The organism is Actinoplanes sp. NPDC023801, assembly GCF_040639655.1.
GTDB lineage: Bacteria > Actinomycetota > Actinomycetes > Mycobacteriales > Micromonosporaceae > Actinoplanes.
This window is the reverse complement of the sequence record NZ_JBFAAI010000013.1, coordinates 115344-171668: the sequence shown is the minus strand read 5'-3', so window position 1 is coordinate 171668 and position 56325 is coordinate 115344. Positions and strand designations below refer to the sequence as shown.

At 70.0% G+C, this 56325-nt stretch carries 57 protein-coding genes and 1 pseudogene (1 of these 58 cut by a window edge); 23 read left to right on the top strand and 35 right to left on the bottom strand.

All coding sequences use genetic code 11. The features are described from left to right. Positions 1-434, top strand: a pseudogene (locus AB0G04_RS23625) (PH domain-containing protein) (its annotated part extends 913 nt beyond the left edge of the window); the annotation flags it as partial. Positions 435-728: 294 nt separating this feature from the next. Then, positions 729-1121, top strand: coding sequence for a hotdog domain-containing protein (locus tag AB0G04_RS23620; protein ID WP_360986448.1), 393 nt, complete (start codon positions 729-731; stop codon positions 1119-1121). A 119-nt stretch (positions 1122-1240) separates the two neighbouring features. Here the strand turns inward: AB0G04_RS23620 and AB0G04_RS23615 are convergent, their stop codons facing one another. After that, positions 1241-2170, bottom strand: a complete 930-nt coding sequence (locus AB0G04_RS23615) for a carbohydrate kinase (protein ID WP_360986445.1) — start codon at positions 2168-2170, stop codon at positions 1241-1243. A gap of 109 nt (positions 2171-2279) precedes the next feature. On the opposite strand from AB0G04_RS23615, the gene AB0G04_RS23610 reads away from it, so the two are divergent. Then, positions 2280-2855, top strand: a complete 576-nt coding sequence (locus AB0G04_RS23610; protein ID WP_360986442.1) for a superoxide dismutase family protein — start codon at positions 2280-2282, stop codon at positions 2853-2855. A 90-nt stretch (positions 2856-2945) separates the two neighbouring features. Next, a complete protein-coding gene (locus AB0G04_RS23605) occupies positions 2946-4418 on the top strand; it encodes an aminopeptidase P family protein (RefSeq protein ID WP_360986439.1) in 1473 nt (490 codons plus the stop codon). A 215-nt stretch (positions 4419-4633) separates the two neighbouring features. Here the strand turns inward: AB0G04_RS23605 and AB0G04_RS23600 are convergent, their stop codons facing one another. Both AB0G04_RS23600 and pulA read right to left on the bottom strand, forming a co-directional pair. Continuing rightward, the gene (locus AB0G04_RS23600; RefSeq protein WP_360986436.1) at positions 4634-5176 is read right to left on the bottom strand and encodes a hypothetical protein; all 543 of its coding nucleotides are present in this window, start codon (positions 5174-5176) and stop codon (positions 4634-4636) included. Positions 5177-5219: 43 nt separating this feature from the next. Continuing rightward, the gene (gene pulA, locus AB0G04_RS23595; RefSeq protein ID WP_360986433.1) at positions 5220-8405 is read right to left on the bottom strand and encodes a pullulanase-type alpha-1,6-glucosidase; all 3186 of its coding nucleotides are present in this window, start codon (positions 8403-8405) and stop codon (positions 5220-5222) included. A 198-nt stretch (positions 8406-8603) separates the two neighbouring features. Here pulA and acnA point away from each other — a divergent pair, with 198 nt between their 5' ends. Continuing rightward, positions 8604-11390: an aconitate hydratase AcnA gene (gene acnA / locus AB0G04_RS23590; RefSeq protein WP_360986430.1), complete on the top strand. Its 2787-nt coding sequence runs from the start codon at positions 8604-8606 to the stop codon at positions 11388-11390. A 53-nt stretch (positions 11391-11443) separates the two neighbouring features. Here acnA and AB0G04_RS23585 read toward each other — a convergent pair whose 3' ends face one another. After that, positions 11444-11749 (bottom strand): GNAT family N-acetyltransferase, encoded by a 306-nt coding sequence (locus AB0G04_RS23585; protein ID WP_360986663.1) that lies wholly within the window; start codon positions 11747-11749, stop codon positions 11444-11446. 21 nt (positions 11750-11770) lie between these two features. After that, the gene (locus AB0G04_RS23580) at positions 11771-12361 is read right to left on the bottom strand and encodes a sugar O-acetyltransferase (protein ID WP_360986427.1); all 591 of its coding nucleotides are present in this window, start codon (positions 12359-12361) and stop codon (positions 11771-11773) included. Between the two features lie 31 nt (positions 12362-12392). Between AB0G04_RS23580 and AB0G04_RS23575 the strand changes: the two genes are divergently transcribed. Continuing rightward, positions 12393-13106: a hypothetical protein gene (locus AB0G04_RS23575; RefSeq protein WP_360986424.1), complete on the top strand. Its 714-nt coding sequence runs from the start codon at positions 12393-12395 to the stop codon at positions 13104-13106. Between the two features lie 13 nt (positions 13107-13119). After that, positions 13120-13365, top strand: a complete 246-nt coding sequence (locus tag AB0G04_RS23570) for a DUF2630 family protein (RefSeq protein ID WP_360986421.1) — start codon at positions 13120-13122, stop codon at positions 13363-13365. A 58-nt stretch (positions 13366-13423) separates the two neighbouring features. Here the strand turns inward: AB0G04_RS23570 and AB0G04_RS23565 are convergent, their stop codons facing one another. Both AB0G04_RS23565 and AB0G04_RS23560 read right to left on the bottom strand, forming a co-directional pair. Then, positions 13424-14308 carry an RIO1 family regulatory kinase/ATPase gene (locus tag AB0G04_RS23565; RefSeq protein WP_360986660.1) on the bottom strand — a complete coding sequence of 295 codons (885 nt, stop codon included), beginning with the start codon at positions 14306-14308 and terminating at the stop codon, positions 13424-13426. Between the two features lie 279 nt (positions 14309-14587). Next, complete coding sequence (locus AB0G04_RS23560) at positions 14588-15235, bottom strand: HAD family hydrolase (protein ID WP_360986418.1); 648 nt, start codon at positions 15233-15235, stop codon at positions 14588-14590. A 164-nt stretch (positions 15236-15399) separates the two neighbouring features. Here AB0G04_RS23560 and AB0G04_RS23555 point away from each other — a divergent pair, with 164 nt between their 5' ends. Beyond that, the gene (locus AB0G04_RS23555) at positions 15400-15978 is read left to right on the top strand and encodes a helix-turn-helix domain-containing protein (RefSeq protein ID WP_360986415.1); all 579 of its coding nucleotides are present in this window, start codon (positions 15400-15402) and stop codon (positions 15976-15978) included. A 75-nt stretch (positions 15979-16053) separates the two neighbouring features. Here AB0G04_RS23555 and AB0G04_RS23550 read toward each other — a convergent pair whose 3' ends face one another. After that, a complete protein-coding gene (locus tag AB0G04_RS23550; protein WP_360986412.1) occupies positions 16054-16419 on the bottom strand; it encodes a nuclear transport factor 2 family protein in 366 nt (121 codons plus the stop codon). 116 nt (positions 16420-16535) lie between these two features. Here AB0G04_RS23550 and AB0G04_RS23545 point away from each other — a divergent pair, with 116 nt between their 5' ends. The 3 genes from AB0G04_RS23545 (at position 16536) to mug (ending at position 18935) form a co-directional block, all read left to right on the top strand. Continuing rightward, positions 16536-17315 (top strand): helix-turn-helix transcriptional regulator, encoded by a 780-nt coding sequence (locus tag AB0G04_RS23545; protein WP_360986409.1) that lies wholly within the window; start codon positions 16536-16538, stop codon positions 17313-17315. Continuing rightward, positions 17296-18057: an SDR family oxidoreductase gene (locus AB0G04_RS23540; protein WP_360986406.1), complete on the top strand. Its 762-nt coding sequence runs from the start codon at positions 17296-17298 to the stop codon at positions 18055-18057. The genes AB0G04_RS23545 and AB0G04_RS23540 overlap by 20 nt, the downstream gene beginning before the upstream one ends. 209 nt (positions 18058-18266) lie before the next feature. Continuing rightward, positions 18267-18935 carry a G/U mismatch-specific DNA glycosylase gene (mug, locus tag AB0G04_RS23535; RefSeq protein WP_360986657.1) on the top strand — a complete coding sequence of 223 codons (669 nt, stop codon included), beginning with the start codon at positions 18267-18269 and terminating at the stop codon, positions 18933-18935. An 85-nt stretch (positions 18936-19020) separates the two neighbouring features. Here the strand turns inward: mug and AB0G04_RS23530 are convergent, their stop codons facing one another. The 5 genes from AB0G04_RS23530 to AB0G04_RS23510 form a co-directional block, all read right to left on the bottom strand. Then, positions 19021-19407 (bottom strand): RidA family protein, encoded by a 387-nt coding sequence (locus AB0G04_RS23530; RefSeq protein WP_360986403.1) that lies wholly within the window; start codon positions 19405-19407, stop codon positions 19021-19023. A gap of 240 nt (positions 19408-19647) precedes the next feature. Then, positions 19648-21513 carry an ABC transporter ATP-binding protein gene (locus tag AB0G04_RS23525; protein ID WP_360986400.1) on the bottom strand — a complete coding sequence of 622 codons (1866 nt, stop codon included), beginning with the start codon at positions 21511-21513 and terminating at the stop codon, positions 19648-19650. A 73-nt stretch (positions 21514-21586) separates the two neighbouring features. After that, the gene (locus AB0G04_RS23520; RefSeq protein ID WP_360986397.1) at positions 21587-22378 is read right to left on the bottom strand and encodes an enoyl-CoA hydratase/isomerase family protein; all 792 of its coding nucleotides are present in this window, start codon (positions 22376-22378) and stop codon (positions 21587-21589) included. Further along, the gene (locus AB0G04_RS23515) at positions 22375-22602 is read right to left on the bottom strand and encodes a helix-turn-helix domain-containing protein (protein WP_020510159.1); all 228 of its coding nucleotides are present in this window, start codon (positions 22600-22602) and stop codon (positions 22375-22377) included. Before AB0G04_RS23515 ends, AB0G04_RS23520 begins: the two co-directional genes overlap by 4 nt. Positions 22603-23007: 405 nt before the next feature. After that, on the bottom strand, positions 23008-24612 hold the full coding sequence (locus tag AB0G04_RS23510) for an ABC-F family ATP-binding cassette domain-containing protein (protein ID WP_360986394.1): 1605 nt from the start codon (positions 24610-24612) through the stop codon (positions 23008-23010). Positions 24613-24841: 229 nt separating this feature from the next. On the opposite strand from AB0G04_RS23510, the gene AB0G04_RS23505 reads away from it, so the two are divergent. Continuing rightward, the gene (locus AB0G04_RS23505; RefSeq protein ID WP_360986391.1) at positions 24842-25756 is read left to right on the top strand and encodes a neutral zinc metallopeptidase; all 915 of its coding nucleotides are present in this window, start codon (positions 24842-24844) and stop codon (positions 25754-25756) included. A gap of 55 nt (positions 25757-25811) precedes the next feature. On the opposite strand, the gene AB0G04_RS23500 is transcribed toward AB0G04_RS23505, so the two are convergent. Next, the gene (locus tag AB0G04_RS23500; protein WP_360986388.1) at positions 25812-26438 is read right to left on the bottom strand and encodes an acVLRF1 family peptidyl-tRNA hydrolase; all 627 of its coding nucleotides are present in this window, start codon (positions 26436-26438) and stop codon (positions 25812-25814) included. 64 nt (positions 26439-26502) lie between these two features. Here AB0G04_RS23500 and AB0G04_RS23495 point away from each other — a divergent pair, with 64 nt between their 5' ends. Then, positions 26503-27183, top strand: coding sequence for a DNA alkylation repair protein (locus AB0G04_RS23495; RefSeq protein WP_360986385.1), 681 nt, complete (start codon positions 26503-26505; stop codon positions 27181-27183). Between the two features lie 95 nt (positions 27184-27278). Here AB0G04_RS23495 and AB0G04_RS23490 read toward each other — a convergent pair whose 3' ends face one another. Then, positions 27279-27881 (bottom strand): LysE family transporter, encoded by a 603-nt coding sequence (locus AB0G04_RS23490; RefSeq protein WP_360986382.1) that lies wholly within the window; start codon positions 27879-27881, stop codon positions 27279-27281. A 252-nt stretch (positions 27882-28133) separates the two neighbouring features. Here AB0G04_RS23490 and AB0G04_RS23485 point away from each other — a divergent pair, with 252 nt between their 5' ends. The 3 genes from AB0G04_RS23485 to AB0G04_RS23475 all read left to right on the top strand — a co-directional run bounded on the left by AB0G04_RS23485 (position 28134) and on the right by AB0G04_RS23475 (position 31201). After that, positions 28134-28823, top strand: a complete 690-nt coding sequence (locus AB0G04_RS23485; RefSeq protein ID WP_360986379.1) for a histidine phosphatase family protein — start codon at positions 28134-28136, stop codon at positions 28821-28823. Between the two features lie 61 nt (positions 28824-28884). Next, positions 28885-30180: an MFS transporter gene (locus AB0G04_RS23480; RefSeq protein ID WP_360986376.1), complete on the top strand. Its 1296-nt coding sequence runs from the start codon at positions 28885-28887 to the stop codon at positions 30178-30180. Between the two features lie 271 nt (positions 30181-30451). After that, positions 30452-31201 carry an alpha/beta hydrolase gene (locus AB0G04_RS23475; RefSeq protein WP_360986373.1) on the top strand — a complete coding sequence of 250 codons (750 nt, stop codon included), beginning with the start codon at positions 30452-30454 and terminating at the stop codon, positions 31199-31201. A 455-nt stretch (positions 31202-31656) separates the two neighbouring features. Here AB0G04_RS23475 and AB0G04_RS23470 read toward each other — a convergent pair whose 3' ends face one another. From AB0G04_RS23470 to AB0G04_RS23430, 9 genes are all read right to left on the bottom strand, one after another. Next, positions 31657-32412: a maleylpyruvate isomerase family mycothiol-dependent enzyme gene (locus AB0G04_RS23470; protein WP_360986370.1), complete on the bottom strand. Its 756-nt coding sequence runs from the start codon at positions 32410-32412 to the stop codon at positions 31657-31659. A 153-nt stretch (positions 32413-32565) separates the two neighbouring features. Further along, entirely contained in the window at positions 32566-32946 is a 381-nt protein-coding gene (locus AB0G04_RS23465; protein ID WP_360986654.1) for a metal-sulfur cluster assembly factor, read from the bottom strand. Positions 32947-33200: 254 nt separating this feature from the next. Continuing rightward, the gene (gene sufU, locus AB0G04_RS23460; protein WP_360986367.1) at positions 33201-33656 is read right to left on the bottom strand and encodes a Fe-S cluster assembly sulfur transfer protein SufU; all 456 of its coding nucleotides are present in this window, start codon (positions 33654-33656) and stop codon (positions 33201-33203) included. Further along, positions 33656-34885: a cysteine desulfurase gene (locus AB0G04_RS23455; protein ID WP_360986364.1), complete on the bottom strand. Its 1230-nt coding sequence runs from the start codon at positions 34883-34885 to the stop codon at positions 33656-33658. The genes sufU and AB0G04_RS23455 overlap by 1 nt, the downstream gene beginning before the upstream one ends. Before the next feature lie 10 nt (positions 34886-34895). Continuing rightward, positions 34896-35654 carry a Fe-S cluster assembly ATPase SufC gene (gene sufC, locus AB0G04_RS23450; RefSeq protein ID WP_360986361.1) on the bottom strand — a complete coding sequence of 253 codons (759 nt, stop codon included), beginning with the start codon at positions 35652-35654 and terminating at the stop codon, positions 34896-34898. Continuing rightward, positions 35651-35983, bottom strand: a complete 333-nt coding sequence (locus AB0G04_RS23445) for a non-heme iron oxygenase ferredoxin subunit (RefSeq protein WP_360986358.1) — start codon at positions 35981-35983, stop codon at positions 35651-35653. The genes sufC and AB0G04_RS23445 overlap by 4 nt, the downstream gene beginning before the upstream one ends. Further along, positions 35983-37110, bottom strand: coding sequence for a Fe-S cluster assembly protein SufD (gene sufD, locus AB0G04_RS23440; RefSeq protein WP_360986355.1), 1128 nt, complete (start codon positions 37108-37110; stop codon positions 35983-35985). The genes AB0G04_RS23445 and sufD overlap by 1 nt, the downstream gene beginning before the upstream one ends. Positions 37111-37157: 47 nt before the next feature. Beyond that, positions 37158-38579, bottom strand: a complete 1422-nt coding sequence (gene sufB / locus AB0G04_RS23435) for a Fe-S cluster assembly protein SufB (protein ID WP_360986353.1) — start codon at positions 38577-38579, stop codon at positions 37158-37160. After that, on the bottom strand, positions 38576-39301 hold the full coding sequence (locus AB0G04_RS23430) for a transcriptional regulator (RefSeq protein ID WP_360986350.1): 726 nt from the start codon (positions 39299-39301) through the stop codon (positions 38576-38578). Before AB0G04_RS23430 ends, sufB begins: the two co-directional genes overlap by 4 nt. Positions 39302-39451: 150 nt before the next feature. Between AB0G04_RS23430 and AB0G04_RS23425 the strand changes: the two genes are divergently transcribed. Beyond that, positions 39452-40399 carry a COX15/CtaA family protein gene (locus AB0G04_RS23425; RefSeq protein ID WP_360986651.1) on the top strand — a complete coding sequence of 316 codons (948 nt, stop codon included), beginning with the start codon at positions 39452-39454 and terminating at the stop codon, positions 40397-40399. Between the two features lie 131 nt (positions 40400-40530). Here the strand turns inward: AB0G04_RS23425 and AB0G04_RS23420 are convergent, their stop codons facing one another. The 3 genes from AB0G04_RS23420 to AB0G04_RS23410 form a co-directional block, all read right to left on the bottom strand. After that, positions 40531-41409 carry a hypothetical protein gene (locus AB0G04_RS23420; protein WP_360986347.1) on the bottom strand — a complete coding sequence of 293 codons (879 nt, stop codon included), beginning with the start codon at positions 41407-41409 and terminating at the stop codon, positions 40531-40533. After that, positions 41409-41702, bottom strand: coding sequence for a hypothetical protein (locus tag AB0G04_RS23415; RefSeq protein WP_106317072.1), 294 nt, complete (start codon positions 41700-41702; stop codon positions 41409-41411). Before AB0G04_RS23415 ends, AB0G04_RS23420 begins: the two co-directional genes overlap by 1 nt. Before the next feature lie 199 nt (positions 41703-41901). Then, complete coding sequence (locus AB0G04_RS23410; RefSeq protein WP_360986647.1) at positions 41902-42861, bottom strand: heme o synthase; 960 nt, start codon at positions 42859-42861, stop codon at positions 41902-41904. 335 nt (positions 42862-43196) lie between these two features. Between AB0G04_RS23410 and tkt the strand changes: the two genes are divergently transcribed. The 5 genes from tkt to pgl all read left to right on the top strand — a co-directional run bounded on the left by tkt (position 43197) and on the right by pgl (position 49851). Beyond that, positions 43197-45236, top strand: a complete 2040-nt coding sequence (gene tkt / locus AB0G04_RS23405; RefSeq protein ID WP_360986644.1) for a transketolase — start codon at positions 43197-43199, stop codon at positions 45234-45236. 38 nt (positions 45237-45274) lie between these two features. Next, positions 45275-46411, top strand: a complete 1137-nt coding sequence (tal, locus tag AB0G04_RS23400; RefSeq protein ID WP_360986344.1) for a transaldolase — start codon at positions 45275-45277, stop codon at positions 46409-46411. Positions 46412-46488: 77 nt separating this feature from the next. Further along, positions 46489-48006, top strand: a complete 1518-nt coding sequence (zwf, locus tag AB0G04_RS23395) for a glucose-6-phosphate dehydrogenase (protein ID WP_360986341.1) — start codon at positions 46489-46491, stop codon at positions 48004-48006. Then, positions 48003-48986 carry a glucose-6-phosphate dehydrogenase assembly protein OpcA gene (locus AB0G04_RS23390; RefSeq protein WP_360986338.1) on the top strand — a complete coding sequence of 328 codons (984 nt, stop codon included), beginning with the start codon at positions 48003-48005 and terminating at the stop codon, positions 48984-48986. The genes zwf and AB0G04_RS23390 overlap by 4 nt, the downstream gene beginning before the upstream one ends. A 118-nt stretch (positions 48987-49104) precedes the next feature. Further along, a complete protein-coding gene (gene pgl / locus AB0G04_RS23385; RefSeq protein WP_360986335.1) occupies positions 49105-49851 on the top strand; it encodes a 6-phosphogluconolactonase in 747 nt (248 codons plus the stop codon). Positions 49852-49908: 57 nt separating this feature from the next. Here pgl and AB0G04_RS23380 read toward each other — a convergent pair whose 3' ends face one another. From AB0G04_RS23380 to AB0G04_RS23370, 3 genes are read right to left on the bottom strand one after another with little or no spacing between them, the layout of a single operon-like run. Further along, complete coding sequence (locus AB0G04_RS23380) at positions 49909-50349, bottom strand: hypothetical protein (RefSeq protein ID WP_360986332.1); 441 nt, start codon at positions 50347-50349, stop codon at positions 49909-49911. Next, positions 50346-50921: a sigma-70 family RNA polymerase sigma factor gene (locus AB0G04_RS23375; RefSeq protein WP_360986329.1), complete on the bottom strand. Its 576-nt coding sequence runs from the start codon at positions 50919-50921 to the stop codon at positions 50346-50348. The genes AB0G04_RS23380 and AB0G04_RS23375 overlap by 4 nt, the downstream gene beginning before the upstream one ends. A gap of 49 nt (positions 50922-50970) precedes the next feature. Further along, positions 50971-51429: a hypothetical protein gene (locus AB0G04_RS23370; protein WP_360986326.1), complete on the bottom strand. Its 459-nt coding sequence runs from the start codon at positions 51427-51429 to the stop codon at positions 50971-50973. A gap of 115 nt (positions 51430-51544) precedes the next feature. Between AB0G04_RS23370 and AB0G04_RS23365 the strand changes: the two genes are divergently transcribed. Beyond that, entirely contained in the window at positions 51545-52150 is a 606-nt protein-coding gene (locus AB0G04_RS23365; RefSeq protein ID WP_360986323.1) for a GNAT family N-acetyltransferase, read from the top strand. Positions 52151-52202: 52 nt separating this feature from the next. Here AB0G04_RS23365 and AB0G04_RS23360 read toward each other — a convergent pair whose 3' ends face one another. From AB0G04_RS23360 to gap, 5 genes are all read right to left on the bottom strand, one after another. After that, entirely contained in the window at positions 52203-52544 is a 342-nt protein-coding gene (locus tag AB0G04_RS23360) for an RNA polymerase-binding protein RbpA (protein ID WP_106317190.1), read from the bottom strand. Positions 52545-52696: 152 nt separating this feature from the next. Further along, a complete protein-coding gene (gene secG / locus AB0G04_RS23355; protein ID WP_360986320.1) occupies positions 52697-52948 on the bottom strand; it encodes a preprotein translocase subunit SecG in 252 nt (83 codons plus the stop codon). Positions 52949-53039: 91 nt separating this feature from the next. After that, positions 53040-53831, bottom strand: a complete 792-nt coding sequence (gene tpiA / locus AB0G04_RS23350; RefSeq protein WP_360986317.1) for a triose-phosphate isomerase — start codon at positions 53829-53831, stop codon at positions 53040-53042. Continuing rightward, a complete protein-coding gene (locus AB0G04_RS23345) occupies positions 53831-55033 on the bottom strand; it encodes a phosphoglycerate kinase (RefSeq protein WP_360986641.1) in 1203 nt (400 codons plus the stop codon). The genes tpiA and AB0G04_RS23345 overlap by 1 nt, the downstream gene beginning before the upstream one ends. Then, complete coding sequence (gene gap / locus AB0G04_RS23340) at positions 55030-56031, bottom strand: type I glyceraldehyde-3-phosphate dehydrogenase (protein WP_360986314.1); 1002 nt, start codon at positions 56029-56031, stop codon at positions 55030-55032. Before gap ends, AB0G04_RS23345 begins: the two co-directional genes overlap by 4 nt. Positions 56032-56325 lie beyond the last annotated feature (294 nt).

Below are 56325 nucleotides of genomic sequence, written 5' to 3'. Positions count from 1 at the left end.
GCATGTCCGGCCCCGAGCCCGGCGACGACCAGGGCTCCGACCGTCTCATGCCGGTCGGCGACCCGGCCCAGGCCCGCACCCTGGTCGCGGCCGCCCTGCCCGGCGTCGACCTGGCCGGGCTCGCCACCTCACCGCCCCCGCTGCGGGCCCGCTGGCTGCACCCGTTCGGGCTCCGGTTCTACGGTGCGGGGCTCGCCGACACGGTCTTCGTGAGCCGGTCCGGGCGACTGACCAGGGAGATGACGCTCGTGCCGTACGCCAGGATGCAGAGCGTGCGAGTCGTGCAGGGCCCGCTGCAGCGGCGGTTCGGGCTGGCCACCGTCTACGCCGACACCGCCGGCGGGCGCGCCGGCGTGGCCCGCGACCGGGACCTCACCGAGGCGTACGCGATCGCCGATCAGCTGGCCGCCCGCGCCCGCCAGGCCCGCGCCGCCGCTCACGACGGCATTCCGCCCATTGCGATCCCGACCGGCCCAGCCCCGACCGGCCCTATCTCGCCCAGCCAGGTGCCGTCCGCTGCCGTCCCGCCCGGCGCCGTCCCGCCCGCTGCTGTCTCGCCCGGCCCTGTCCCGACCGGCCCGGGATCGTCGGCTGCCGTCTCGTCCGGTGACGTTTCGCCCGGCTTCATCCCGCCCGGGGCGCTACCGCTCGGCGCCGTTCCGCCGCCGCCCGGCGATCCGGCCGACGAGACGTACTGGCAGCGGCCCCAACAGTCTTAAGCTCTACCAGTGGAGCTTCCGGAGTTCGCACCCGGTCTCAGCGCCCGGGTCGAGTTGACGGTCACCGACGCCGACACCGCCCAGTCCCTCGGCTCCGGCGATGTGCCGGTCCTGGCCACGCCGCGGGTTCTCGCCCTGGCCGAGGCGGCGACGGTCGCCGCGACCGCGCGCCTGATCCCCGGCGGGATCACCACGGTCGGCAGCCGGGCCGAGATCGAGCACCGGGCGCCGACGCCGCTCGGCCGCCGGGTCGCCGCGCATGCCACGCTGACCAAGGTGGACGGGCCGAAACTGTTCTTCGAGGTGACCGTCCACGACGGCGACACGCTGGTCGCCGAGGTCCGCATCGAACGCGTCCTCCTCGATCGGCAGCGTTTCATCGCCCGAGCCCTCGGCGACTGACCCTCCCCGCGTGGTGACCCGCGGCCCGGAACACACCGCAACTCACCCCACTGCCGGCACGCAGCCGCAGCGTGGTGACCCCCGCCCCTATTCGCGCCGCAGGTCACCACGCGGGGTGCTCAGCCCCAGCGGGCCCGGAGCTCGTCGGGGGTGGGCATCGCGACGGCGCCGCCCTTGCGTTCGCAGACGAGACCGGCCACCGACAGGGCGAAGCGCACGTGCCCGGTCCAGTCGTCGACGCCACCCAGCCGCCCGGTGGCCAGCAGGCGGCTGATCAGCGCGGCCATCACCGAGTCGCCGGCGCCGGTGGCGTCGACGGCCGCCACCACCGGGGCGGGGATCATGGTGGCGCCGTCCGGGGCGTCGACATGGGCGCCCTTCGAACCGCAGGTCACCACCACGGCACCCGCGCCGAGTCCCCGGATCCGGGCCGCGGCGGCTGCCGGATCGTGCTCGCCGTAGAGCGTCACGGCATCCGCCGAGCTTAGTTTCACCAGGTCAGCAGTGGCGGAGAACTCCTCGACGAGGTCGCGCAGGGCGTCCACGGCGGCGGTGTCCGGCAGCAGGGTGGGCCGTACGTTGGGGTCGAAGACCCGCAGCGGCCCGGAGGTCCGCCAGGCGGCGCGTGCGGCAGCCCGGAACGGTTCGCGCAGCAGGCAGATGGATCCGGTGTAGAGGACGGCGGCACCCGCGGCACCGGCGAGGTCGACGTCGTCCGCGCCGAGGAGGGCGTAGGACGGCGGTTCGCCGTAGAAGGTGAATGTCGGCTCGGCGCCCTCGAACGTGGTGACGGCGAGGGTGGTGGGAGCGGCGACCCGCCGTACACCCCGGTCGTCGACGCCGGTGTCGCGGAGGAAGGCAGCGATGCGGTCGCCGAGGACGTCGCTGCCGAGGGTCCCGGCGTAGCGGACCGCGCCGCCGAGGCGTGCGACCCCGACCGCGACGTTGAGCGGCGCCCCGCCGATCGCCTGCCGGTAGACCTGTTCGCCGTCGAGGTCTGCTTCGAGCAGGTCGATCAGCGCCTCGCCCATCACCATCGCGTAGCCCACGGCGTCAGCCTCTCACTCCGGCGGCCCGGTCCCAAGCGGTCCGGGCACCGGAGGGCCACGACGACCCGGACCTCCGCGATGATATGAGTGAATTTGGGAGAATTTCGGGATGAAGACGAAACTGCTGGCCCTCGCGGTGCCGCTGCTGCTCACCGGCGCCGCACCCGCTCCCGCGGCGCAGGCGGAGCCCGCGCAGACGTCCGAGGGCACCTTCAAGACCTGGCGCGACGGCGCCAAGGCGGTCACCTACGACACGATGGCGGTTCCGGTGGGCGCACGGGCTCGGGTCACCGTCGTCAAGACCGAGGGTGGCGTACGGGTGAGCCTGCTCGCCACCGGTCTGAAACCCGGCCGGGCGTACGGCGCGCATCTGCACACCAGCGAGTGCGGCAAGGATCCGGCCGCGGCCGGACCGCACTATCAGCAGCGCCTCGACCCCGCGGCCCGACCGGGGAAGCCGTCGGTCGATCCGGCCTACGCGAACCCGGCGAACGAGGTGTGGCTCGACTTCGTCGCCAACGCGAACGGCGTCGGCCGGGTCCGCGCCACACAGGCCTGGAACTTCCACGAGACGAGGCCGCCGTGGTCGCTCGTGCTGCACGCCGAGCACACGCACACCACTCCCGGCGAGGCCGGTACCGCGGGCGCCCGGCTGGCGTGCCTGACCCGGGACGACGAGGACTGATCGGGCTCGTCCGGACGCCGGGTACCGGCCCTCACGGGCCCGGCGGTTCAGACGGTAACGTCGGTGGCACCGAGAACGGAGGCACCCACGATGGCCGATAACAGCGGCAAGAACCAGCCCGCGCCGAAGACGGAGTCGCACGACCCCGACTTTCCCGAGGCGTTCCTGAGCTTCATGCGTCAGGGCTGGCGGGAGGATCCGCTGGCCGTCGCGCCTCTGCCGGAGGTGCCCAACTACGCGAAACGCCGCAACGATCTCTCCGAGGCCTTCCCCGGCGAGACGATCGTCATCCCGAGCGGCAACGAGAAGGTGCGCGCCAACGACACCGACTACCACTTCCGGCCGGGCAGCGACTTCTTCTACCTGACCGGTGACCGCGACCCGGACAGCGTGCTCATCCTGCACCCGAGCGGTTCCGGGCACGACGCGGTGCTCTACACCCGGCAGCGCAACTCGAAGGAGACCGACCGCTTCTTCCGGGACCGCAACGGCGAGCTGTGGGTGGGCCGCACGCACACGCTGGCCGAGAAGTCGACCGAGCTCGGGCTGACCGCCGCGCCGCTGGGCGACCTGGGCGCCGCTCTGGCCGGGTCGGCGCCGGGCCGCACCCGGGTGCTGCGCGGTCTCGACCTGAACGTGGACCGGGCCGTCCTGGCGTACGAGCCGGACCGCACGAAGCTGCGTGACCGCGAGCTGGCCCGGGTGATCTCCGAGCTGAAGCTGGTCAAGGACGAGTGGGAGATCGCGCAGCTGCAGGCCGCCATCGACGCCACCGTCCTCGGTTTCGAGGACGTGGCCCGTGTCCTGCCGGCCGACCGGAGCGTCAAGGAGCGCCTGCTCGAGGGTGTCTTCGGGCTGCGCGCGCGGCACGACGGCAACGACGTCGGCTACACGTCGATCGTCGGCGCCGGCCCGCACGCGACGATCCTGCACTGGGTGCGCAACACCGGCGTGACCAAGCCGGGCGAGCTGCTCCTGATGGACATGGGTGTCGAGGGCAACAACCTGTACACCGCCGACGTCACCCGGACCGTCCCGGTCAGCGGCACGTTCACGCCGCTGCAGCGGCAGGTCTACGACATCGTGCACGCGTCGCAGCAGGCCGGCATGGACGCCATCAAGCCCGGTGTGGTCTTCAAGGACGTGCACAAGGTGTGCATGCGGGTGCTCGCCGAGGGCCTGCACGACCTGGGCCTGCTGCCGGTCAGCGTGGACGAGGCGATGAGCGACGACAGCACGATCTACCGGCGGTGGACGCTGCACGGGTTCGGGCACATGCTCGGCATCGACGTGCACGACTGCTCGGCGGCCCGCAGCGAGGCGTACCGGGAGGGCCCGCTCAAGGAGGGCTACGTCCTGACCGTCGAGCCGGGTCTCTACTTCCAGCCGGAGGACGAGCTGGTTCCCGAGGAGCTGCGCGGCGTCGGCGTGCGCATCGAGGACGACGTGCTGGTCACGGCGGACGGCTGCCGCAACCTGTCGGCCGGTCTGCCGCGCTCGTCCGGCGAGGTCGAGCAGTGGCTCGCGTCGCAGCGGGAGGCGGGCCCGCGCCTGCCCGGCTGACCGTCCGGGGAGGTCGCCAACTTGAGCACCAGGAGCCCGCCGTGCGACTGCGTCGCCACGGCGGGCTCAGCACATGGCGGTCCCGAACGAGCCCGCCCGGAACGTCCGGCGACGCTGAGGGCCCGCCCGGAACGTCCGGCGACGCCTGAGGACCCGCCCGGAACGTCCGGCGACGCCTGAGGGCCCGCCCGGGACGTCCGGCGGTGCTGAGGGCTCTAGGAGCCGGCGCGGTACTCGCTGACGTTCCAGCACTCGGCCTGGAGCGGGTCGTCGCCGACGTTGATCTTCACCTTGACCGGGTGACCGTCGCCGGCGTGGAACTCGGTGGACACCTCGGCGCCGTCCTCCTCGGCGGTCTTCGCCATCGCGACGAGTTCGGCGAGGGTCGGAACCTCGATCTCCTCGCCCTGCTGCCCCTCGGTGGCCGGGCCCAGATCGACCTCGGCCGAGGTCGACGGCACCGCGGACAGCGCGCCGATCCGCTCGGACGTGACGATCTTGCCGTTTGCCACGGTGGCCTGGTAGCGGCCGACCGGGGCGGCTTCCTCGCATCCGCGGCTCAGCGCGAAGCTGTAGTTGGCCGGCTCGGTCCAGGCCGGTGCCGACCCGCCCGCCGCGGCGGCGCCGGTCGCGGCCGCCGGCGGATTCTGGGTCGCCGGCTTCTCGTTGTCCGAGGTGCACCCGCCGATCAGGCCCACCAAGATCAACGTGCACACGGCCCGTTCTACCCGCACCACAACCTCCGCTCGACGGCTCACGCGGCGCAATGTAGCGCAACCACGCTCGGCATGCGCGGCGCGGTCAGGCGACGTCGGCCACGAAGACCGCCACCGATCGGGCCGGGATCCCGGACGGGGTGGCGGTGCGCAGCACCGGGTCGGCCGACGTGGTCAGCTCCGGATGCGGACGCAACCGCCCGGCGTCCGGGATCGGCGGGCCGGCCGGGGCGCCGGTCGCGTTGAACACCACCACGATCCGGCTCCAGCGGGCGTCGAGACCGGTCGCGTCCAGGCTCATCACGATGACGCCGGGCTGCTCGGCCGGGCCGCTGAGCGGGAACAACAGCCGTCGCTGCACCTCATCGGCGGTCGGCAGCCCGAACACCGGTGACGACCGGCGGATCCGGAGGAGTTCCCGGTAACGCTCGGCGGTCATGGCGATCAGGTCGGGCGTGGGCACCAGCGCCGGATCGCGGAGCAGCGGCCGGGCGAAGTCCCACTTGTCGCCGTTGTCGGGCTCGGGTGGCAGACCCACACCGAACCCGTTGCCCAGGCCCGGGTCCCAGCGGATCTGGTTGAACCAGTCGCCGGAGTTGAACGAGTTCCGGTCCAGCGACTTGGACCGCAGCCGCTCGGTACCGAGCGCGACGAACCCGGCGCCCTGGCTCAGTACCACCAGCGCTAGCGCGAGCACCTGCATCCGGGCCCGGTCGGCCGGGGCGATGCCGGTGGGCAGCTTGAACGCCATCGCGTCGTACAGGATCTCGTTGTCGTGGGCGTCGACGTAGTTGACCGCCTCGCCGGGCGCGTGGGCGTACCCGGTGGGTGAGCCGTTGTAGCCGATCTGCGCGCCGCTGCGCTCGACGCCGTCGTGGGCGAGGAACCGGTAGGTCGCCAGCGCCCCGGACAGCCCCACCTTGATCTGGTCGTGCAGCCACAGCGGGACGGCGGAGCCCAGGCCGGTCGCGAACCCGCGGACCCCCGGATCGTCGCCGAACGCACCGCCACCGCGGATCGCGTCCCGCAGCCGGTCGTTGAAGGTGCCGATCCCGGTGCCGGCCATGTTGACCTGGGTGGCCTGAGCGAATCTGGCGTCGTACGCCACCTCGCCGAAGTTCCAGCCCTCGCCGTAGAGCACGATGTCCGGATCGATCCGGTCGAGGGCGACCCGCGCCTGCAGGATGTTGGCCCGCGGGTGGTGACCCATCAGATCGAAGCGGAAGCCGTCGATCTTGTACTCGCGGGCCCAGGTGATCAGCGAGTCGATCACGAGCCGGCCCATCATGGTGTGCTCGGTGGCGGTGTTCGGGCAGCAGCTCGACTCGGCGGTGCTGCCGTCGGCGAGCGGCCGGTGGTAGTAGCCCGGCACGATCCGGTCGAGAACGCTGAACCGGTCGAGGCCGTCGCCCATGGTGTGGTTGTAGACGACGTCGAGGACCACCCGGAGCCCGGCCCCGTGCAGCGCCGCCACCGCCGAGCGGAACTCGAGGATCCGGGTGGCACCGGACGGATCGGTGGCGTAACTGCCCTCCGGCGTCGTCCAGTGCCACGGGTCGTAACCCCAGTTGAAACCGTCCTCGTCGGCCACCGCCAGGACGGCCCGCTGCTGCTCGGCCGAGTCGGGCGGGAACGCGGCCAGGTCGCAGGCGGGCACCGCCTGGTCGGCCCGGCGGTCCGGCACGGTGGCGAAGTCGTTGACCGGCAGCAGGTGCACGTGGGTGAGCCCGGCCTCGGCGAGCGAGCGCAGGTGCCGCATCCCGTCCGAGTTGGGGTGGGTGAAGGCCAGGTACGTGCCGCGTTCGGCGGGCGGCACGGTGGCGTCCAGGATGGAGAAGTCACGCACCGAGAGCTCGCTGATCTGCATCCGGGCCGGTGCCACCGGGGCCGGCCTCGGAGCCGCGCCCCAGCCGGGCGGGCGCAGCACCGGATCGGCCAGGTCGACGAGCTGGCTGTGCGTCGAGTCGGTGGCCAGCGACACCGAGTACGGGTCGGTGACGCTTGTCGTCACCACCCGCTGAGCGGCCGGCTGCCACACCTGAACGCGGAAGCGATACCACCGGCCGAGCCATTTGCGCTTGCCGGTGATCGACCAGACGCCGGTCACGTCGTCACGGTCCATCGGCAGGACGCGTGGCTCGTCGCCGGGTTCCCGGAACAGCTCGAGCTCCACGGTGCGGGCGGTCGGTGCCCAGACCGCCAGCCGTGGCGTCCCGTCGCCGTCGATCACCGGGCCGAGCTCCGCGTCGGCGGCGTCGGCGTAGAGGTCGTCGAGGACACCGGCGATCTGCACGGCGGTGAGAGCCACCACCTCCCCCGTGGCGTCCCGGCCGGTGACCAGCAGCCGGTCACGCAGCAGCTCGCTCAGGGCGGCGTCGCCGAGCTCACGGACCGCGAACGCCCGATAGGCCCGCAGGTGCGGGAAGCGGCGGCTCTGCCCCTGGAACAGCCCACCCGGCCGGGGCACCAGCACAAGGGAGCCGAGGGTGAAGGTGGCGGCACGGGCAGCGAACCACTCGGGCAGGGCCACGGTGGTCCGGTCGACGAAGACGGCGTGAGCCCGCGCCGGGTCGAGCTCCGGCCCGAGCGTCCCGAGGCGGGGGTGGACCGGCGCCTTCTCCCCGGCGGTCAGCCACACCTCACGGCAGACGGTGAGGTCGAGCCGCTGGTCGTCGGGGAGGTCCTTCTCCTCGCCGCGGTGCAGCACATAGCGCAGCCCGACGGCGTCCGGCCGGACCCGGACCTCGAAGACCGCACCGAAGTCGTCGAAGCGGTCGGGCATGTGCGGCGTACCCCACCGGGTCTTCTCCGTGACCGGGACGCCCTCCCAGCAGTGCAGGCCCCACCCACCGTAATCACCGGCCGGGCGCCGGTAATGAATGACCACCGTGTCCCCGGTGACCTCGGGCAGTTCGGGCGGGACCACCGACACCCGGCGGTCGCCGGCCGTGACCCAGATCTCGCCGGTCTCGCCGAGATCGACCCAGCGGTCGATGTCGACGTCCTTGGCGCCCTGCCGGTTGAGCACCAGGAAGCCGATCTCCCGCGCGGTCTCCGGGACGCGCACCCAGGCGAACCGGCCCCACGCGTCCTCCCCGGCGAACGGGACGCCGTCGGGATAGACCAGGTCGGCGCCGGGTGCGAGATCGCCCCAGGCGTGCAGGACCCAGTCGGTGTAGTCACCGTCGGGCCGCCGATAGTGCACGACCAGCCACTGCGGACGGGTCCTGGGAACGGCCGGCGCGCTCGCAATGATCTCCGTCGTCGTCACCGGCACATCATCCCAGCGGGATACGACATTTTCCCGGTGTCCCGACGACGGACTGCGAGGATCGTCGCGTGGGACCCGCCTTGCGACGGCTAGCAAGACGGACGTACGGTTTACCGAAGACGCACAACCGAGAGTTAGGCAAACCTAACCAAGAGGTCGCCCTTTCGGTGCGAAAGACTTGACTTCCAGTCGCTGGGTGTGAAGGAGATGACGGTGGCCAGCCTCGACACCTTTGGTGCGAAGAGCGAGCTGCGCGTCGGAGACGCGAGCTACGAGATTTTCACGATCGACAAGGTGAAGGGGCACGAACGCCTGCCCTACTCCTTGAAGATCCTCCTGGAGAACCTGCTGCGTACTGAGGACGGCGCGAACATCACCGCCGACCACATCAACGCGCTCGGCAGCTGGGACCAGAACGCCGACCCGAGTGTCGAGATCCAGTTCACCCCGGCACGGGTGCTGATGCAGGACTTCACCGGTGTTCCCTGCGTGGTCGACCTGGCCACCATGCGCGAGGCCGTGAAGGACCTGGGCGGCGACCCCACCAAGGTCAACCCGCTCTCGCCGGCCGAGATGGTCATCGACCACTCGGTCATCGCCGACCTGTTCGGCCGCGAGGACGCGTTCCAGCGCAACGTGGACCTGGAGTACCAGCGCAACCGCGAGCGCTACCAGTTCCTGCGCTGGGGCCAGACCGCGTTCAACGAGTTCAAGGTGGTCCCGCCGGGCACCGGCATCGTGCACCAGGTCAACATCGAATACCTGGCCCGTACGATCATGGAGCGCAACGGCCAGGCCTACCCGGACACCGTGGTCGGCACCGACTCGCACACCACCATGGTCAACGGCCTGGGCGTGCTGGGCTGGGGCGTCGGCGGCATCGAGGCCGAGGCCGCCATGCTCGGCCAGCCGGTCAGCATGCTGATCCCGCGGGTCGTCGGCTTCAAGCTGTTCGGCGAGGCCCCGGCCGGCACCACCGCCACCGACCTGGTGCTCACCATCACCGAGATGCTGCGCAAGCACGGTGTGGTCAGCAAGTTCGTCGAGTTCTACGGCCCCGGCGTGAGCGCCGTCCCGCTGGCGAACCGCGCCACCATCGGCAACATGTCGCCGGAGTACGGCTCCACCGTCGCGATCTTCCCGATCGACGAGCAGACCATCGACTACCTGAAGCTGACCGGCCGCACCGACCAGCAGGTGGCGCTCGTCGAGGCGTACGCGAAGCGGCAGGGCCTGTGGCTGGACCCGGCCGCCGAGCCGGACTACTCGGAGAAGCTCGAGCTCGACCTGTCGACGATCGTCCCGTCGCTGGCCGGCCCGAAGCGCCCGCAGGACCGCGTGCTGCTCAGCGAGGCCAAGCCGATGTTCCGGGACGCCCTGAAGAACTACGTGCAGGCTTCCGGTCCCGCCGACGAGGCCAGCGAGGAGTCCTTCCCGGCCAGCGACCCGCCGGCGAACCACGCCGACTCGGAGGCGGACAAGCCGCACACCTTCAGCGCCGCGCAGAACGCGAACGGCCGCCCCTCCAAGCCGACCCTGGTCAAGGGTGAGGACGGCGTGGAGTACGAGCTGGACCACGGCGCGGTCGTCATCGCCGCCATCACGTCCTGCACCAACACCTCGAACCCGCAGGTCATGATCGGTGCCGCCCTGCTCGCGAAGAAGGCCGTCGAGCGCGGCCTGACCCGCAAGCCGTGGGTCAAGACCACCCTGGCCCCCGGTTCGAAGGTCGTCTCGGACTACTACAACCGGGCCGGGCTCACGCCGTACCTCGACAAGATCGGGTTCAACCTGGTCGGTTACGGCTGCACCACGTGCATCGGTAACTCCGGCCCGCTGCCCGAGGAGGTCTCGGCGGCGATCAACGAGGCCGACCTGACCGCGGTCAGCGTCCTCTCCGGCAACCGGAACTTCGAGGGCCGGATCAACCCGGACGTCAAGATGAACTACCTGGCGTCCCCGCCGCTGGTGGTGGCGTACGCCCTGGCCGGCTCGATGGACATCGACATCACCACCGAGCCGCTCGGCACCGGGTCGGACGGCAAGCCGGTCTACCTGAACGACATCTGGCCGACCAACGCCGAGATCGACGAGACGATCGCGCAGGCCATCGGTGCGGAGGGCTTCAGCACCGCCTACGCCGACGTCTTCGCCGGCGACGAGCAGTGGCAGTCGCTGCCCACCCCGACCGGTGACACGTTCGCCTGGGCCGAGGACTCCACGTACGTCCGGAAGCCCCCGTACTTCGAGGGCATGCAGGCCGACCCGAGCCCGGTGACCGACATCGCCGGCGCCCGCGTCCTGGCCAAGCTGGGCGACTCGGTCACCACCGACCACATCTCCCCGGCCAGCTCGATCAAGCCGGACTCGCCCGCCGGCAAGTACCTCGCGGAGCACGGCGTCCCGCGCGCCGAGTTCAACAGCTACGGCTCGCGCCGCGGCAACCACGAGGTCATGATCCGGGGCACGTTCGCCAACATCCGGCTGCGCAACCAGCTGCTGACCGACGTCGAGGGCGGCTTCACGCTCAACCACCTGACCGGCGAGCAGACCACCATCTACGACGCCTCGGTCGCCTACAAGGAGGCCGGCATCCCGCTGGTCATCCTGGCCGGCAAGGAGTACGGCTCCGGCTCGTCGCGTGACTGGGCGGCCAAGGGCACCATGCTCCTCGGTGTCCGTGCCGTCATCGCCGAGAGCTACGAGCGCATCCACCGCTCGAACCTGATCGGCATGGGCGTGCTCCCGCTGCAGTACCCGCAGGGCCAGAACGCCGAGTCGCTCGGCCTCACCGGCACCGAGACATTCTCGTTCGCCGGCGTCACCGAGCTGAACAACGGCACCACGCCGCGCACCGTCAAGGTCACCACCGACACCGGTGTCGAGTTCGACGCGGTGGTCCGCATCGACACGCCCGGCGAGGCCGACTACTACCGCAACGGCGGCATCCTGCAGTACGTGCTCCGCAAGATGCTCCGCAGCTGATCTCCCACGTCACGGCCCGCTTCCCACTCCCGGGAGGCGGGCCGTTCCGCTTTCTACATGCTTGCTCCGGTACGGGCGAGCAACTGTTCCCCGCGCAGGTCGGCCGCGTGGAACAGCAGATCCTCCTCGGCGCGGAGCACGCGGAAGCCGTACCGCTGCATGATCCGCCGCGAGGCGGTGTTGCCGGCCCGGACCGTCGTCCACACACGGCCGAGACCGGCCCGCCCGCACTCCTCGAGGACCGCTCCCACCGTCTCGCCGGCGAAGCCGCGTCCCCGGTCGCTCCAGCGGATCATGTAACCGATCTCCGGTTCGGCCGGACCGGTCCGCCCGGGGAAGATGCCGCAGTTCCCGACCAGCCGCCCGTCCAGGCGCAGGTTTCAGGGCCGCCAGCCGGTGCGGTCGGCGTCGGTGATCTCGCGCAGCACCCGGGCCGGGACCCCGGCCGCGATGACGCCCGCCGGGACCGGCCTGGTCAGCACGCTGCCGGAGCCGATGATCGAACCGTCGCCGATCGTCACGCCCTGGTTGATCGTGACCCCGCCGCCGACCCACACGTTGTTCCCGATCGTCACAGGCTTGGCGTAACAGGCTCCGGCTGCCCGCTCCGCGGCGTCGATCGCGTGGTTGGACGTGTAGATGCCGACCCGCGGCCCGAACAGCACGTGATCGCCGATGGTGATGCCGCCGCCGTCGAGCATCACGCAGTCGAAGTTGGCGTAGAACGCGTCCCCGATGCTGATGTTGAAGCCGAACTCACACCGGAATGTCGGCTCGAAGTAGCAGTCCCGCCCGGCCGAGCCGAGCAGCCGCCGCAGGATCGCCTCCCGCTCCGCCGGCGGCCTGCCGAAACTGTCGTTGTACTCGTCGGTCAGCAGAACGGTCCGCTGCCGGGCTTCGACGAGCTCGTCGGTCAGGTCGTTGTACATCCGGCCGGAAAGAATGTGCTCCCTCTGAGCGTCAAGCGTCACCGACCGACCGTACTCCCGTTAGGGTCGGTCGATGCCCACACCTGATCAAATGGTCGTCGCGGCGGCGCAGGCCGAACTGCGCCCGCTCGGCCTGCGCCGCCACAATCGCACCCGCGTGTGGGTCGAGGACCGCGACTGGTGGCTGCTGCTCGTCGTCTTCGAGCGCAGCCGCAGCGGGGAGACCCACCTGACGGTGGCCGCGAAGTTCCTGTGGGGACCGATGCAGGAGTTCACCTACGACCTGGGTGGCCGCCTGTTCTGGCGGGAGGAGACCGGAGACTTCACCACCGAGTGGCCCCAGGACGGCCACGTCTGGGTGCAGAGCATCCGGCACGTCGACGACGACCAGTTCGCCGCCGGCCTGCGGCAGATCACCGGTATCGCCCGGCAACGGGTGCTCCAGCTACGGCAGGAGATCGCGAGTCCGGCGGACGTCGCCAAAGTGTTGTCGGCCCCGCAGAGCCGGATCACCGCCACCTCGTGGTGGCACGCCTTCCACGCCGGGGCCGCGGCCGGGCTGAGCGGTGACGCCGAATCGGCCCGCAAGCACTTCGACCGCATCCGCCCGGACCGTGTCGCCGTGGAGTGGGAACGCGAGCTCGGCCGGCGCGCCGCAGCGCTGAGTGCTCTCGCCGACGACCCCCGGGCCCTGTTCCGGCGCCTGCGGGGAGACATCACGGACATGCGGTCGCTGCTCGGGCTGCCGGACACACCACCTGGTTCGCCACCGGAACCGGTCTGGTGAATAGGCTCCAAGAATGGATGACAAGACTGTTCTGGGCCGGATCAACGAGCTCGTCGACGAGGAGCACACGCTTCGCCGTCAACTGAGCGAGGGCAAGATCTCCACCGACGAGGAGCACAGCCGCCTCCAGGAGGTCGAGGAGTCCCTCGACCAGTGCTGGGATCTGCTGCGGCGGCGCCGTGCGGCCCGTGACGCCGGGCACGACCCGGACGCCGAGAAGGCACACGGCACCGCCGAGGTGGAGAACTACATTCAGTGACGCGGCCCCGGTCGCGGCCACCGCGGACGCGGCGGCCGCGGACCGGGCCTCGTACACCTCAGTGCAGCCCCGCCTCGAAGAGCAGGCGCTCGATCAGCTCGTCCTCGTCGATGGTGATGCCCCGTGACCGGAACCAGCTCGCCACGTTGCGCACGTCGCGGGCGATGAACTCACCACCGCGCGGGTTGGCGATCACGTCCACGATCTGCGGCAGGTCGATCATGACGAGCCGCCCGTCGTGCACCATCGTGTTGTAGGGCGACAGGTCGCCGTGAGCCACCTGGGCCCGGGCCAGGACCGACAGCGCGTCGGTCATCTGCCGCCACAGGTCGGCCAGCTTGTCCGGGTCGGCCCGGACCTGGGCGAGCCGTGGCGCCGCCTCACCGGTCTCCCAGTCGCCGATGAACTCCATCATGAGCTCGGTGCCGATGAGCTGCACCGGGTAGGGCACGCAGACCAGGCCACCCTCCCGCCCGATCTCCCACAGCCGGCCCAGCGCGCCGAACTCGGCGGCCGCCCACTGTCCCGCGATCAGCTCCTTGCCGAACGCGGTGCGGTTGGTCATGGCCCGCATCTCCCGGGACCGGCGGACACGGCGGCCCTCCAGATATCCGGCGTCGCGGTGGAACAGGCGATGGTCGCCGTCGCGGTAGCGCTTGGCGGCCAGCATGCTGGTCTTGCCGGTGCCGGGAATCGCCCGGCGTACCAGGAAGACGTCAGCTTCCTTACCGGTCTTGAGCATGCCCAGCTCGGTGTCGACGGCACCGTATTCGGTGCGCACCCAGTCGGGACGAGGCTCGGGACCGTGCAGAGCACCATCCCAGGTGGACCACCGGTCGCCCTCCTCGGGCAGATCCGGGTCCTCTTTCAGGGCCGGCTCGGGCCGGCCGCGCTTCAGGAAATCGGGCTCGTCGTCGTCGAACTTGCGACGCTTGCCGCGCATGGTGGTGGAGCCGTACGAATCGTGCTCGCGCACTGGAGGTTCTCCTCGGAGAAAGAAGTTTTCGGGGAAACGAGGACAGCAGGCATCACAACGACAGCCATTCGGTCCACACCCCCTTCTCTCTCGCCGGGCCCGTTGACAGGCCCGTGACTCAGTGCGCGGTCGACTCTCGCGGATCGCCGCCACGAGCGCAACCTAATTTTCGGCGGCCTTTTCCCCGGGTTCTCTGCGGGCGCCTTTCCGCTGGCCGACACGGCCTTCCGAGCCGTGCCGCGACCTTCAGCGGGCCGCCATGATCGCCGAGATTCCCTGGATGACGTTGCCGACCGCGTGGGTCGGCGCGAACCGGTTGTCCACCCAGTCCCGCCCGCGGTGCAGCCACACGCTCGGCAGACCGAGCGCGGCCGCCCCGCCGATGTCCGCCTCCGGGCTGTCCCCGAGGATCCACGCCCCGGCCAGCCGCATCCGTACCCGCTGTGCGGCCAGTGCGAAGATCCGCGGGTTCGGCTTGCTGACCCCGCACTCCTCGGAGATCACCCAATCGGCGACGTACCGGTCCAGACCGGTCCGGCGGATCCGCGACTCCTGCTGCTCGGCCGGGCCGTTCGTGACGACCACCGGGACCAGTCCGGCATCGCCGGCGATTTCCAGAGCGCAACCCACCATGGGGTCGAGACGTTCGTAGGTGAGTGGTCCACCGTTCAGCTCGTCGACCAGGTCGATCGACGAGACCCGCAGCCGGTAGCGGTCGCGGATCAGGTCGGCGAGGTCCCAGCGGGAGGTCAGGCCGTCCGCGTCCACCGCGACCAGCCACTCCAGATCATCCTGCGGTGCCGCGATCTCGTCCAGAAACCCCTTGGCCCACAGCCGGAACGCACCGCTGCGATCGAGCAGGGTGTCGTCCAGAGCGAGGAAGACTAGAGGCACGCGGGCACTTTACGTGAGCGGCCGCGGAACCGAGAAGCCCAGGAGTGTCAACAAACCGCTGAGAGCATGACGAAATTGGCGTCATCCGATCAGGGGATGCCGTGCCCTAGTAAGCCGTACGTACGGATTGCAAGACGGTGATGGCCCGTGAAACGATCAGCGGCGTGCCCAGGGTGAGTCAGGACCAGCTAGATGCGCGCCGCCACGAGATCCTCAACGCGGCCCGCAACTGTTTCGCCCGGTACGGCTACGGCGGCGCGACCGTGCGGCGGCTCGAGGAAGCCACGGGCATGTCCCGCGGCGCGATTTTTCACCATTTCCGGGACAAGGAGCATCTGTTCCTCGCCGTCGCCGAGGACGACGCCGCCAGCATGGCCGAGACCGTCGCCCGCAACGGCCTCGTCCAGGTGATGCGCGACCTGCTCGAACGCGCCGGCAACAGCGAGGGCGACACGGCCGGCTGGCTCGGCACCCAGCTCGAGGTGGCGCACCGCCGGCGTACCGATGCGGCTTTCGCCAAACGCTGGGCCCAGCGCTCCGCCGCCATCGCCGACGCCACCCGCGAGCGGCTGCAGCGGCAGCGGGACGCCGGCGTCCTGCGCGACGACGTCCCGGTCGAAGTGCTCACCCAGTTCCTCGAGCTGGCGTACGACGGACTCGTTCTCCATCTGGCCACCGGCCGCCCCGCGGGTGAGCTGGCAGCCGTCCTGGACGTGGTCGAGGATGCCGTCCGGCGCCACTGAGCCGCGAGGCTCCGCACCGGTGCCCCCACGACATCACCCGTGAGCGGATCGCCTGAACGGCGGCCACACCCCCGGTCAGAGGGCCGGCGCCCGGTCGATGAACCCGAGAACCTGGAAGATCCGGCCGTCGGCGTCGCGTTCGGCCACGTCGAAACCGGCCACCAGCGGCTCCTCTCCCGGACGGCCCAGATTCCAGGTAAAACGCGCCTGGTCGTGGTGGGCGTCGACCGGCCCGCCCGGGGCGAACACGAACCCGGCGAACTGCTGCTGCACCGCACCGATCAACGCGTCCAGCGCCTCCCGCCCCTCGACCGCGGCCAGCGGGTCGACGTAACGCACACGCTCGGCGAAGATCTCGTCGATCGCGGTCCGCCGGGCGGCCGGGTCGGTCTCGTTCCACACGGCGAGGTAACGCTCGATCACGGTGTCGAAGTCGCTCATCTCTCGGTTCCTCCATGTCGGTCGTCCTGCTGCTCGAAGCCTGCCGGGATGCGGTAACGCCGTCGATTACCCCGCGGGTAATGGCCTCGCCGCCGGCGGCTGCCTACGCTGCCGGAATGAGTGAGGTGGGCAGGCTGCTGCGCGGCTGGCGGGACACACGGCGGATGAGCCAGCTCGGCCTCTCCGGCCGATCCGGGGTGTCGACGCGGCATCTGTCCTTCGTGGAGACCGGCCGGTCCCGGCCGACGCGGCAGATGCTGCTGCGCCTGGCCGAGGAGCTGGACGTGCCGCTGCGGGCCCGCAACGAGCTGCTGCTCGCCGCCGGGTACGCCCCCGCCTACTCCGAGTCCGAGTTGGACGGCCCGCCGCTGGCCGACGTGCTCACCGCACTCCGCAACGTGCTGGCCGGGCATGCGCCCCATCCCGCGGTGCTGGTGGACCGGCACTGGACGATGGTCGACGCCAACGACGGGGTGGCTCTGTTCACCGCCGGATGCGCCGCCGAACTGCTGACGCCGCCGGTCAACGTCCTGCGCCTGGCACTGCACCCGGCCGGCATGGCACCACGGATCCGGAACCTCGCCGAATGGCGTACCCACATCCTGCATCGCCTCGACCGGCAGACCGCCGCGACCGGTGACCCGGAGCTGCGCGATCTGCGGACCGAGCTGGCCGGCTATCCCGGTGGCGAGGTCACGGCCCGGCCGGACGGCCTGGTCGTTCCGCTCCGTTTCGACGACCTGGACTTCTTCAGCATCACCACGGTTCTCGGCACCCCGCGCGACGTGACACTGTCCGAGCTCGCCATCGAGGCGTTCCTGCCCGCCGACGCGGCCACGGCGAACGCGCTGCATCGCGGGGTGGCAGGATCAGGGTATGGATCTCGGGCTCGCTGATCGTGTCTTCATCCTCACCGGAGCCTCGCGCGGGCTCGGGTTCGCCACGGCGCAGGCGCTGGTCGGCGACGGCGCGCGCGTGGTGATCTCCTCCCGTGACGGCCACCGGGTCGCCGAGGCGGTCACCGCTCTCGGCGGACCCGACCATGCTCTCGGCGTGGCGGCCGACCTGTCGGACCCGAGCACCCCGCGGGAGCTCGTGCACGCCGCGCAGGAGCGGTTCGGGCGGCTCGACGGCGCCCTGGTCTCGGTGGGTGGCCCGGCTCCGGGCACCGCGTCGAGCATGAGCGACGACCAGTGGACGAGCGCGTTCGAGACGGTGTTCCTCGGCTCGGTGCGGGCGGCGCGGACGTTCGCGTCGGCGCTGCCGGAAGGCGGTGCGATCGGGTTGGTGCTGTCCACCTCGGTGAAGACGCCGCTGGCCGGGCTCGGTCTCTCCAACGGGTTCCGTCCCGGTCTGGCGATGGTGGCGAAGGACATGGCCGACGAGTTCGGGGCACGCGGCGTCCGGGTGCTCAGCATCCTGCCCGGCCGGTTCATGACCGACCGCAGCCGGGAGCTCTTCGAGGCGGCGGCCGACCCGGTCGCCGCCGCCGAGTCGGTCGCGGCCGGCGTCCCGCTGGGGCGCATCGGCGAGCCGACGGAATTCGGCCGCGTCGCCGCTTTCCTGCTCTCCCCGGCGGCCAGTTACGTGACGGGCGTGGCGGTCGCGGTCGACGGCGGCGCCCTCCGAACCCTGTGACCCACCCACCGACCTCCGGCGGGGCCTCGCTCGAGGCCCAACCACCGACCTCCGGCCAGGCTTCGCCCGCCGCCCACCCACCCTCCGGCGGGCCTCCTGCCGCAGCCCCACCACCGACCGCCGGCCGGGCCTCTTCTGCCGCCCGGCCGCCGGTGACCGGGCGGGCGGTGCGCCTCACCGGGTCCGGGTCTGCGGCGGCTCGGCCGCCGATTCGGGTCCAACCCGGGACCCTGACCCCGGCGGCGGTACGCCGGCCGAGCGCCGAAGAGATCGCGGCAGCGGCGGATCGCACCATCCCGGACGTGACCGGCCCGGATCTGCTCGTCCTGTTCTCCGGCATCAATCCGAGCCTGTACTCGGCGGCGACCGGCCATCACTTCGCCCGCCCGGGGAACCGGTTCTGGCCGGCGCTGCATGGCGCCGGCTTCACCGACCGCCTGCTGCATCCTTCCGAACAGCACCTTCTGCCCGCTCTGGGCCTCGGCATCACCAACGTCGTCGAGCGCGCCACCGCCCGCGCCGACGAGTTGTCGCCGGAGGAGTTCGTCGCGGGCGGCGCCCGCCTCGCGGAGCGGGCCGGCCGGTTGCGACCGCGATACCTGGCGGTGCTGGGCGTGACCGCCTACCGCGCTGCTTTCGGGCGCCCGAAAGCCCGTATCGGTCCCCAGGAGGAGACGATCGCGGGCGTCCCGGTCTGGGTCCTTCCGAACCCGAGCGGCCTGAACGCCCATTTCCAGCTCCCCGCCTTGATCAACGAGTTCGCCGCTCTCCGAGCCGCCGCCCGGGCGTCCGCGCCTGGCCAGCGCTCCGAACCTGGGGAACCGTCCGAACCCGGCGCACCCACGAAGCCCGGCCAACGTGAGGCCCGGCCAACGTAGGGGCCACCAACCCGCGGATTGGCCAGCGTAAGGGTCAGCCAACGCAGGGGCCGGCCAACGCAACGGCCGGCCGGTTGCAGCGGCCTCAGGCCGCCGCGACGATCTCCAGCTCGATCAGCCAGTCACTGTCCAGGGTCTGTACGACGATCGCGGTGGTCGGGACGCCGCGGCCGCCGAGGGCTGCCACCCGGGCCGCCGCGTTCTCCTCGGCGTAGGACACGTCCCGCAGATAGCTCGTCTGGCGGACGATGTTGTCGACCGTCATCCCGGCCGAGGCCAGAATGGCGCGGATGTTGTCCCAGACGAGCACGAGCTGCTCGCTGAGGGTGCCACCGGGCTTCCCCGCGGGGTCGAGGCCCATCGTCCCCGAGATGTAAAGCGTCCGCTGGGCACCCCGGACCTCCATGGCATGCACATAGTCGCTGGTAGCCGAATAGACGCCGTCCTTCGGGTCGTGCGCAACCATCTCCATGCCACCGAGGCTAGACCGCCCGGTGCACTATGGACTGTCCCGGTCGTCACCGGGACGGGGTGGCAGAACCCGCTGTTCGTGGACCGCGATCTCCCGCCGGAACCGGTCAGCCGACGGATGCCAGGCCTCGTCGATCGGGCCCATCACCCCGCCGCCGATCCCTTTACGGCGGGCCCAGAGCGAACCGCAGCATCAGCAGGCACACCACCGCGAGCGCCGCCAGGGTGAGCAGGAATCCCATCAGATCACCGCCTCCGTGAACTGGGTGCGATAGAGCGAGGCATAAAGGCCGCCGGCCACGATCAGCTCCTCGTGGCTGCCTCGTTCGACGATACGGCCCTTGTCCAGTACGAGGATCTGGTCGGCTTCCCGGATCGTGGAGAGCCGGTGCGCGATGACCAGTGCGGTCCGCCCGCGCAACGCCTCGGCGAGGGCCCGCTGAACGGCCGCCTCCGACTCGCTGTCCAGGTGGGCGGTGGCCTCGTCGAGGATGACGATCGACGGCTGCTTGAGCAGCAGCCGGGCGATGGCGAGGCGCTGTTTCTCACCGCCGGAGAACCGGTAACCGCGCTCCCCCACCACCGTGTCCAGCCCGTCGGGCAGGGCTCGCACCAGGGCGGCGATCCGTGCTCCGGTGAGGGCCTCCCACATCTGTTCCTCGGTGGCGCCGGGCCGCGCGTAGCGCAGGTTCTCGGCGATCGTCTCGTGGAACAGATGCGAGTCCTGGGTGACGACGCCGACGGTGTCGCGCAGCGACTCGAGCGTGGCGTCACGGACGTCGACCCCGCCGATCAGGACCGCACCGCCGGTGACGTCGTAGACCCGCGAGACCAGCATCGACGTGGTCGACTTGCCGGCCCCGGACGGTCCGACGATCGCGACCATCTGACCCGGTTCGACGGTGAAGTCGAGCCCGGTGAGCACTTCATCCTGTTCCGTCCGGTCGAGGGTGCTCACGTCCTCGAGTGTCGCGAGCGAGACCTGGTCGGCACTGGGATACCGGAACCGCACATCCCGGAACTCGATCCGCCCGGTTCCGGCCGGGACCGGGACGGCACCGGGTTTCTCGGCGATGCCGGGTTTCAGGTCGAGAACCTCGAAGACCCGGTCGAAGGAGACCAGCGCGCTCATCACGTCGACCCGGACGTTGCTGAGCGCGGTGAGCGGGCCGTAGAGGCGGGTGAGGAGCAGGGCCAAGGTGACGACCGTGCCGGCCGACACGTTGCCGCGGACCGCGAGCCAGCCGCCCAGCCCGTACGTCAGCGCCTGGGCGAGGGAGGCGACCAGCAGCATCGCCACGAAGAACGTCCGCGAGTACATCGCCTGCTGGACGCCGATGTCGCGGACCCGGGAGGCGCGCTCGCCGAACCGGGCGGCCTCGTTGTCGGGCCGGCCGAACAGTTTGACAAGCAGGGCGCCGGAGACGTTGAACCGCTCGGTCATCGTCGCGTTCATCTTGGCGTCCAGGTCGTACGACTCACGGGTGATCTCGGCGAGCCGTTTCCCCACCCGGCGGGCGGGCACGATGAAGACCGGCAGGAGCAGCAACGACAACCCGGTGATCTGCCAGGACAGGGTGAACATGACGGCGGCGGTGAGTGCCAGCTGGATGACGTTGCTGACCACACCGGACAGTGTCGACGTGAAGGCCCGCTGTGCGCCGACGACGTCGTTGTTGAGGCGGCTGACCAGGGCGCCGGTCTGGGTGCGCGCGAAGAACTGCAACGGCATGCGTTGCACATGATCGTAGACGCGGGTCCGCAGGTCGAGGATGATGCCTTCGCCGATGCGCGCGGAATACCAGCGCTGGGCCAGTGACAGCAGGGCGTCGGCGACCGCGAGCCCGGCGATCACGAGCGCGAGGCGCACCACCGCCCCGGCCGCTCCGGAGCCACCCGCGGTGATCGCGTTGATGACCTTGCCGGCGAGCAGCGGCGTGGCCACCCCGATCCCGGCGGCGACCACCACGGTCAGCAGGAACACCGCGATGTCACGGCGGTACGGAGCGGCGAACCGGACGATTCGCCGGGTGATGCCTTTGCGCACCCGGTGCTCGTTGACCCGGTCCGCGTTCTGGATCGACCGCAGGACACTCCAGCTGGACATGTCACCTCCCGGGTGTCGTTCGACGGGGCAGGAAGAAGTCTGCCTCGTGGGTACGACAATCCCGGGAGGTGATCTACTCCCCGGAGCCCAGCAGTTCGCTGAGCCGTCGTGTCTGGGCCTCACGCTCGGCCCGGTCCTGCTCCGCGTACGACCGCAGGGGTGCACCCGCCAGCAGGGCCTTGATCTCGCCGACCGCGCCCCGGTCCGCCGCCAGCACCGCCGCGGCCAGGTCGGTCACCGTTCCGTCGAGTTCGGTCCGGGGGACCACGGCGGTGGCCAGTCCGATCCGGTCCGCCTCGTCGGCGGCGATCCGCCGCCCGGTCACGCAGATCTCCAGTGCCCGGGACGGACCGACCAGCTCGGTGAGCCGCTTCGTGCCGCCCAGGTCGGGAACCAGCCCGAGGGTGACCTCCGCCATGGAGAACCGCGCGTCTTCGGCGAGGATCCGCATGTCGCAGTTCAGCGCGAGCTGGAAGCCGGCGCCGATCGCGTGTCCTTGAACCGCGGCAATCGTCACAATGGACGGACTCCGCAACCAGGTGAACGCGGTCTGGAACCCGGCAATCCGATCCGCGCACTCGGTCGCGGACAACTGCGCCAGCCGGGACAGTGAAGAATCGCCGTCGCCCCGTGCCACCGACAGATCCAGGCCCGCGGAAAACGCGCGCCCCTCGGCTCGGACAATGACGACCCGTACGTCGCCCGGCAATTTACGGGAAATGTTGCCTAGCTCCGTCCACATCGCCGGAGTCTGGGCATTGAGAACGTCGGGCCGGCACAACGTCACCGTCGCGACCGGCCCGTCCTGTTCAAAACGAACGCCTACCTCGTCGGTCGAACCTGGTCGGGCGTTCCCGGCCGTCACGCCTTCTTCCGGCGACGAGCGCCACCACGCTGGCGCAACTGCACGCCCGACTCGGTGAGCACCCGGTGCACGAATCCGTAGGAACGGCCGGTGGAGGCGGCAAGCGCGCGGATGCTCTCGCCGCCGGTGTAACGCTTCACCAGGTCCTTGGCGAGCGACTGCCGCTCGCTACCGACGATTCGACGACCCTTCTCAGTACTGGTAGCTGTGCCAGTGGCTGCCATCTTGAATCCTCACGTCGCAGACAGTGCGGTCAGATACGGTCCCACCTATTACACCGTCTCGGACGATCATGCGCCAGGCATCTAGCCCCCGTGAACGTGCCCATTTATTACTGTCAGGAACTTGACGGTTACCACCGGCATCAATGTCAGACAGTTTGCCGGCTGGGCAGTGGCATGCATTTCCGAGTCGTAGGCCGCCCGCCCAAGACCATCGATCACCTGCGAAAACACTCGATCGAGGGGAGCCCCTCGATCGCTTCGGAGAGTGCTGTGATCGCTCCATGGCGTGACTCTCGACCTTGCTCGAGAGCGACCGGCGACCGCCCGACCTGTTCGCAAACGCCCGAACATCGCACTGTCTGTGTGGGCACCAGTTGACAACTGAGGATCGACGATGATCCGGCCTCAGGCGAGCTCGACGAGCTCCAGCAGATCGTCGCTCCAGGCGTCCTCGTCGCCGTCGGGCAGCAGGATCGCCCGGTCCGGCTTGAGCGCCTGCACGCAGCCGGCGTCGTGCGTGACCAGGACGATCGCGCCCGGATAGTTGGCGATCGCGTCGAGCACCTGCTCCCGGCTGACCGGGTCGAGGTTGTTCGTAGGCTCGTCCAGCAGCAGCACGTTGGCGCCCGAGCAGACCAGGGTCGCCAGAGCGAGACGGGTCTTCTCACCACCGGAGAGCACACCGGCCGGCTTGTCGACGTCGTCACCGGAGAAGAGGAACGCCCCGAGGATCTTCCGCAGCTCGGTGTCGGTCTGCTCGGAGCCGGCGCTGCGCATGTGCTCCAGGATCGTCCGGTCCACGTCAAGCGTCTCGTGCTCCTGGGCGTAGTAGCCCAGCCGCAGCCCGTGCCCCGCGCGCACCTCACCGGTGTCCGGCTCGAGCAGGCCGCCCAGCATCCGCAGCAGGGTGGTCTTACCAGCGCCGTTCAGGCCCAGGATGGCGACGCGCGAGCCGCGGTCCACCGCCACGCTGACATCGGTGAAGATCTCCAGCGAGCCGTACGACTTCGAAAGGCCCGTCGCGGTCAGCGGCGTCTTGCCGCACGGCGCCGGACTCGGGAACCGGACCTTCGCCACCTTGTCGGAGCTCCGGACCTCTTCCAGACCACCGAGCAGTTTCTCGGCACGGCGTGCCATGTTCTGCGCGGCGACCGTCTTGGTGGCCTTGGCGCGCATCTTGTCGGCCTGCGCCATCAGGGCACCGGCCTTTTTCTCGGCGTTGGCCCGCTCACGGCGGCGGCGGCGCTCGTCGGTCTCCCGCGCTTCGAGGTACGTCTTCCAGCCCATGTTGTACATGTCGACGACCGAACGGTTGGCGTCGAGATACCAGACCTTGTTCACTGCGGCGTCGAGCAGCTCGACGTCGTGGCTGATCACGATGAGGCCGCCCTTGTGCTGCGCCATGTAGCCGCGCAACCAGGCGATCGAGTCCTGGTCGAGGTGGTTGGTCGGCTCGTCGAGCAGCAGGATGCCCTTGCCGTTCTGCCCCGAGTTGGCGAACAGGATGCGGGCCAGCTCGATCCGGCGGCGCTGGCCACCGGAGAGAGTGCCGATCGTCTGGGCCAGGGCGCGTTCGGGCAGGCCCAGGTTGGCACAGATCCGGGCCGCCTCGGCCTCGGCACCGTAGCCGCCCAGCGCGGAGAACTGATCCTCCAGCTGGCCGTACCGCCGGACCAGCTTCTCCTCGGAACTCTCCTCGAGCTGAACCTCCAGCTTCTGCATCTCGGTGAGGATGGCGTCCAGACCGCGGGCCGACAGGACACGGTCGCGGCCGGTCACGTTCAGGTCACCGGTCCGTGGGTCCTGGGGCAGGTAACCGATCTCGCTGGTCCGCTCGACGGTTCCCGCGTACGGGATGCCCTCGCCCGCGAGGACCTTGAGGGTGGTGGTCTTGCCGGCACCGTTGCGGCCGACCAGGCCGATCCGGTCGCCGGGCTGCACCCGCAGGGTGGTCGGGGAGATGAGGATGCGCGCGCCGGCGCGGAGTTCCAGTCCGGTGGCGGTGATCATGGGTTTCTCGCTCTCGGTGAGACGGCTGACTCAGGGCGCAGAAAAGCGCCGGCCATCGCAGATGACGGTCGGCGGCGGGGCAGGTCAGCCTTCGCAGAGCAGCACCCGGCCATCCTACCGGGCCCCGGGTGACACCTCCCACCCGATTAATTCACAAGATCATCGGGTACACGCCTCGCAACCGTGCTGAAGGTGGCTCGCCGGGTAACCGTGCTGAAGGTGAGACGACATGGAACTCAACGAACGCGCCGACATCGACGCCGGATCGGTACAGGACGCCCGTGGATCGGGCGGCGGCGGCGGTGGCATCGGTGGCCTGCCGATCGGTGGAGGAGGACTCGCCGGAATCGTGATCACCCTGGCCATCGCCCTGGTCGGCGGTTTCTTCGGGATCAACTCCCTCGGCGGCAACGACAGTGCCGCCCCGCCACCGGCGAACAACCTCGAGCAGTGTGCGAACGAGCAACAGCGGGTCCAGTTGCTGGAGTGCCGTAACGCGCTCTATGTGACGTCGATCCAGCGGTACTGGCAGCAGCAGCTCCCCGAGTCGTTCGGCGAGCAGTACAAGCCGGCCACCACGATCATCTTCTCGCAGCGGGTCAGCACGGGCTGCGGATCGGCGGATTCCGGTGTAGGCCCGTTCTACTGCCCCGCCGACGACCGGGTGTACATCGATCTCTCCTTCTACCAGGTGCTCTCCAAGCAGCTCGGCGCTCCCGGCGAGTTCGCCCAGCCGTACGTCCTGGCCCACGAGTACGGCCACCACGTACAGGACGTGCTCGGCACCGAGGCCGAGATGCGCCGGCGGCAGGAGCGTGACCCGGACTCCGCCAACCAGGAGTCGGTGAAGCTGGAGCTGCAGGCCGACTGCTACGCCGGGGCCTGGGCGAACGCCGCCGCGAACACGGTGGACAAGGACGGCGACAAGATCTTCAAGAGCCTCACCGAGACCGACATCCAGGAGGGCATCCAGACCGCCGGCCAGATCGGCGACGACACCCTCCAGAAGCAGGGCGGTGGCCAGGTCAACCCGGAGCAGTTCACCCACGGCACGGCCGAGCAGCGTCAGCGCTGGTTCCGGGTCGGCTGGGAGAGCGGCGACCCGAAGCAGTGCGACACCTTCAAGCCCGGCGTGACTCTGTAAGCGGCGTGACTCTGTGACCGGCGTGACTCTGTGACCGGCGTGACTCTGTAACCGGTCAGTGCACCAGGATCGGCACGGCACGGGCCGCGGCCACGGCGGACACCAGGACCGCGTGCCGCGGCTCCGGCACGTCGAGCAACCGGCCGGACCGCAACGCGGCGACCGGCGCCAGCTGGGGTGCGGCCAGGATCGCCTCGACGGCGGAACGGTCGCCGCCGGTGACGAGCGCGGCGATCCTGCGTACCTCAGGAAGAAGAATGCGACCGGCGATGCCGGCGCCATCGGCAGCCGCAGCCTTGGCCTGGTTGTCGCGCCGGCGCGCGAAGCGCTGCTGTGACCAGCCGCCCGCCGCCGTGCGCCCCTGCACGTAATGGGTGTCCACCTTGGACGCGACGAGTTCGTCGCCGTCGGCGATGCCGACGGCGACGGCGCCCTTGCGGGCCAGCAGCAGACCCAGCCTCCGCGGCCGGCGTGCCTCGTCGATCAGGTCCGCCACGGTCGAGACGGCCACCGCACCCGGCGGGAGATGCAGCGTCGCCGACGCACCGTCCGCTCCGGTCACGGTCAGACCTTCTTCCGCGTACGCGCCATGGCGCGCCGCGAAGTTCTCCAGCCACCGGGGCAGCCGCTCGGGCGCGACGTCGACCCATTTCCCGCCCCCGGCGGCGGCTCGCTCTGCCACCCCGCCAGCCTACGACGATCCTCGTCCGCGGGTTTCTGTCGCACCCCGGTGACAGGATGCGGGCATGAGCGACCTCGCGGTGGTGCTTGTCGACCGGCTGGCCGGTGCGTTCGAGCAGGCCCGCGACCCGGAGAGGGCCGTGGGTGCGGCCGCCTACATGCGCGACCAGTTCCCCTTCCTGGGCCTGACCAGCGCCGTGCGGCGGGCGCGAGCCCGGGTGGCGCTCGCCGGGCTGCCACCACCGGCCGAGTCCGAGCTGCGCGACGTGGCCCTGGCCTGCTGGGCACGCGACGAGCGCGAGTTCCAGCAGTTCGCCTGCGACTACCTGATCCGGCACATCGGTGTCGCGGGCCCGGCGTTCCTCGACACGGTCGGCGAGCTGATCACCACGAAATCCTGGTGGGACACAGTGGACCCGCTGGCCACCCACGTGGTGGCCGATCTGGTACGGCGGCATCCGGCCCAGACTGCCCGGATGGACGAGTGGTCCGGCGCGGCCGACATGTGGCTGGTCCGCACGGCGATCCTGCACCAGCTGCACTACCGGGAGGCGACCGACACCGGCCGCCTGTTCGGCTACTGCGCCCGGCAGGCCGGTCACCGCGACTTCTTCGTGCGCAAGGCGATCGGGTGGGCACTGCGGCACTACGCCCGCACCGACCCCGCCGCCGTCCGCGCCTTCCTGACCGCTCACGCCGGCAATCTGTCCCCCCTCTCGATCCGGGAGGCGTCCAAGCACCTGTGACACCGCCCCGCCCGCCTCTCCCCGCCCTCGGTCCGGGAGGCGCCCGAGCACCTGTGACACCGCCCCGCCCGCCTGCCCCCGCCCACCACGCCCGGTCAGACGTCCAGGAGCAGGTGCAGGGCGAGGCCGGCGATCACCACGCTGGAGATCAGGGCGGTGATCAGGCGGCCCCGGTCACCGGCGAGGAAGCGGCCGATCAGCGATCCACCACCGGCGATCAGCAGCTCCCAGCTCGCCGAGGCGAGGAAGGCACCGGCGACGAACCAGGCGCCGCCTCCGGTGCCGCCACTGCCCAGCACCAGTGCCGCGAAATAGATCACGGTCGCCGGGTTGAGCAGGGTCAGAGCGAGCACCCCGAGGTACGCCCGGAGCGCCGTCGCCGGCCGCTCGTCCCGTCGCGTGAGACCCGGTCCACGGATCGCGCCCAGCGCGGTCCACCCGGCGAGCGCGAGCAGGATCAGCGCACCGGCCCAGCGCAACGGTGTCGCCACCGGCGCGACGGCCGAGGCGACGACTGCTCCACCGGCAACCGCCACCAGGGCGTAGATGCCGTCCGCGGTGGCCGCGCCCATCCCGGCGGCCGCGCCGACCCGCAGCGACGTTCGAGCGCTCAGCCCGGCGATCAGCACGCCGATCGCACCGACGGGCACCGCGATGCCGTACCCGGCGACCACGCCGGCCAGGAACGCCCCGCTCATGACCGCTGCCGTGAACCCGCCGTCCGACAGGGGCCCGCCTGCTGCCGCCCGGCCCGATCGGTCACGGCGGCAGGAACGGCGAGGTACGGCTCCGACTTGGTCACGCCGCCATCCTGGGGCGCCGCCGCGCCGTACAGCCAGCGATTTTCGGTGTGCAGAACGGGCATCACGCAATCAACATGTTGATCACGTGACGTTTCACATCGACCTCAGAGCGTGACCGGAGGCCCTCCGGCTCGATAGGGTCCGATCATGGTCGCTGAACTGATTCTGGTCCGGCACGGGCAGAGCCTGGCCAATGTCGCCTTCCCCGCCGCCGACGCGGACGGGCTGATGGAGGTGGCGGTGAGCGGGCGTGACGCCGAGGTGCCGCTCACCGAGACCGGCGAGGAGCAGGCCGCGGCGCTCGGGCGCTGGCTGGCCGCCCTCCCCGAGGAACACCGGCCACAGGTGGTGATCACTTCGCCGTATCTGCGGGCCCGGGAGACCTGGCGCATCGCCGCCGAGGCCTCCGGCCTGGATCTTCCGGCACCCGGCACCGACGACCGCCTCGTCGACCGGCTGATGGGCGAGCTCGAGCTGCTGACCCGCGCGGCGGTCGCGGCCCGTTTCCCGGACGAGGCGGGCCGGCGAGCCGCCGCCGGCGAGTTCGAGTACACACCACCCGGTGGCGAGTCCTTCGCCGACATCGCGGTGCGGCTGCGGTCCTTTCTGGACGACCTGCACACCCGGCATCCCGGCGAACGCGTGATCGTGGTCGCGCACGACGCGGTCGTGCTCATGATGCGTGCCGTCATCGAGGAACTCGGCTGGGACCAGGTGCTGGCGGTGGAGAAGGAGTCGGGCAACGTCCGCAACGCCTCGATCACCCGGTTCGCCGCCACCTCCGGGACTCTGACACTGGACCGGTACAACGTGATCGACCATCTGCCGCCGGCGTGAGACATTCCCAGGCATCGATGACCATCTTGCCGCGACCGGCCGAGAATCATATGTTCGGTCGGTGCCCGTCGCTCATCTCCCCCGCGGGCAGGTTCGCCCGCGTCACGTGGTGAACCGTCAGCTGGGCGCTCTTCTCACCGCCGAGGCGCTCTCCATGCTCGGCAGCCGGATCACCTTCGTGGCCGTACCCTGGCTGGTTCTCACCACGCAGGATTCGGCGCTGCTCGCCGGACTGGCCGGGCTGGCCGAGATGCTGCCGTACGTGCTGGCCGGCCTCATCGGCGGCCCGATCGTGGACCGGGTCGGCCCGCGCCCGACCGCGGTGGTCGCCGACACGGCCAGCGTCCTCGCCGTCGCCGGCATACCGGTGATCGCCTACTGCGACTCCGTGTCGCTTGGCGTGCTGCTGGCGCTGATCGCCCTGGCCGGCGCCTTACGCGGCTTCGGCGACGCCGCCAAGCGCGCGCTGCTGCCACGGACGCTCGCGGCGGCCGGCGTCTCCACCGAACGCGGCACCGCGATGTACGACGGCATCTGCCGTGCCTCGACACTCGTCGGCCTGCCGCTGGCCGGGGTGCTCATCGCCGCCTTCGGCCCGGCCTCGGTCCTGCTCTTCGACGCGCTCTCCTTCGCCGCCAGCGCGCTGATCATCGGCATCCTGGTCCGGGTCGGTCATGCCGACGCGGCGGCCCTCGCCGAGAGCGAGCATCAGGGGTACACCGCGGCTCTGCGGGACGGCTTCCGGTACGTGCACTCCGACCGGCTCATCGTCGGCGTCATGTCGATGCTGTTCGCCACGAACATGTTCGACCAGGCTTTCGCGACCGTCTTCGTACCGGTCTGGGTCCGCGAGGGACCGCACGGCCCCGCCGCCCTCGGCGTGATCGGCACCGCCTTCGGCCTGGGCGCCGTCGCGGGGAACATCCTCTACACGGTGATGGCGCCACGGCTCCCCCGGCGTCTCACCGTCGGCGTGTGCTTCTTCCTCGGCGGTCCCGCCCAGCTGCTCGCCCTCGCCTTCACCGACCGGATGTGGACGGTCCTGGTCACCGCCGCCCTGGCCGGTGCACTGATGTCGACGGTCAACCCGATCCTGATGGCCGCCGTCTACCGTCGCATCCCCACCCACCTGCACGGCCGTGTCATCAGCGTGCTGATAGCCGTCTCCTGGGCCGGGATCCCGTTCGGCGGTGTCATCGGCGGCTGGGCCACCGACCGGCTGGGCCTGCAGACCGCGGCGCTGGTGGCCGCGCTCGGCTATCTGGTCGTCACCGTGGCCCCGTTCCTGTTCCCCGCCTGGCGTGAACTCGACGCCCGCCCGCGCCCGGAGTCCGCTCGGACGGTGGTCGCCGCCTGACCGCAACCACCCCGGCGTCCGGCCCGCCACGCCCACCGCGCCCGGGTACGGTCCGCCTCGCTCGGGATCGGCCTGGCACGCTCGGAATCGGCCCGACAGGCTCGGAATCGGCCCGGCACGCTCGGAATCGGCCCGGCACGCTCGGAATCGGCCCGGCACAACCGTGAGAGCCGGGCGGTACGACGTGGTTCGAGGACGACCGGGAAGTCGTGGCGCAATCTTCCCGGAAAAGGGAATGCGTCCGGGTAGGCGGGTCGATACGGTCGCCCGGATGACTCTCGCTCATGATGTGACCGGCTCCGGGCCGGCAGTTCTGTTACTGCATTCGACCGTGTGTGACCGGCGGATGTGGGATCCCCAGGTGCCGGCGCTCGCCGATGCGGGCTATCGGGTGGTGCGCTGCGACTCCCCCGGGTTCGGTGACACGCCGGTGCCGGCCGGGCGGTTCGACGAGGCCGGGACGGTCGCCGAACTGCTCGACGATCTCGGCATCGACCTGGTCTCGGTGGTCGGCGCCTCCGGTGGCGGCCGGTTGGCGATCGAGTTCGCCTCACGCTGGCCGGACCGGGTGACCGCCCTCGCACTGCTCTGCACCGCTCTGCGGGGTCACGAGGCCAGCCCGGAGCTGGAGGCGTTCGACGAACGGGAGGAGACCCTTCTCGAGGCCGGTGACATCGCCGGCGCCGTCGACCTCAACGTCGACCTGTGGGTGGGCCCCGAAGCGGACGACGCAACCCGGGATCGGGTACGCGCCATGCAGCGCCACGCCTTCGAGGTGCAGATCGCCGCCGACAACGTGCCCTACGAGCCGGTCCGCGTCGAGCCCGACCCGGCCCGCATCACCGCTCCCGTCCTGCTGGTGTCCGGCGCGCACGACCTGCCCGATTTCCGGGACATCGCGATCCACCTCGCCGGGCAGCTGCCCCGGGCACGTCACATGCATCTCGACTGGGCGGGACACCTGCCCAGCCTCGAACGACCCGAAGAGATCAACTCTCTACTGATCGACTTCCTGCCCTGATCCCGATCAACTACCCGACCTACTCCTCGATCCCGATCAACTACCCGTCAGCCGACAACGCCAGGCTGACGGGACGGCGTCGCCGGCCCTGATCGCAGGGGCGGGGCACTCACTCGCATGGCGCCGAAGTCGCCGAACCGCACGGGTAGCCGGCCACAAGCCGCGAGGTCCGGAAGGATTTCCGTCGGCAGAAGACGAGGTCGGGCCGCGAGACCACCGCCGCCCTGAAGCCAGAATCCTCAACAGGACCACCGCCACCACGAGGGCAGAAGCGGCGCACCACCACCGGCACCACGAGGGCAGAAGCGGCGCACCACCACCGGCACCACGAGGGCAGAAGCGGCGCACCACCACCGGCACCACGAGGGCAGAACCGGCGCACCACCACCGCCACCGCCAGGCCGAGAACCGGGACAAGGCCTGCGCCGGCAAGGAGAGAGGCGCGCGGATGGCGGTCAGTCAGTCTTGCTCCAGGTGATCAGATCGGTGGCGACGGCACGGTCTCCGTCGATGCGGATGTCGGTCAGCGGGATGCGGCGGTAGAGAGCCAAGACGAGTTCGCTCGCGGTGGCGTGGATCCGGGTCACCGGGTCACCGCTGGTGGGCGGGTCGGCTTTCGCGCCGGACGGGGAGAGGTCAAGCGTCCAGGACGGGCCCTCGATGGCCTGGAAGCCGACCCGGGCCGGGCGGTGCGGCCACGGGCCTAGCGAACCCAGACAGACGGTGAGGAACTCGCTGACCCCGTCGACCGCGACGGCTGCCGGGAGCGGCTCGGCCTTGCCCACGGTCTCCTGGGCGTCGTAGGCGTGGACCGCCGCCTCCTGAACCTGATGACGGGCGACCGCACCGGTGGTCAGCGGGGCGCCGGAGTCGGCCCACCACGTCCAGCAGGGGGTGTCCGGGCCGGCGTCACGCAGCGCCGCGAGGAGCAGCTCGGTCGAGGCCGCGGACCAGTCGACGAGGTCGCCGTGCGGCTCCTGATCGCCGATCTGATCGCGGGCGGGTGGGCTCTTGTCGTCTCCGGCCGCCACGGCCGCGGCCCAGAAACGCTGGACGCCGCCCAGGTGGGCCACGAGGTCGGTCAGCGACCAGTCGGGGCAGCCGGGGACGGTGGCCGTCAGGTCGGGCGCCGCGGCGACGGCGTCGCGCAACGCCGCGGACCGTGCCTCGATCAGCGCGAGGAGCTCGGGAAACGGCGGGGTCGAAGTCATGTCCAGTTTCTACCACCGGGGTACGACAAACGGCGGCACGCACGATCACGTACCGCCGTGAGGCGTACCGGCGCGGGTTTGAGGACAACCTCGCGCCGGGAGACAGACCGGGCCCGGCAGCCGCAAGAGCAGCCCCGAGCCCGGAAAAGCCGGTCAGACGTTGAAGCCGAGAGCCCGCAGCTGATCGCGGCCGTCGTCGGTGATCTTGTCGGGACCCCACGGCGGCAGCCACACCCAGTTGATCCGGAAGTCGTTGACGATTCCGCCGCCGGGGCCGGTCGTCAGGGCCTGCCGGGTCTGGTCCTCGATGACGTCGGTCAGCGGGCAGGCCGCCGAGGTCAGCGTCATGTCGATGGTGACCACGTTGTCGTCGTCGACGTGGGTGCCGTAGACGAGGCCGAGGTCGACGACGTTGATGCCGAGCTCGGGGTCGACGACGTCCTTCATCGCCTCCTCGACGTCGGCGGTCGACGCCTTCGGCTTGCCCGAGGCGGCAGCGGCCGGCGTGACGTCGGCGGGGCCGCCACCGGAGATCGAGTCGGAGGCCACCGCGTCGGCCGGCGCCACGTCGGGGCCCACCGCGGCGTCAGCGCCTGACGGCGCGTCCGCGCCGAACGCGGCGTCGGGCGTGGCCGACACACTCACCGACGGGGTCTCCACCGGCTCGCCGGCCTTCGCCGCGGCGGCGCGCTCTTCGGCCAGCCAGCCGGGCACTTCTTCGCCGGCGCCGGGAGCAGCGCCGGATGCCGGGGCCGAGGCAACGGTCCGGGCGGTATCCACAGATTCAGTCATGCCTTCACCTCCGGGCTCACGCCCACGTCCACACCGGCGCGTGCCGCCGCGTCCTTGAATGCCATCCACGGCAGCAGCGCGCATTTGACCCGTGCCGGGAACTTGGCCACTCCGGCGAAGGCGATCCCGTCGCCGAGAACCTCCTCGTCCGGTTCGGCCTGGCCGCGGCTCTGCATCAGTTCCACGAAAGCGTGGTGGATCTCCGATGCCGCAGCCTCGGTCTTGCCCTGTAGCAATTCGTGCAGCACGGACGCCGAGGCCTGGCTGATCGAGCAGCCGACCCCGTCGTACGAGATATCAGTCAGATCGGATTTGACCCGGACGGTGATCTCGTCGCCGCACGTCGGGTTGACGTGATGCGCCTCGCCGTCGAAGGGATCCCGCAGGCCACGGCCGTGCGGGTTCTTGTAGTGATCGAGGATGATCTCCTGATACAGACCGTCGAGCATCATCAGCCGAACACCTTCCGGACCTGGTCGAGGCCGCGCGCGAGGGCGTCGATCTCCGCCGTGGTCGTGTAGAGGTAGAACGAGGCCCGGGTCATCGCGGGCACGCTGAACCTCGAGCACACCGGCCGCGCGCAGTGATGCCCGACGCGCACCTCGACGCCGAGCGCGTCCAGGATCTGTCCCACGTCATGCGGGTGTACCCCGTCGACGCCGAACGACACCGTGCCACCGCGGCCCTCGATCGTGGCGGGACCGAAGATCCGCACACCGGGCACCGACGAGAGCGCGTCCAGCGCGTACGCCGTGATGGTCTGCTCGTGCTCGTGGATCGCCGCCATGCCGAGCCCGGTGAGGTAGTCGACGGCCGCGCCGAGGCCGATGGCCTCGGTGATCGGCGGAGTGCCGGCCTCGAACCGGGCGGGCGGAGCCGCGAAGGTCGTGCCACCCATGGTGACCGTCTCGATCATCGATCCGCCGGCCAGGAACGGCGGCATCCGCGACAGCAGATCGAACCGCCCCCACAGGACGCCGATGCCGGTCGGGCCGAGCATCTTGTGCCCGGTGAACGCGACCAGGTCCGCGCCGAGCGCCGACACATCGATGGGGAGATGCGGAACGGACTGCGAGCAGTCCAGCATCAGCAGGGCGCCGAAGGAGCGGGCACGTTCCGCGATCCGGGAGACGTCGTTGATCGTGCCGAGCACGTTCGACATGTGCACCAGAGAAACGATCTTGGTGCGTTCCGTGATCAGGGCGTCGAGATCATCCTCGTCGAGCCGCCCGTCGTCAGTGATCCGGAACCAGCGCAGCGTGGCCCCGGTTCGCTCGCACAGCAGCTGCCACGGCACCAGGTTGGAGTGGTGCTCCATCTCGGAGATGACGACCTCGTCGCCGGGCCCGAGACGCAGCATCTGCCCCAGCGAGTACGCCGCCAGGTTGATCGCCTCGGTGGAGTTCTTGGTGAACACCACCTCGTCCGGGCTCGCCGCGCCGATGAAGGTCGCGATGCGGGCCCGTGCGCCCTCGTAGGCCTCGGTCGACTCGGTGCCGAGCGTGTGCACGGAGCGGGACACGTTGCCGTTGTACCGCTCCTGGTGCGCACGCATGACGTCGAGCACCTGAACCGGCTTCTGCGAGGTGTTGGCGCTGTCCAGGTAGACCAGCGGGTGGCCGTTGACCTCCCGCTCGAAGATCGGGAAATCCTTACGGACCCGCTCGACGTCGAAGCTCATCAGTGATCCCTCAGGCCTTCACCAGGAACTTCTTGTAACCCTCGGCCTCGAGCTGCTCGCCGAGCTCCGGGCCGCCCTCCTCGACGATCCGGCCGCCGACGAACACGTGCACGAAGTCCGGCTTGATGTAGCGCAGGATCCGGGTGTAGTGGGTGATCAGCAGGAAGCCGGTCTGGCCGCCCTCGCGGACCCGGTTGACGCCCTCGCTGACGACCTGCAGCGCGTCGATGTCGAGACCGGAGTCGGTCTCGTCGAGGATCGCGATCTTCGGCTTCAGCAGCTCGAGCTGCATGATCTCGTGCCGCTTCTTCTCACCACCGGAGAAGCCCTCGTTCACGTTGCGCTGCGCGAACGCCGGGTCGATCTGCAGCTTCTCCATGGCGCCGCGCAGCTCGCCGGCCCACGTACGCAGCTTCGGTGCCTCACCGTCGATGGCGGTCTTCGCGGTACGCAGGAAGTTCGCCACCGACACGCCTGGGACCTCGACCGGGTACTGCATGGCCAGGAAGAGGCCGGCCCTGGCGCGCTCGTCGACGCTGAGCTCCAGGATGTCCTGGCCGTCCAGGGTCACCCCACCGCCGGTGATCTCGTACTTCGGGTGGCCGGCGATGGAGTAGGCCAGGGTCGACTTGCCGGACCCGTTCGGGCCCATGATGGCGTGCGTCTCGCCCGACTTGATGGTGAGGTCGACCCCGGCGAGGATCGGCTTCAGCTCGCCATCCGGCAGCTTCACCGAAACCTGCAGGTCGCGGATCTCCAGGGTGCTCACGGCTCTACTCCATTGCTAGGTGTCGTCGAAACGTAGATGTCGCCGTCGCGGATCTCGACGGGGTAGACCGCCACCGGGCTGAAGGCGGGCGGTCCGGACGGCTCGCCGGTGCGCAGGTCGAACCGGGAGCCGTGCAGCCAGCACTCCAGCGTGCACCCGTCCACCTCCCCCTCGGAGAGGGCCACGGAGGCGTGGCTGCACTCGTCGCGGACGGCGTAGAACTGGCCGTCGTCGGCGTGGACGACTGCGATCTCGACCCCGTCGACCTCCACCTGGAGGGCGGTGCCCTTCGCGAAGTCCGACACCGGGCCGACGTTCTCGAAAGTCACTACTGACCTGCCTCGACCAGCCGAGCCTCGATGGCGTCACCGAGCCGCTCGCGCAGTTCCTCGACCGGGATCTTGTTGATCAGCTCGGCGAAGAAGCCACGGACGACCAGCTTGCGGGCCTCCCCCTCGGGGATGCCGCGGGCCATCAGGTAGAACAGCTGCTCATCGTCGAAACGCCCGGTCGCGCTGGCATGTCCGGCCCCGGCGATCTCACCGGTCTCGATCTCGAGGTTGGGTACGGAGTCCGCACGCGCCCCGTCGGTGAGGAGCAGGTTCCGGTTGATCTCGTACGTGTCGGTGCCCGTAGCAGCGGCGCGGATCAGCACGTCACCGACCCAGACCGTGTGTGCCGACTTGCCCTGCAGCGCACCGCGGTAGCCCACGTAGCTGCGGCAGTCCGGAACCGAGTGGTCGACCAGCTGGCGGTGCTCGTGGTGCTGACCGGAGTCGGCGAAGTAGAGGCCCCACAGCTCGGCGTCGCCGCCGCGCCCCGTGTACTCCACCGAGGTGAACTGGCGGACCAGATCGCCTCCGAGGGTGACCTGCAGGTGCTGGACGCGGGCGTCCCGGCCGACCTGGAACTTGACGTGCTGGGCCTGGACCGCGTCGCGGTCCCACTCGGCGAGCGTCACGAACGTCAGCTGTGCGCTGTCGCCGATCAGGACCTCGATGTTGTCGGCCAGGGTGACCGAGCCGGTCTGCTCGAGGATGATCGTCGCCTTGGCGAAGGCGCCCACCTTGACGACGGTGCGCGCGGCCGCGGCGTCGCCGCCCTTGCCGACCAGCCGGATGACGACGGCCTCGGCCGGCTCGGCCTCAGGCGCCACCTCGATCAGGGTGACACCGGCGGCCGAGCCGTACGCGAGAGCGCTGACCCGGTCAAACGGGGTGAGCACCGGGTCCACGCCGTCCACGTCCGACACCGTCACGCCGGCCGGGAGGACGCCGTACTCGACGGAGGGGGCGGCCCCGGTCAGCGACGTGGCGGTGACCAGGTCACGCAGCCGCTTGAGCGGGGTGAAACGCCACTCCTCCTCGAGGCCGTCGAGGGCCGGGAAATCGGTGACGTCGAAGGAGCGGAGCACCTGCGACTTGGTGCTCGGCGGGGCGATGGCCTCGGTAGTCATTTCTTCCTTTTAGGTCCGCGTTCTAAGGGGGATGGCCGGGCGGGTACTTAGCCCACGGCCCCTTCCATCTGGAGCTCGATGAGGCGGTTCAGCTCCAGCGCGTACTCCATCGGGAGCTCCTTGGCGATCGGCTCGATGAAGCCGCGCACGATCATGGCCATCGCCTCGTCCTCGGTGAGGCCCCGGCTCATCAGGTAGAAGAGCTGGTCCTCGCTGACCTTGGAGACGGTCGCCTCGTGGCCCATGTTGACGTCGTCCTCACGGATGTCGACGTACGGGTAGGTGTCCGACCGGGAGATCGTGTCGACCAGCAGCGCGTCGCACTTGACCGTGCTCTTCGAGTGCGACGAACCCTCCAGGACCTGGACCAGGCCGCGGTACGACGTGCGGCCACCGCCACGGGCGATCGACTTCGAGATGATCGTCGAGGAGGTGTGCGGCGCGGCGTGCACCATCTTGGCACCGGAGTCCTGGTGCTGGCCGGCGCCGGCCATCGCGATCGACAGCACCTCGCCCTTGGCGTGCGGGCCGGTCATGTAGACGGCCGGGTACTTCATGGTCACCTTGGAGCCGATGTTGCCGTCGACCCACTCCATGGTCGCGCCCTCCTCGCAGGTGGCGCGCTTGGTGACCAGGTTGTACACGTTGTTCGACCAGTTCTGGATGGTCGTGTACCGGACCCGGGCGTTCTTCTTCACGACGATCTCGACGACCGCGGAGTGCAGCGAGTCGGACGAGTAGATCGGCGCCGTGCAACCCTCGACGTAGTGGATGTAGCTGTCCTCGTCGGCGATGATCAGCGTCCGCTCGAACTGGCCCATGTTCTCGGTGTTGATCCGGAAGTAGGCCTGCAGCGGGATGTCCACGTGCACGCCCTTCGGCACGTAGATGAACGAGCCGCCGGACCACACGCTGGTGTTGAGCGCGGCGAACTTGTTGTCACCGACCGGGATGACGGTGCCGAAGTACTCCTTGAAGAGCTCCTCGTGCTCCCGCAGCGCGGTGTCGGTGTCCAGGAACAGGACACCCTGCTGCTCCAGGTCCTCACGGATCGCGTGGTAGACGACCTCGGACTCGTACTGCGCGGCGACACCGGCGACCAGGCGCTGCTTCTCCGCCTCGGGGATGCCGAGCTTGTCGTACGTCGCCTTGATGTCCTCGGGCAGGTCCTCCCACGAGGCGGCCTGCTTCTCGGTGGACCGCACGAAGTACTTGATGTTCTGGAAGTCGATCCCGGTGAGGTCGGCGCCCCAGTGCGGCATCGGCTTGCGGTCGAACAGGCGCAGACCCTTGAGCCGGAGGTTGAGCATCCACTCCGGTTCGTTCTTCAGCGCGGAGATGTTGCGCACCACAGCCTCGGACAGACCACGCTGGGCGGTAGCGCCCGCGGTGTCGGTGTCGGCCCAGCCGTACTCGTACCGACCAAGAGCGGCGAGGTGCTCTTCCTGAGTGACGATCTGGTCAGTCATTTATCTGTCCTAACCGTGATTGCGGTGGTGCGTCCGGCGTGGGCGGGGATGTGCGTGGTGCACACCCCGTCGCCGTGCGCGATGGTGGCGAGGCGCTGCACGTGGGTGCCGATGAGCCGGGAGATGACTTCGGTCTCGGCGTCGCACAGCTGAGGGAACTCGGCAGCCACGTGAGCCACCGGGCAGTGATGTTGGCACAGCTGCCCGCCGGACGCGATCGTCGAGGCGTTGGCAGCGTAACCCTCGGCGGTCAGCACCTCGGCGAGAGCCTCCGCTCGGGCGATCGGGTCCGGCCCGGCCTCGCGCAGCGCCGCCTGACAGCGCTCCTCGAGAGCCTTGACCTGAGCGGCGGCGAAAGCCGAGACGGCCTCCGGCCCGTGCTGCTGGGAGATCCAGCGCAGCGCGGCGGTCGCGATGCCGTCGTAGTGATGTGGATTCAGATCCTCGCGAGCGGCGGCGGTCAGGACGAAGGCCTTCGCCGGGCGGCCGCGACCGCGGGGCTTGTCATGGCGCAACTCGCGGGTCTCGACGAGACTCTCGGCGAGCATCGCGTCAAGGTGTTTGCGGATGGCGGCCGGACTCAAGCCTAGCGCGGCACCGAGCTCGGCCGCGGTCGTGGCGCCACGCTTCAGCAGGAGCTGCGCGACACGGTCACGGGTGCGACCGTCGGCCGCGGCGGCCGGAGCCGTCACGCCGATCTGAATCAGCACCTCGTTTTTCACTACGCCAACGTTACGTATTTCCTCGAGCCCCTGCAAACCGGCCCCCGGTGATCCATCCCACCGGCTCCCGGAGCAGCAGAAATCAAGATCGGAGGCGAGCGTACGATGCGCGGGGTGAAGTCCTCCGAGCCGCGCTTTGCGTCCGCTTTCCTGGCCTCCCGTCCCGTTCGCTGGTGCGGATCCTCGCTGCGCGGGCTGGCGCTGGCCTCAGTGATCGCGAACATCGGCATCATCGTCACCGGCGCGGCGGTGCGGCTCACCAAGTCCGGGCTCGGCTGTCCCACCTGGCCCCGGTGCACCGACGACTCCTACGTCTCGACGCCCGAGATGGGGATCAACGGCGCCATCGAGTTCGGCAACCGGCTGCTCACCTTCGTCCTGGTGGCGATCGCCGTGGCCTGCTTCCTGGGCGCTCTGGCCCGTCGGCGCCGCTCGCTGGTCAAACTGTCGGTCGCGGTCGCGCTCGGCATCCCCGGGCAGGGCGTCATCGGCGGCATCACCGTGCTGACCAACCTCAACCCGTGGGTCGTCGGCCTGCACTTCATCCTCTCCATCGCGCTGATCGCGGGGGCGTACGCGTTGTGGCGCCGCGTCGACGAGGGCGACGGCGACCCGGTGCCGCTGGTCCCGGCACCGCTGCGGCAGCTGACATGGGTGACCACCGCGGCCAGTCTCGCGGTGATCGCGGCCGGCGTGGTGGTGACCGGCAGCGGCCCGCACTCCGGCGACCAGGGCGCCAAGCGCAACGGCCTCGACCCGGAGCAGATCTCGCAGGTGCACGCCGACCTGGTGTTCCTGCTGATCGGCCTGACCGTGGCGCTGTGGTTCGCGCTGCGCGCGGCCGGTGCCCCGGCGGCCGCCGTCCGGGCCGCGGCCACCCTGTTCTGGGTCGAGATGAGCCAGGGCCTGATCGGCTTCGTGCAGTACTTCACCCATCTGCCGGTCGCGCTGGTCGCCGCGCACATGCTCGGTTCCGGCCTGGTCTGGGTCGCGACCCTGTCGGTCCTGTGGTCGCTGCGCTCCCGCCCGGTCGTGACCACCGCCCAGACTCCGGCGCCCCTTCAGGCCACCGGCCCGGCTCCGGTCCCCACAGCCTGACCCCGCCTCCCGGCCGCCGTGGCGAACCGCGGCCCGCAGCGCACCACAAGTCACCACACCAGCCCGCAAGACGACACAGCGTGGAGAACCGCGGCCCGGATCGGGCCACAGGTCACCACGCTGGGTGTCGGTCAGATGCGGGCGAGGATCGCCTCGGCAAGCCGCTCGGCGGCGCCGGGTGCGTGCAGCAGGAAGAGCGACGGCTCGGTGAGCTCCAGCTCGATCAGCATCGGCGATCCGTCGGGGCCGGGGATCAGATCGACGCGGGCGTACAGGAGCCGCTTGGCACCCCCGGGAACGAGCTTCAGTACCCGGGCCGCGAGCTCGAGTTCGGCGGCCGACGGCGTACGCGCGGTGATCTGCTCGTCGTTCATGTCGACCGGAACATCGCCCCGGGCGGTGAGCATCGGTCCCTTGCGGATCCCATGGCTGAAGGCCAGCTCGCCATCGGCGTCCGGGGTGCAGAGCACCGCCGTCTCCCCCGCGGTGTCCACCGCGGACAGGTAGGGCTGGATCATCGCGGTGCGCCCGGCATCGGTGAGCCGCCGGGCGTGGGCCGCCGCGGCCTCGGACTGCCCGGGAAGCAGGTAACGGGCGGTGTCCCGGCTGCCGGCACTGACGGTCGGCTTGACCACCCATTCGCCCGCGGCCGGCGGCGTCCAGCTCTGTCCCGGGCCGACGAACTCGGTCGGGATGATCGGGATGCCGGCCGCGGCGAGTTCGTTCAGGTACCGCTTGTCGGTGTTCCACTCGACGATGTCGGCCGGGTTGACCAGACGCGGGACGGAACCTGCCCACGCCAGGAACTCGGCATGGCGGGTCATGTAGTCCCACGGGGACCGGATGACGGTGAGGTCGTACCCCGCCCAGTCGGCCGCCGGGTCGTCCCAGCGGACCGCGTCGACGACGATCCCCCGCTCGCGCAGCGCGTCACGCAACGGGTGGTCGTCCTCCCAGAGGTCGGGGAAGGCGGCGCAGGTGACCAGCGCGACGCGGGCGTCTGGGGCCATCAGCGGGCCATGCTCCGGCGCGACATCGACCGCCACAGGTCGTTGCTGGGCCGCATCTGCTCGAGGAGCTCGCGTTCCCACTCGTTCTCCACCTTGACGCCGGCGTGGTCGCACGCCTCACGCGCGACACCGGTGTCCGGGGCGAACTGGTCGGACCACTCGCCGTCCTCTCCGACCAGGACGATGCGGGCGCCGCGCTTACCGACGTACTCGATCACCGCCTTGGCGCCGCCGTGTCCGGCCGCGAAAGACTTGATCTCGGAGGTCAGTGTCGTAACGGAACCTTCTGCCATGCTGCGCAGCCTAAGCAGTCAGCGAGGTCGCAGGGGGCACCCCGATCGGTTTTTGTGACTCCAATTACCTGCAGGTTTCAGAAATTGGAGCAGTGTTACGTGGTAATTTCGGCCGAATTGACCCTGGCCGTTGAATCAACTGATCGAGTGACGGACAGTGATTGACACTGGTAACAATCCGGGCATCCTGTGCGACGGATCAAATCAGGGCGTCAACGGCGACGGCCATGAAGACCACCGTGAGGTACGTGATCGACAGGTGGAACAGGCGCATCGGCTTGAGCGCCGCCCCGCCACCCGCCTGCCGGGCCAGCCGGATCGCCTCGAACAGGAAGACGGCGCCCATCACGATCGCGGTGACCCCGTAGATCGGGCCGAGACCGAGCGGCCAGGCGACGAGCGAGGCGGCCACGGTGAGGACGGTGTAGAGGATGATCTCGAAGTTGACCCGCTTCATCGAGCGCACCACGGGCAGCATCGGCACGCCGGCCCGCGCATAGTCGTCCTTGTACTTCACGGCGAGCGCATAGAAGTGCGGCATCTGCCAAAAGAAGACAATCGCAAAAAGCGCCCACGCCATCGGCGGGATGGTGTTCGTGACGGCGGCCCAGCCGATCACCACGGGAGCCGCGCCGCACACTCCACCCCAGAACGTGTTGGCGGGGGTTCGCCGCTTCAACCAGAGCGTGTAGACGACGTCGTAGTAGAAGATGGAGAACGCCGTCAGCGCGGTGGCCAACCAGTTGGTGAGAAGCGCCATCAGCGCGACGGAGATCACAGCCAGTGTCAAGCCGAAGATCAGCACGGCACGCGGCGTCATCTGATTCGCCGGCAGCGGCCGCCGCTTGGTGCGCCGCATCAGCTCGTCGATGTCGCGGTCGATGTAGCAGTTGAGTGCGCTCGCGGCACCGCCCGCCAGCCCGCCACCGACCAGCACGGCCGTGAATGTGACCGGGTCAGGCCATCCCTTGGCGGCCAGCATCATGGTCGGCACGGTGGTGACCAGGAGCAGTTCCACGATCTGCGGCTTGGTGAGGGCGAGGTACGCCCGGAACACCGCAACCCAGCTCCGCCGGGCCTCGACGCGCTCAGCGCGACCGGGGCGATCGGCATCGCCGGGCGTCCGCCGTTTGACGGGACGCTCGGTGATCATGCTCACGGACAGCCACCTTCCGGCATCGGCTTTATTTCGCGGCCGTAAATCGGGTGATGACCCGGCGGCCAACCCGGACAGCCTACGCGTAGCCGTCTCCGCTGCTCGGGGCACCCGGCACGGGTGCATGCGGTCACACCCGGCGAACCGGCGTGTCCGCTCACAGCGTATGTGCCTAGTGCGTTCGCTGCGCATGCGTTTAGGCCGACTGGATAGGGTCAAGCCGAAAAGGGTTCCATAATTTTTGCCCGAGGAGCAGAACCGACGTGGCTGCCACAGATCCCGCTCTCAACTGGTCCGACCTCGACCGCAAGGCGGTGGACACCACCCGGGTCTTGGCCATGGACGCCGTGGAGAAGGCCGGCAACGGCCACCCCGGTACCGCCATGAGCCTGGCCCCGGCCGCCTACCTGCTGTTCAACCGTGTGATGCGGCACGACCCCACGGATCCGGAGTGGGCGGGCCGCGACCGCTTCGTGCTGTCCTGCGGTCACTCCAGCCTCACCCTCTACATTCAGTTGTTCCTCAATGGCTACAGCCTGTCACTCGATGACCTGAAGTCGCTGCGCCAGTGGGACTCGCTGACCCCCGGTCACCCGGAGTACGGCCACACCCCCGGTGTCGAGATCACCACCGGCCCGCTGGGCCAGGGCATCGGCAACGCGGTCGGCATGGCCATGGCGGCCCGTCGTGAGCGTGGCCTGTTCGACCCGGACACCGCCGCCGGCGAGTCGCCGTTCGACCACTACGTCTACTCGATCGCCTCCGACGGCGACATCGAGGAGGGCGTGAGCCACGAGTCGTCGGCCATCGCGTCGGTGCAGAAGCTCGGCAACCTCGTCGTGATCTACGACGACAACGAGATCTCCATCGAGGACGACACCCGGATCGCCAAGAACGAGGACGTCGGCAGGCGCTACGAGGCGTACGGCTGGCACGTCCAGACCGTCGACTGGCGGGGCACCGACCCGTACGTCGAGGACGTCGAGGAGCTCTACGCCGCGATCCAGGCCGCCAAGGCGGTGACCGACAAGCCGTCGTTCATCGTGCTGAAGACGGTGATCGGTTTCCCGGCGCCGAAGAAGCAGAACACCGGCAAGATCCACGGCTCCGCGCTGGGCGCCGCCGAGATCACCGCCACCAAGGAGCTGCTCGGCTTCGCCGACGAGCCGTTCGCGATCGACGACGAGGTCCTCAAGCACGCGCGGCAGGTCGTCGAGCGCGGCAAGGCGGCCCGCGCCGAGTGGCAGCAGAAGTTCGACGCCTGGGCCGCCGGCAACGCCGAGGCCAAGGCCCTGTTCGACCGGCTCGCCACCCGCACCCTGCCGGAGGGCTGGCACAAGGCGCTGCCCGAGTTCCCCGCGGACGAGAAGGGCCTGGCCACCCGCGCCGCGTCCGGCAAGGTCCTGGAGGCGCTCGCGCCGGTGCTCCCCGAGCTGTGGGGTGGCTCCGCCGACCTGGCGGAGAGCAACAACACCACCATGAAGGGCCAGCCGTCCTTCATTCCCACGGAGTACGCGACCAAGGAGTTCCCCGGTCACGAGTACGGCCGCACGCTGCACTTCGGCATCCGTGAGCACGGCATGGGCTCGATCCTCAACGGCATCGCGGTGCACGGTGGCACCCGTCCGTACGGCGGCACCTTCCTGGTCTTCAGCGACTACATGCGTGGCTCGGTCCGCCTGTCCGCTCTGATGAAGCTGCCGGTCGTCTTCGTGTGGACGCACGACTCGATCGGTCTCGGCGAGGACGGCCCGACGCACCAGCCGATCGAGACGCTGACCGCCCTGCGCGCGATCATCGGCCTCGACGTGGTCCGCCCGGCCGACGCCAACGAGACCGCGTGGGCCTGGCGCGGCGCCCTGGAGCACACCGACCGCCCGACCGCGCTGGCGCTGTCCCGGCAGAACCTGCCGACCCTGGACCGCTCGAAGTACGCGTCGGCCGAGGGCACCCTCAAGGGCGGCTACATCCTGTCCGAGGCGTCCACCAGCGTGCCGCACGTCATCCTGATCGCCAGCGGCTCCGAGGTGTCGATCGCGCTGACCGCCCAGGAGCGCCTCGAGGCCGAGGGCACCCCCACCCGGGTGGTGTCGATGCCCTGCCAGGAGTGGTTCTTCCAGCAGGACGTGGCATACCAGCAGCAGGTTCTGCCGCACGGCGTGAAGGCTCGTGTCACCGTTGAGGCGGGGATCCGGATGAGCTGGGACCGGCTCCTCGGCGACGCCGGCGAGGCCGTCAGCATCGAGCACTACGGCGCCAGCGCCCCGGCCAAGGTCCTGTTCGAGCAGTTCGGGTTCACCGCTGACAACGTCGTCGCGAAGGCCCACGCCTCTCTGGCCAAGGTCGGCGAGATCACCGGCCACAAGACGGGTAACTGACTTCTACCACTGCGTCATTCATTCAGGAGTTGAGGGAAATGACCGACAGACTGGCTGAACTGTCCGCCCAGGGCGTCGCGGTGTGGCTCGACGACCTCTCGCGGGTACGGCTGACCAGCGGCTCGCTCGACAAGCTGCGCACCGAGCAGCACGTGGTCGGCGTGACGACGAACCCGAGCATCTTCCAGAAGGCGCTGTCCGACGCCGACGCCTACGACGAGCAGCTGCGTGACCTCGCTGCCCAGCGCGTGACCGTCGAGGAGGCGGTCCGTCTGATGACCGCCAAGGACGTGCGCTGGGCGGCCGACGTCTTCCGTCCCGCCTACGACGCCTCCAACGGCGTCGACGGCCGGATCTCGATCGAGGTGGACCCGCGCAAGGCGCACGAGACCGAGTCGACGGTCGCCGAGGCGAAGACGCTGTGGTGGCTGGTGGACCGGCCCAACCTCTACATCAAGATCCCGGCCACCCTGGCCGGCCTGCCCGCCATCACCCAGGTGCTGGGTGCGGGCATCAGCGTCAACGTCACGCTGATCTTCTCGGTCGAGCGGTACAACGCCGTCATGGAGGCGTTCCTGGAGGGCCTGGAGATCGCCAAGGCGAACGGCCACGATCTCTCCAAGATCGGTTCGGTCGCGTCGTTCTTCGTCTCACGGGTGGACTCCGAGGTCGACAAGCGGCTCGACAAGATCGGCTCGGACGAGGCCAAGGCGCTCAAGGGCAAGGCGGCCATCGCCAACGCCCGGCTGGCGTACGAGGCGTACACCAAGGTGTTCGGCAGTGACCGCTGGAAGGCCCTGGCCTCGGCCGGTGCCCACCCGCAGCGCCCGCTCTGGGCGTCGACCGGCACGAAGAACCCCGAGTTCCTCGACACCATCTACGTCGAGGAGCTGATCGCGCCCGGCACGGTGAACACCATGCCGGAGTCGGTGATCTTCGCGTACGAGGACCACGGCACCACCCGTGGTGACACCGTCAGCGGCAACTTCGCGGACGCCCACCAGGCCTTCAGCGATCTGGCGGCCGTCGGCATCGACTTCGCCGACGTGTTCAAGGTCCTCGAGGAGGAGGGCGTCGAGAAGTTCGAGGCCAGCTGGAACGAGCTCCTCGAAGGCGTCACCAAGTCCCTCAAGGCGGCCGCCTCCGGCGCGAAGAACCCCAGCGACGCCGCCTGACGAGCAGCGTTTGCGGCCTGTCGCGGGAGACCCCGCGACAGGCCGCTCCGCCTTCGAAAAACTGGCAGGATGACAACGTGGGTAATCCGCTGCGCACCGCACAGGACCGTCGGCTTCCACGGATTCCGGAGCCCTGTGCTCTGGTGATCTTCGGGGTCACCGGTGACCTGTCCCGAAAGAAGCTCATCCCGGCCGTGTACGACCTGGCCAACCGTGGTCTGCTTCCTCCCGGTTTCGTGGTGGTGGGCTACGCCCGCGCCGACTGGGGTGACGGCAGCTTCGCGGACCTCGCCTACGCGGCCGCCAAGAAGGGCGCCCGGACGCCGTGGCGCGAGGACGTCTGGCAGCGCCTCTCCGAACGATTTCATTTCATTCCCGGCTCGTTCGACGACGACGCCGCCTTCGACCAGCTCGCGACCACGCTGGAGGAGCTGAAGGAACGCAACGGCATCACCGGCAACGCGGCCTTCTACTTCTCCATCCCGCCGGCCGCCTTCCCGCTGGTGCTCAACCAGCTCAACCGCACCGGCATGGCCGACGCGTCCAAGACCGGCGGCTGGCGACGGGTCGTCGTGGAGAAGCCGTTCGGCCAGGACTTCCACAGCGCCGTACAGCTGAATCAGCTGGTCGACGACGTCTTCATCCCGGAGGACGTCTTCCGGATCGACCACTACCTCGGCAAAGAGACCGTCCAGAACATCATGGCTCTCCGCTTCGCGAACAGCCTGTTCGAGCCGGTGTGGAACTCGAAGTACGTCGACAGCGTTCAGATCACGATGGCCGAGGACGTCGGCATCGGCACCCGGGCGGCGTTCTACGACGCTTCCGGCGCCGCGCGCGACGTACTCCAGAACCATCTGCTGCAGCTCCTGGCGATGATCGCCATGGAGGAGCCGACAAGCTTCGACCCCCAGGAAGTACGCGCCGAGAAGCTCAAGGTGCTCAGGGCGATCAGCCTGCCGGCCGACATCTCCACCGGTTCCGTGCGCGGGCAGTACCTCCCGGGCTGGGTGGCCGGTGAACGTGCCGTCGGCTACCTGGAGGAGCCGAACATCCCGGCCGATTCCACCACGGAGACGTACGCCGCCGTCCGGCTCGGCATCCAGAACCGGCGCTGGGCCGGCGTCCCGTTCTACGTGCGGGTCGGCAAGCGGATGCCACGCCGGGTCACCGAGATCGCGATCCTCTTCAAGAAGGCGCCGCACCTGCCGTTCGACCCGGCCGACGTGGAGATGCTGGGCCACAACCAGCTGGTCGTGCGGGTGCAGCCGGACGAGGGCGTGGTGCTGAAGTTCGGCTCGAAGGTCCCGGGCACCTCGATGGAGGTACGCGACATCGCGATGGACTTCCAGTACGGCGAGGCGTTCACCGAGTCCAGCCCGGAGGCGTACGAGCGGCTGGTCCTCGATGTCCTGATCGGCGACCGGACGCTGTTCCCGGACGCTGCCGAGATCGAGCAGTCCTGGCGGGTCATCGACCCGCTGGAGGCCGCCTGGGCGGGCACCAAACCGGAACCGTACCGGGCCGGCGAGTGGGGCCCGCGGGCCTCCGACGAGATGCTGGCGCGCGAAGGCCGAACCTGGAGGCGGGCATGATCGGGCTGTGGGACACCACCGGTAACGAGGTCGTGAAGGCCCTGGCCGCGGAGCGCCGCAGTGCCGGCGGTGTGGCCTCCGGCCTGGCCCTCACCCTGATCGCGGTGGTCGAGGAGAAGAAGGTCCGGGAGGCCGAGGCGGCGGCCACCATAGCCGCCGCGGCGCACCCCTGCCGGCTGCTCATCGTGGTCCGCTCCGACATGGAGGGCCGCAGCCGGCTGGACGCCGAGATCGTCGTGGGGGGGCGGCTCGGCCCGGCCGAGGCGGTCGTCATGCGGATGTACGGCCGGCTCGCGCTGCACGCCGAATCGGTCGTGATGCCGCTGCTGGCCCCGGACGTCCCGGTGGTCACCTGGTGGCACCAGGAGCCACCGGACATGATCGCCAACGACTTCCTGGGCGTCGTCTCGGAACGGCGGATCACCGACAGCGCGCAGGCGCCCGACCCGGTCGCCGCCCTGCGGCAGCGGGCCGTCGACTACGCGCCCGGCGACACCGACCTCACCTGGACCCGGATCACGCTGTGGCGATCCCTGGTGGCCGGCGCCTTCGACAGCACCGAGGCCCGGGTGATCGGCGCGAAGATCGTGGCGCCGGACCGCGACCCCACCGCCTGGCTGATGCTGGGCTGGCTCAAGTCCCGGCTCGGCATCGAGCCGACGCTGGAGCACACCGACCGGGCACCCCGCATGCACTCGGTGGAGCTGCAGTGCGAGAACGGCGACTATGTCCGGGTCACCCGCGAGGAGGGCACGGCCCTGTTCAGCCGGACCGGCCAGGAGGACCGTTACATGCCGCTGCCGAAGCGGCCGGTCGGTGACGAACTGGCCGAGGAGCTGCGCCGGCTGGACGCCGACCAGATCTACGCGGACGCGCTCGGCGCCATGGCCGGACTGTCCGGCCTGGACCACCGGCCCCCGCACCGGGTGCACGTCTGGAAGGATCCGGCGCTCGCCGCGATCGCAAGTTCCGCCGCCTGATCCGCCAACTTCACCGGCTGGCTCTCACCGTTGTCTCGCGGGCTGCGAGACAACGGTGACATCCAGCCGCCACCGCCCGCCGCATCACGGCGGGCGGCCTTTTCATCAGGAGACGCAATTGAGTGAGACCGTGGTCGTGGTGGTTCCGGACGCCGACATCCTGGCGTCCACGGTGGCGGCTCGGCTCGCCGTCAAGATCATCGACGCGCAGGCGGTGCACGGCTCGGCGAGCGTGGTGCTGACCGGCGGCCGGGTCGCGGCGAAAGTGCTGCGCTCGGTGCGGGAACTGCCCGCCTCCGCAGCCATCGACTGGTCCCGGGTGGACCTCTGGTGGGGCGACGAACGGTACCTGCCCGCCGGCGACCCGGACCGCAACGAGACCCAGGCGCGCGAGGCACTGCTGGACAAGCTGGCGCTGGATCCGGCCAGGGTGCACGCCATGCCCGCCTCCGACGGCCCGGACGGTGAGGACGCGATCGCGGCCGCCGCACGCTACGCGGACGAGCTGGCCGCCTCGGCCGGGCCGGGCGCGACGCTGCCCCGCTTCGACGTGCTGATGCTCGGCGTCGGCGAGGACGGGCACGTGGCGTCACTCTTCCCGGATCACCCGGTGCTGCAGCAGACCGGCACGACGGCCGCCACCTTCGACAGCCCGAAGCCGCCGCCGACCCGGGTCACCCTGACCCTGTCGACGATCCGGAGCGCCGACGAGGTGTGGCTGATCGCGGCCGGACCGGACAAGGCCACTCCGGTCGGTACGGTGCTGTCCGGCGGGAATCTGCCCGCGGCCAACGCCTCGGGCGTACAGAGAACCGTCTGGCTCCTGGACCGGGCAGCCGCGGCGAACGTGCCCACCCAGCCGTAGGACCGCACTGTGGTGACTCGCGGTCGGCACCGCAAGTCACCACACGAACCGCGGGCGTCAGCCGGCCGGGGTCGCCTCGGGCCGGGCCGGCTTGGTCACCGGCCCGGCGCCGGGCCCGACGGTGACCCCCTTCGTCCGCGCGGACCGGGACGGCGTGGCCGGGACCGACCGCGGCGCCGAGGTCGACGGCGCCGGGTCGGTGGCCATGCTGGACGGCGAGGCCGTCGTGGAGGGCGACGGAGGCGCGGTGACGACCGGATCAGCGGGCTGGATCGGCTCCGGCCCAGGCGATCGGGGTCCCAGCGTCAGGGTCAGCGCCACCGCCACGATCGCCGCTCCGGCCGGTAACGGCAGCCAGCGCCACAGACGCCAGAGCCGCGACGGTTCGCGGGGCACGGCGACCGTCGGTGGAACTCCGAACCTCAGCCGCTCCTGGGTGACCTGACCGGCTCGGGCGGCCAGCGCGCTCCGCAGCCGTAGTTCCCACTCGTCGGTCACCGTTCCCCCAGTCGTGCGCGCAGGATGGACAGCGCACGGTGCGCCGTCGATTTGACCGTGCCGCGGGAGACCCGCAGCGTATCGGCGATCTCCGCCTCGGAGAGCTCCGACCAGTAACGCAGCACCAGCACCTGGCGTTGCCGGGGGGTCAAGCCGCGCAGCGCCCGTAACATCTCCCGGTCACCGACGCCGAGCATCGCCTCGTCCTCCGCCGCCGGGACGTTCTCCGGCGACGGAGGAAGATACGCGCGGGCGGTACGGCGGCGCCGCAGAGCCGAGCGCGCCGCGTTGGTCACCCCGGTGATGAGGTAGGCGTTCGGATCCGTCACCCCGCGCAGGCCGGGCCCGTGTCTTCGGTAGAGGGCGGTGAACACGTCCTGCACGATGTCCTCCGCGGTGGGCAGGTCGTCGACCATCAGCACCGCCAGCCGGACCATGCTGAGCCGCCGGCTGTGGTAGAGCTCGTTGATCGCCGGTGGCGTCTCAGGGCCGCCACGACCGGCCGTCCGCACACCGGCGGAGAGTCCGCGCAGCCAGGCGAACAGCGAAGGAAACGGCAGTACGGAGATCACAGGCGAGGCCCCGGGGGTCGTATGGCGGGAACGAACGGTACCTGCCGCGTCAGCGCGAGCGCGACGGCGTGACGGCCGGCTTCGCCGGCGCCTTGGTCACGGCGGGACCGGAGCCGGGCGTGGCGGCCGGCTTGGCAGGTGCCGGAGTCGCGGCCGGTCCCTTGCCGGGCGTGACGGCGGGCTTGCCGGGCGTGACGGCGGGCTTGCCGGGCGTGACGGCGGGCTTCGCCGGGGAGGCGGTGGGCGCCGCCGGCTCCCCGGTCGGCTTGTAACCGCTTTCACTGGACCTCGACGTCGCCGGGGACGGAGCCGCGGTCATCTTGCCCGGGCCACGGGTGGACGCTGTGGGCGCCGGCTCAGCGGTCGGCTGGTAGCTGCCGGGTGTGGTGGTGGGCGGCACCGGGGCCGGCGTGGCGTCGTCGGCGAACGCGGTGGCCGACAGACCGGCGATGGCCACCACTGTCGCCGCGCCGAGGGTGAGGGCCAGTCCACGTGTCGAGAAACGCATCGGGTACTCCTGCTCGTCGATTCCTGTCTTGGTGCCTGTCGCAGAAGTAGACGTGTGACCCGGCAGAAGGTTGGCGGTCAGATTGTGACGCGCAGCACACCTTTAGACTTCCGACGTGCAGCCGACGATCCGCGCCTATCAGCCCAGTGACCTCGACGCGATCTACGACATCTGTGTGCGCACCGCCGCCTCAGGGGGTGACGCGCGCGGCCGGCACACCTCGGACCGGATGCTCGGCGACGTCTGGGCGGTCCCCTATGTGATCCGGGAGCCCGAGCACGCGCACGTGCTCGACGACGGAACGGGTACGGCCGTCGGCTACATCCTGGGCACCGCGGACACGACGGCGTTCGTCGAGTGGTACCGGGAGACATGGCTGCCGGAGACCGCCGCCCGGTTCGCGAGCGACGATCCGCGCGACGCCGAACTGATCGCCGTCCACCGCGATCCGGACCGGATGCTCCAGCCCGAGTTCGCCGGCTACCCGGCGCACCTGCACATCGACCTGCTGCCGGACTGGCAGGGCAAGGGACACGGCCGCGGGCTGATGGCCGCCTTCGTGGACGGCCTCCGGGCGGCCGGCGTCCCGGCGATGCATCTCGGCATGGCCGCCGAGAACCACAGCGCCTACGCGTTCTACCGCCGCCTGGGCTTCCACGACATCGACGTGCCCAACCCGGGCGCCCGGTTCGTCGGGCGGGACACCAGCCCGCTGACCTGAGCGACGTCCGCCCGCCACTCCGCTCGGCGGACGGACATCACTCATCGGTGGATCATTCGCCGCGGCGCTGGCGCACCTTGGCGAGCGCCTCGGCGAGGATCGCCGCGGCATCCTCCTCGGAGCGGCGCTCCTTCACATACGCGAGATGCGATTTGTACGGCTCGGTGCGCGATTTGCCCGGCGGGTTCGACCGGTCGAGACCGGCCGGCTGCCCGCAACGCGGACAGTCCCAGGTGTCGGGGATCGCCGCCTCGGCCGCGAACCAGATGATGCTGTCGTGATCGGCCGCGCAGAAGTAGGTCACCTGCCTGCGCGGTGCCGGTTCGCTGCGCTCGTCGGGACGCATCGGGCTGGACCCGATCCGGCTGCCGCGAATAGCGCTGCCACTGGACACGGACGTCACTCCTGTCTCGAGGGGCCTCTCATGGCGCCGTCCGGTCTCGGCTTCGTCACGCGAGGGGCAGCGCGAACCGGACAGCCGGGAACAAAAAACCGCGCGGCCGGAGAAACCGGCCGCGCGGCAGATTCTACGTCTTGTAGGCGCCGTCAGGCGATCTGGACCTTCAGCCAGAAACCGAGTCCCACGATGCAGGCGAACCAGATGATGCCCACGAGGACGGTGTAACGGTCGAGGTTCTTCTCGGCGACCGAGGAACCGGACAGGCTGGAGGTCACACCGCCACCGAACATGCTCGACATGCCGCCACCCTTGCCCCGGTGCAGCAGGATCAGCAGGGTCAGCAGAATGCTGGTGATGATCAGCAACACGATCAACGTGTAAGCGAACGCGATCGGCATCGTCGGGTTCATTCCTCTCGAAGGGCAAGCAGCGGTCCCACAATAGCGGGTGCCCGGCCGCACGATACGGCCGGGCACGCGCAAATTACGCTTAGCGCGCGACGTGCTCCGGGAACCGCACGATCGCGGCGAACCCTTCGGCGTCCAGTGCGGCGCCGCCTACCAGGGCACCGTCCACATCCGGCTTGGCCATGATCTGGGCGATGTTGTTCGCCTTGACCGATCCGCCGTACTGAATGCGTACCACGTCGGCCACCTCGGCACCGAACTTCTCGGCGAGGCGGCCACGGATCGCGCCGCAGACCTCCTGGGCGTCCTCCGGCGTCGCGGTCTTGCCGGTACCGATCGCCCACACCGGCTCGTACGCGATCACGATTTGCTTGAGCTGCTCGGTCTTGAGCCCCTCGAGACCCGCGTCGACCTGGGCGAGCACGTGCTCGACCTGGTTGCCGGCCTCACGGATGTCCAGGCCCTCACCGACACAGAAGATCGGCACGAGACCGGCCTCGAAGGCGGCCTTGTTCTTCGCGTTTACGGTCGCGTCGTCCTCGCCGTGGTACTCACGGCGCTCGGAGTGCCCGACCACCACGTAGGTGCAGCCCAGCTTGGCGAGCATGCCACCGGAGATCTCGCCGGTGTAGGCGCCGGACGCGAACTTCGAGACGTCCTGCGCGCCGTACCCGATGTTGAGCTTGTCGTCCTTGATCGCGCCCTCGACGCTGCGCAGATCGGTGAACGGCGGGAGCACAACCGTCTCCACCGCATCGAGCTGCGCGGGCGTCAGGTTCGCGGCCAGTTTCCGGACCAGGAGAATCGCCTCGAAGTGGTTGAGGTTCATCTTCCAGTTACCGGCGATGATCGGCTTGCGGGTCACGTCACCCATCACTTCTCCAGAGCGGCGACGCCCGGCAGCGTCTTGCCTTCGAGGTACTCCAGGGACGCGCCCCCACCGGTGGAGATGTGGCCGAACGCCGACTCGTCGAGCCCGAGCGTGCGCACCGCGGCCGCGGAGTCGCCGCCACCGACGACCGAGAAGCCGTCGATCTTGGTGATCGCCTCGGCCACGCCGCGGGTACCCGCGGCGAACGGCGCCAGCTCGAACACGCCCATCGGCCCGTTCCAGAACACCGTCTTCGCGCCGGCGATCGCCGAGGCGAACAGCTCCGTGGACTTCGGGCCGATGTCGAGACCGAGCCGGTCGGCCGGGATCTCGGACGCCGCGACGACATCGTGCGTGGCGTCGGCCGAGAACTCGGTGGCGGCCACGACGTCGACGGGCAGCACGATCCGGCCGTCGGCCTGCGCGAGGAGATCGGCGCAGACGGAGACCATCTCGTCCTCGAGCAGCGACTTGCCGACCTCGTGGCCCTGGGCCTTGAGGAAGGTGAAGCACATGCCACCGCCGACGAGGAGCTTGTCCACCTTCGGCAGCAGCGCCTGGATGACGGCGAGCTTGTCGGAGACCTTCGAGCCGCCGAGCACGACGACGTACGGCTGCTCCGGGCTCTCCGACACCCGCTTGAGGACCTCGACCTCCTTGAGGACGAGACCACCGGCGTAGTGCGGGAGGCGGGCCGGGACGTCGTACACCGAGGCGTGCTTGCGGTGCACCGCGCCGAACGCGTCGTCGACGTAGAAGTCGGCGAACGCGGCCAGCTGGTCCGCGAAGGCCCCGCGAGTAGCGTCGTCCTTCGAGGTCTCGCCCTCGTTGAAGCGCAGGTTCTCCAGCAGGAGCACCTCACCGCCGGCGAGCGCCTCGACCTTGGCCCGGGCGTCGGCACCGACGGTGTCCGCGGCGAAGACCACCGGCGAGCCGAGCAGCTCACCGAGACGGGTCGCCACCGGGGCAAGGGTGAACTTGGGGTCCGGCGCGCCCTTCGGACGGCCCAGGTGGGACGCCACGATCACCTTGGCGCCCGCGTCACGCAGGGCGATCAGCGTCGGCAGCACCGCGCGGGCGCGGCCGTCGTCGCTGATGACACCCGGATTGCTCTTGTCGAAGGGCACGTTCAGGTCGGCGCGTACGAAGACGCGCCGACCCGAGACACCCTCGGCGAGCAGGTCGTCGAGAGTCTTCAAGATCAGGCTCCGACGAGCTTGACCAGGTCGACGAGGCGGTTCGAGTAGCCCCACTCGTTGTCGTACCAGCCGACGACCTTGACCTGGTTGCCGCCGATGACCTTGGTGAGGCCCGCGTCGAAGATGCAGGAGGCCGGGTCGGTGACGATGTCGGCCGACACGATCGCGTCCTCGGTGTAGACCAGGATGCCCTTGAGCGGGCCCTCGGCCGCGGCCTTGACGGCGGCGTTGACCTCTTCCACCGTGGTGTCACGGGCGGCGGTGAAGGTCAGGTCGGTGGCCGAGCCGGTGGGGATCGGCACCCGCAGCGCGAAGCCGTCCAGCTTGCCCTTGAGCTCCGGCAGCACCAGGCTGACGGCCTTGGCGGCACCGGTCGAGGTCGGCACGATGTTCAGCGCGGCGGCGCGGGCGCGGCGCAGGTCGCTGTGCGGGCCGTCCTGAAGGTTCTGGTCCTGGGTGTACGCGTGGATCGTGGTCATCAGACCCTTTTCGATCCCGATCGTGTCGTTCAGGACCTTCGCCATCGGAGCGAGGCAGTTGGTGGTGCAGGACGCGTTCGAGATGATGGTGTGCTTGGCGGCGTCGTACAGGCCGTCGTTCACACCCATCACGATCGTGATGTCCTCGTTCTTGGCCGGAGCCGAGATGATGACCTTCTTGGCGCCCTTGTCCACGTGGGCCTTGGCCTTGGTGGCGTCGGTGAAGAAGCCGGTCGACTCGATGACGACATCCGCGCCGAGGTCGCCCCACGGCAGGTTGTTCGGGTCACGCTCGGCGAACGCCTTGAACGACTTGCCACCGACGCTGATCTCGTCGGCGGACGCCTTCACCTCGTGGCCCAGACGGCCCAGGATGCTGTCGTACTTGAGCAGGTGAGCCAGCGTGGCGTTATCGGTCAGGTCGTTCACGCCGACGATCTCGATGTCGGCGCCGGAGGCGAGAACCGCCCGGAAGAAGTTACGACCGATACGGCCGAAGCCGTTGATGCCAACCCGGATGGTCACAGGTGGTCTCCTCGTTTCGGTCCGCCGGATTCTGCGACCGGCGGAGGGGTCTGCATGCCGACCGCAGGGACGGCCGACAAAAAGGCGTCCGGCGCCGCACCCAGAACTTCGATGACGGGGGGCTCGGCCGGACTGCCGGCAGCGTCGCCGTCACCCGTGACACTATCCGAGCCCACACACCCGCTGGGCGGCGGGGCGCGACCTGAACGTTACCTAAACGGATCACGGCGGCGTTACCGATGACGTCATCAGCCTGGCCCTTGACGGCATCTCCGTTAAGGACCGAAGGTCCTC

Coding starts and splice junctions, on each gene's coding strand:
- AB0G04_RS23610 (WP_360986442.1), top strand. CDS start 2,280: ATGAAGACGAAACTGCTGGCCCTCGCGGTGCCGCTGCTGCTCACCGGC.
- AB0G04_RS23605 (WP_360986439.1), top strand. CDS start 2,946: ATGGCCGATAACAGCGGCAAGAACCAGCCCGCGCCGAAGACGGAGTCG.
- AB0G04_RS23575 (WP_360986424.1), top strand. CDS start 12,393: ATGCCCACACCTGATCAAATGGTCGTCGCGGCGGCGCAGGCCGAACTG.
- AB0G04_RS23570 (WP_360986421.1), top strand. CDS start 13,120: ATGGATGACAAGACTGTTCTGGGCCGGATCAACGAGCTCGTCGACGAG.
- AB0G04_RS23565 (WP_360986660.1), bottom strand. CDS start 14,308: ATGCGCGGCAAGCGTCGCAAGTTCGACGACGACGAGCCCGATTTCCTG.
- AB0G04_RS23550 (WP_360986412.1), bottom strand. CDS start 16,419: ATGAGCGACTTCGACACCGTGATCGAGCGTTACCTCGCCGTGTGGAAC.
- AB0G04_RS23545 (WP_360986409.1), top strand. CDS start 16,536: ATGAGTGAGGTGGGCAGGCTGCTGCGCGGCTGGCGGGACACACGGCGG.
- AB0G04_RS23540 (WP_360986406.1), top strand. CDS start 17,296: ATGGATCTCGGGCTCGCTGATCGTGTCTTCATCCTCACCGGAGCCTCG.
- AB0G04_RS23530 (WP_360986403.1), bottom strand. CDS start 19,407: ATGGAGATGGTTGCGCACGACCCGAAGGACGGCGTCTATTCGGCTACC.
- AB0G04_RS23525 (WP_360986400.1), bottom strand. CDS start 21,513: ATGTCCAGCTGGAGTGTCCTGCGGTCGATCCAGAACGCGGACCGGGTC.
- AB0G04_RS23515 (WP_020510159.1), bottom strand. CDS start 22,602: ATGGCAGCCACTGGCACAGCTACCAGTACTGAGAAGGGTCGTCGAATC.
- AB0G04_RS23510 (WP_360986394.1), bottom strand. CDS start 24,612: ATGATCACCGCCACCGGACTGGAACTCCGCGCCGGCGCGCGCATCCTC.
- AB0G04_RS23505 (WP_360986391.1), top strand. CDS start 24,842: ATGGAACTCAACGAACGCGCCGACATCGACGCCGGATCGGTACAGGAC.
- AB0G04_RS23495 (WP_360986385.1), top strand. CDS start 26,503: ATGAGCGACCTCGCGGTGGTGCTTGTCGACCGGCTGGCCGGTGCGTTC.
- AB0G04_RS23490 (WP_360986382.1), bottom strand. CDS start 27,881: ATGAGCGGGGCGTTCCTGGCCGGCGTGGTCGCCGGGTACGGCATCGCG.
- AB0G04_RS23485 (WP_360986379.1), top strand. CDS start 28,134: ATGGTCGCTGAACTGATTCTGGTCCGGCACGGGCAGAGCCTGGCCAAT.
- AB0G04_RS23475 (WP_360986373.1), top strand. CDS start 30,452: ATGACTCTCGCTCATGATGTGACCGGCTCCGGGCCGGCAGTTCTGTTA.
- AB0G04_RS23470 (WP_360986370.1), bottom strand. CDS start 32,412: ATGACTTCGACCCCGCCGTTTCCCGAGCTCCTCGCGCTGATCGAGGCA.
- sufU (WP_360986367.1), bottom strand. CDS start 33,656: ATGATGCTCGACGGTCTGTATCAGGAGATCATCCTCGATCACTACAAG.
- AB0G04_RS23455 (WP_360986364.1), bottom strand. CDS start 34,885: ATGAGCTTCGACGTCGAGCGGGTCCGTAAGGATTTCCCGATCTTCGAG.
- sufD (WP_360986355.1), bottom strand. CDS start 37,110: ATGACTACCGAGGCCATCGCCCCGCCGAGCACCAAGTCGCAGGTGCTC.
- sufB (WP_360986353.1), bottom strand. CDS start 38,579: ATGACTGACCAGATCGTCACTCAGGAAGAGCACCTCGCCGCTCTTGGT.
- AB0G04_RS23420 (WP_360986347.1), bottom strand. CDS start 41,409: ATGGCCCCAGACGCCCGCGTCGCGCTGGTCACCTGCGCCGCCTTCCCC.
- AB0G04_RS23415 (WP_106317072.1), bottom strand. CDS start 41,702: ATGGCAGAAGGTTCCGTTACGACACTGACCTCCGAGATCAAGTCTTTC.
- tkt (WP_360986644.1), top strand. CDS start 43,197: ATGGACGCCGTGGAGAAGGCCGGCAACGGCCACCCCGGTACCGCCATG.
- tal (WP_360986344.1), top strand. CDS start 45,275: ATGACCGACAGACTGGCTGAACTGTCCGCCCAGGGCGTCGCGGTGTGG.
- AB0G04_RS23390 (WP_360986338.1), top strand. CDS start 48,003: ATGATCGGGCTGTGGGACACCACCGGTAACGAGGTCGTGAAGGCCCTG.
- AB0G04_RS23370 (WP_360986326.1), bottom strand. CDS start 51,429: ATGCGTTTCTCGACACGTGGACTGGCCCTCACCCTCGGCGCGGCGACA.
- secG (WP_360986320.1), bottom strand. CDS start 52,948: ATGCCGATCGCGTTCGCTTACACGTTGATCGTGTTGCTGATCATCACC.
- tpiA (WP_360986317.1), bottom strand. CDS start 53,831: ATGGGTGACGTGACCCGCAAGCCGATCATCGCCGGTAACTGGAAGATG.